We start from the raw sequence: 57,671 nt of genomic DNA on the forward strand, positions 1-57,671 counted from the left end.
CTCGGTGAGGGTGCGACGCGGGGTCACGCCAGCGGCCTCGAAGTGGCCAGCGGCCGGCTTGTTGACCTTGCGCGGGTCGATGGCACCGGCGGCGATCTGGATCGCCTCGTAGCCGTCGCGCTCAGCGTTGCGGATCTGGGTGACCACGTTCGGGCCGACCTCGATCACGGTGACGGGGATGAACTTGTTGTTCTCGTCCCACACCTGGGTCATCCCGAGCTTCTTGCCGAGGAGGCCCTTGACGGTCTTGGTTGAGTTCGCCATTGGTCAGCCCCCTTACAGCTTGATCTCGATGTTGACGTCGGCCGGCAGGTCGAGTCGCATGAGCGAGTCCACGGCCTTCGGCGTCGGGTCGACGATGTCGATGACCCGCTTGTGCGTGCGCTTCTCGAAGTGCTCGCGCGAGTCCTTGTACTTGTGAGGGGAACGGATCACTGCGATCACGTTCTTCTCGGTGGGGAGCGGCACCGGGCCGACCACGGTTGCACCGGCACGGGTCACCGTGTCGACGATCTTCCGGGCCGACGTGTCGATGACCTCGTGGTCATACGACTTGAGCCGGATGCGGATCTTCTGTCCCGCCATGTGTCTCTTGTCCTCTCTGCGCCGCGCACCCTCTGGCCGCCTGACGCCGCTCGGTTCCGCATTCCTGCGGACCGTGCTGTTTTCCTGAACCAACCGGCCGCATCCACTGGGGATGACCGCTGTTCACCTGTCAACCTCGCGGGCGACCGTGGCCGTCCAGCGTGGGCAATCGACTGCCTCGTGCTCCGGGCGCAGCAGTGGTACACCGCGTCCGTCACCCTTCGGGGAGTCGTGTTCTGCTGCCTGCGGCCCAACCCAGCCCTGCTGAACAAGGGGGTTGTGCACTGCCAGAGCAGTGATCCTGTGGGCGTACACCCACGGGGAATTCGGAACCGGACAAGTCTCGCATAGCCCCGGCCCGCGTGCAACCCGGGCGTGTCGCGAAATGCCGGGCGTGTCCCGCCGGCTCGCTTGCCCGGATCCACGCGGATCGGACGGCCTGGAGGCCCGGCTCGGCCCCGCAACGCGGAGCACCCTCCGGACGGGGTCCGGAGGGTGCGTCGACACGGGTCAGGAGACCGTCACTCGGCGGTCACCGGGGGCACGAACCACGGTGGGAACACGGCCACTCGAGGAGCGTGTCCACCGTGGTCGGCGAGCACGGCGCGGACGGTCTGCCGGGCCTTGTCGTTCGGCACGCCGATGACGGCGACCGACGTGAACGGCACGCTCGGTCCGGCGAGCAGCTCGAGGCCGTGCATCTCCGGGTCCGTGAAGTCGGTGCGACGGATCAGGTTCGTGCCGGCGTCGGGACCGACGGCGAACCGGACGTCGTCGGCGTCGGCGTCCTGGTCGGCGACGATCACCGATGCTCCGAACGCGGAGACCGGCACGACGAGCACGACGTAGTCGATGGCGCGGGTGCGGCGGGCGGCGTCCGACCAGCGCTCGCCTTCGGCGCCCGTGCGGAGCTCGTCCCAGCGGGTGGCGTCGGGCGACAGCGTGAACGGCACGTGGCCGGCGATCGAGGAGCCGTCGGGCGCCTCGGCCTCGGCACGGGCGGCGCGGGTGTCGGCGGAACTGACGTCCACGACCGGCTCGGCCTGGTCGGACGCCAGGATGGCGCCGGCACCGACGATGCCGTCGAGGTTGTCGATGTGGGTGACGTGGTGGGCGCGGAGCGCTGCGAACTCACGTGCTTCGGGCAGGTCGGCGGACGACGAACGGAGCGACGTCGGCGACCGGAGCGACGTCCCGGGCCCGGAGGCCGGCGGGTCGACGCGCAGGTTGGTGGTGATGCGGGTCCGGCGGGGTGCCGGGGTGGCTGGGATCTCCGACGCCTCGCGCTGCCGGGGTGCGCAGATGTCGCAGAGCTCGGTGGGGAATCCGTGGATGCACTCGTCGGTCACGACTGTTGTGGGTCCTTCCGTGCCGTGTGGGGGTGGTCCGGCACGTCGACCAACGCTACGTCATCCGGACGGCCCCCGGGTCATTGTCGGTAGAGCAGTGCCCGGACCTCGGCCTCGGCGGACGCCAGGCGGTTCGGATCGATGGTCTCGCCGTGGTCGTACGCGTCGAGCAACCGGGGGTCGATGTAGCTCTGCCGGCACACCGTCGGGGTGTTGCCGAGCTCGTCGCTGGCGGCCTTCACCGCGTGCGAGACGGCCTTCTTCCGCTTGGCCTGGGACGACTGCGGTCCGGTCTTCGCCAGGTCGACCGCGGCCGCGACCGTGCCGTGCAGTGTCCGGAAGTCCTTCGCGGTGAACTCGTCGCCCGCGCGTTCCTTCACGTAGGCGTTGATGTCCTCGGCGGAGAGCGGCTCCCACTCCGCACCGCGACGCTCGCGGAACGAGAGCAACCGCGCGTTGGGGCCGCGACGCTTCATGCCGGCGATGACCCGCGCCAGGTCGTGGTCGTGGATCGACGACGACCACTCCTGCCCGCTCTTGCCGGGGAAGTCGAGTTCGATGTCGTCGCCCGACACGTGGGCGTGCGCGCAGAGCAGCGTCGACAGCCCCCGACTGCCGTGCTCGGTGGCGTACCGCTCGGACCCGACTCGGAGAGACCCCTGGTCGAGCATGCGGAACGCTGCGGCCAGCGCACGGCGGCGGTCCGGCTCGGGGCGACGGAGGTCCTGCGTGACGCCACGGCGGGCGACCGGCAGGGACTCCGCCAGTGCCAGCGCACGGTCGTACTTGATCCGGTCCATCCGTTCACGCCAGGACGGGTGGTACATGTACTGGCGGCGCCCCGCACCGTCCGTGCCCGTGGCCAGGATGTGGCCGTTCGCGTACGGGGAGATCCAGACGTCGTCCCACGCCGGCGGGATCACGAACTCCTCGAGTCGACGGCGCTCGTCCGGATCGGTCACGGTGTTGCCGTCGGGGTCGCGGAACGAGAAACCGCGTCCGGAACGGACGCGGTGGTAGCCGCGACCGGAGGTCGCGGATCTGCGGAGGCGGGTCACGCGGTCGAGCCAACTCCGTGACGCCTGTGACGGGTCACGGGGCGGACAGGAGGCCCGTGGCGGGCGCCGCCCCGGGCCTCCTGTCCGGTGCCCTGTACGGCCCGCCAGTGGCCGCGTACGACGAAGCGGGGCCGGGCCCGAAGGCCCGACCCCGCTGTCGCAAGGAACCGGAGTTACTTGATGATCTTCTCGACCGTACCGGCGCCGACCGTACGACCACCCTCACGGATGGCGAAACGGAGGCCCTCTTCCATGGCGATCGGCTGGATCAGCTCGACCGTCATGGCGACGGTGTCACCGGGCATGACCATCTCGGTGCCCTCGGGCAGCGTGATGACGCCGGTGACGTCCGTGGTGCGGAAGTAGAACTGCGGGCGGTAGTTCGCGTAGAACGGGTTGTGACGCCCACCCTCGTCCTTGGTCAGGATGTACGCGTTCGCCTGGAACTCGGTGTGCGGCGTGACCGAACCCGGCTTCACGACGACCTGGCCGCGCTCCACGTCCTCGCGCTTGAGGCCACGGATGAGCAGACCGGTGTTGTCACCGGCGACCGCCTGGTCGAGCAGCTTGCGGAACATCTCGATGCCCGTGACGGTGGTCTTCTGCGTCGCACGGATGCCGACGATCTCGACCTCGGCGTTCAGGTTGAGCGTGCCACGCTCGACGCGACCGGTGACGACCGTGCCACGACCGGTGATCGTGAAGACGTCCTCGATCGGCATCAGGAACGGCTGGTCGGTGGCGCGCACCGGGTCCGGCACGTGCTCGTCGACCTGGGCCATGAGGTCCTGGACCGACTTGACCCACTTCTCGTCGCCCTCGAGCGCCTTGAGCGCCGAGACCTGCACGACGGGGGCGTCCTCGTCGAACTGCTGCGAGCCGAGGAGCTCGCGGACCTCGAGCTCGACGAGCTCCAGGATCTCCTCGTCGTCCACCATGTCGGACTTGTTCAGTGCGACGACGATGTAGGGGACGCCGACCTGGCGGGCGAGCAGGACGTGCTCACGCGTCTGGGGCATCGGGCCGTCGGTGGCGGCGACCACGAGGATCGCGCCGTCCATCTGTGCCGCACCCGTGATCATGTTCTTCACGTAGTCGGCGTGACCGGGGGCGTCGACGTGCGCGTAGTGACGCTTCTCGGTCTGGTACTCGACGTGCGAGATGTTGATCGTGATGCCGCGCTGGCGCTCCTCGGGAGCGTTGTCGATCTGCGCGAAGTCGCGGGCCTCGTTGAGGTCCGGGTACTGGTCGTGCAGAACCTTGGTGATCGCCGCCGTGAGCGTGGTCTTGCCGTGGTCGACGTGACCGATGGTTCCGATGTTGACGTGCGGCTTGGTGCGCTCGAACTTGGCCTTGGCCACTGTGGGTCCTCCTCAGGACTCGGAAGCGTCACCCCCGGCCGGCCCTGGATGGGCTCGGGACCGTTGGTGCGCGGTGTGTGTCTGTACTTTACTTGGTGGCGAGGGGCCCGTCGCCGGGCGCCCCCGCCTGTGGAGAAGCGCTGAGCGCTACTCCCCCGCGTTCTTCGCGATGATCTCCTCGGCGACCTTGGCCGGGACCTGGCTGTAGGTCTCGAAGGTCATCGAGTAGACCGCACGACCAGAGGTCTTCGACCGCAGGTCGCCGACGTAGCCGAACATCTCGGACAGCGGCACGCTCGCGCGGACCACCTTGACGCCCGAGGCGTCCTCCATCGAGGCGATCTGGCCACGACGGGAGTTCAGGTCACCGATGACGTCGCCCATGTACTCCTCAGGAGTACGGACCTCGACGGCCATGATCGGCTCGAGGATCGCCGGACCGGCCTTGCGAGCCGCTTCCTTGTAGGCGATCGAGCCGGCGATCTTGAACGCCATCTCGGACGAGTCGACGTCGTGCGCCGCGCCGTCCTTGAGGATGGCCTTCACGCCGACCGTCGGGTAGCCCGCGAGGATGCCGACCTGCATGGCGTCCTGGATACCGGCGTCGACCGACGGGATGTACTCGCGCGGGACACGGCCACCGGAGGTCGCGTTGACGAACTCGTAGACCTTCTCGCTCGTGACCTCCATCGGCTCGAGCGCGATCTGCACCTTCGCGAACTGGCCGGAACCACCGGTCTGCTTCTTGTGGGTGTAGTCGTAGCGCTCGACGATCTTGGTGAGCGTCTCGCGGTAGGCCACCTGGGGCTTGCCGACGCTCGCCTCGACGTGGAACTCGCGCTTCATGCGGTCGACGAGGATGTCGAGGTGGAGCTCGCCCATGCCCTTGATCGTGGTCTGACCGGTCTCGGCGTTGAGCTCGACGCGGAACGTCGGGTCCTCTTCGGCGAGCTTCTGGATGGCCGTGGAGAGCTTCTCCTGGTCGGCCTTCGTGTTCGGCTCGATGGCGACCTCGATGACCGGCTCCGGGAACGTCATCGACTCGAGGACGACCTGGTTGGTCGGGTCGCACAGGGTGTCACCGGTGGTGGTGTCCTTGAGGCCGATGACCGCGTAGATGTGGCCAGCGGTCACGTTGGCGACCGGGTTCTCCTTGTTGGAGTGCATCTGGAAGATCTTGCCGATGCGCTCCTTCTTGCCCTTGGTCGAGTTGATGACCTGGGCACCGGACTCGATCGAGCCGGAGTAGACGCGCACGTAGGTCAGTCGACCGAAGAACGGGTGCACCGCGACCTTGAACGCGAGGGCCGAGAACGGCTCCGACGCGTCGGGCTTGCGGATGATCTCCTTCTCCTCGTCCTTGACGTCGTGGCCGATCATCGGCGGCACGTCGAGCGGGGACGGGAGGTAGTCGATGACGGCGTCGAGCATCGGCTGGACACCGCGGTTCTTGAACGCGGAACCGCAGAGGACCGGGTAGAGCGTGCTGCTCACGGTGAGGGCACGGATGGCTGCCTTGATCTCGGCGACCGAGAAGTCGGTGTCGCCCTCGAGGTAGCGCTCCATGAGGACGTCGTCCGCCTCGGCCACGCGCTCGATGAGCTTCTCGCGGTACTCGGCGGCACGGTCCTGCAGGTCGGCCGGGATCTCTTCGATCTCGTACTTCGCGCCCATCGCGACGTCACCCTTGGCGTCGCCGCGCCAGGTGAGTGCACGCATCTGGACGAGGTCGACGACGCCTTCGAACGAGCTCTCGGAACCGATCGGCAGCTGGAGCACGAGGGGCTCCGCGCCGAGGCGGTTCACGATGGTGTCGACGGTGTAGTAGAAGTCGGCGCCCAGCTTGTCCATCTTGTTGACGAAGCAGATGCGCGGGACGTCGTACTTGTCGGCCTGACGCCAGACGGTCTCGGACTGGGGCTCGACGCCCTCCTTGCCGTCGAAGACGGCGACCGCACCGTCGAGGACGCGGAGCGAGCGCTCCACCTCGACCGTGAAGTCCACGTGACCGGGGGTGTCGATGATGTTGATCTGGTTGTTGTCCCAGAAGCAGGTCGTCGCGGCCGACGTGATCGTGATGCCGCGCTCCTGCTCCTGCGCCATCCAGTCCATCGTGGCAGCGCCGTCGTGGACCTCACCGATCTTGTGCGTGATGCCCGTGTAGAACAGGATGCGCTCGGTCGTCGTGGTCTTGCCGGCATCGATGTGCGCCATGATGCCGATGTTGCGGACCTTGTTCAGGTCGGTGAGCACGTCCTGTGCCACAGGGTTCCTCCGGAAGAGTTGTAGGAGAGGTTGGCGGCCGTCCGGGCGCCGGGGTTCTTGACCACCGGCGCCCGGACGGTGCCGGGACTACCAGCGGTAGTGGGCGAAGGCCTTGTTCGACTCGGCCATCTTGTGCGTGTCCTCGCGGCGCTTGACCGCGGCACCGAGACCGTTCGACGCGTCGAGGATCTCGTTCATGAGACGCTCGGTCATCGTCTTCTCGCGACGGGCCTTGGCGTACGAGGTGAGCCAACGGAGCGCGAGGGTGTTCGCGCGGTGCGGCTTGACCTCGACCGGGACCTGGTAGGTCGAGCCACCGACACGGCGGCTACGGACCTCGAGGGTCGGACGGACGTTGTCGAGCGCCTTCTTCAGCGTCACGACGGCGTCCTGCTGGTTCTTGGCGGAAACGCCCTCGAGTGCACCGTAGACGATGCGCTCGGCGAGGCCCTTCTTGCCGTCGAGCAGGATCTTGTTGACGAGCTGGCTGACGATCGGCGCACCGTAGACCGGGTCGGCGACGACGGGACGCTTGGGGGCGGGACCCTTACGAGGCATCTAACTCAACCCTTCTTCGCGCCGTAGCGGCTACGAGCCTGCTTACGGTTCTTGACTGCCTGGGTGTCCAGGGCGCCACGGATGATCTTGTACCGCACACCCGGGAGGTCCTTCACACGACCGCCGCGGACGAGCACCATCGAGTGCTCCTGGAGGTTGTGGCCCTCACCGGGGATGTAGGCCGTGACCTCGGTGCCGTTCGAGAGCTTGACACGAGCGACCTTGCGCAGTGCCGAGTTCGGCTTCTTGGGGGTGGTGGTGTAGACGCGGGTGCACACACCACGCTGCTGGGGGTTCGCCTTCAGGGCGGGCGCCTTGGTCTTGGTGACCTTCGGCGTACGACCCTTGCGAACCAGCTGCTGAATAGTAGGCAACTGTTCTCCTGGTTCTTCGCTCGTGCTCTCTGGCCGGCGCGTTCCGCCGGCTTCCTCGTCCCACGCTGAGCACCGCCGGACGGCGGGTGTTCGAGTGGGGGACGGAGTGGTCCGGCTGGGCGATCCCGCTCGCCGGACTTTTCGGGCGCGCCCGAGGGCGCACACCCGGTAGAGACTACCCGCGTAACGGGACGAAATCAATCCGGGTCACCCCGGGAACCGACACCGTCATGAGCCGGTGTCGGACGACCCGTTGCCCACTGCCGAGCGGAACGTGGCGCCGTCGCTCGAGAAGCCCGTGACGTACCCGCTCGCGTTCACGTTGAGCGGCCCCGCAGAGGCCGTCCCGGTGCCGGCAGCACCCGAGATGTCGGCCGTGTACTTCGCCCGGCCGGGCGCCGTCGTCGTGATCAACCAGCCGTTCGTCGTCCAGCTGCCGACCCGGACCGTCGGCCGCGTCTCGAGCGTCCACTTCTGGTTCGAGTACGTGTACGCGGGGTTCTGCCCGTACGCGTAGAAGCTGCACCCGGCGGGGGCGGCGTCGGTGGAGGCGATGCAGCCGTCCACCCAGTCGTCCACCGCCCGCTTGGCGGCCTGCTGCCCGGCGGTGGTCAGGGTCGTGGTCATCTGCACCGGGGTCGAGGTCGACCGCCCGAACCCACTGACGCTCGCCGATCCCCCACGGGCCGTGGTCCACTTGCCGCCGTCGAAGGCGACGTCGTACGTGCCGGGCAGCGCACGGAGGCTCACCGTGCCGTCCTTCGCGGTCTTCACGTTCCGGCCGGCGACGGTGACCGCCGCACCGGACGGCCCACGCACGGTGACGGCGACCGATCCGAGCTCGGGGGCCTGCAGCTCCCAGATCGGGAACACACCCCAGTCCGTCCCGGTCTTGTCCAGCGTGAAGGTCGCAGCGACGTCCTGACCGCCCTGGCGCAGGTACGCGCGGACCGTCGCGGTGTCGCCGTCCGTGCGCGTCGCGGCGACGCGGTAGCCCGTGACCTTGTCCGATGCCTTCGCGTAGGCGGCTTCGCCGAGCAGCACGTCGGTCTTCTCGCGTTCGATGCCCGCGTCGTCGAGGGCATCGGCCACGCGTCCGGCCGTCAGGTCGTCGAGGAACGCCCGCACCGGGCGGTCCGCCGAGTGCGAGGAGGAGCCGACCGAGTACCCGACGACACCGGCCACGAGCAGCAGGACGACCGCCGTGCCGCCCGAGATGATGCCGATGAGCTGACCGCGGCGGAGCTTCCGGCGACGACGCTGCGGCACCGGTCCGGGCACCCCGGGCACCCCGGGCACCCCGGGCACCCCGGGCATCCCGGGGAATCCGGGGGCTCCTGCGCCGGGACCCGGACCGAACCCCTGGGCCGCTGCCCCGGACGTTCCGTCGGTTCCACGGATCGAGGCCACCGGCGGGACGGCACCCCAGCCGCCCTGCTGGTCCGGATCCTGCGCGTGCTGGTCGCTCATCGTTCCCCCGTTGCGTGTGCGTCGTGCCCTGCGAACACTACCGTCCGGCGGGTTCCTCGCCCGCGTTCGTCCGGTCTGGCCCGGAGCGCTCGTCGGGCTGGTCCAGACGCGCCGTCCCGGCCGCGCCCGAGCCTCCGCCGGTCCGTACCTGGTGGCGAGCCATCGTGATCCCACCGAGCACCGACAGGAGCGCCACCACGACGGACCCGACCACGAACGGCCCGAGGGCGTAGCCCGCGGGGAAGACGAGGAGCTCCGTCGCGTCCGAGCGGACGAGCGCGTAGCCCACGGCTCCGACGCCGAGCATGACCAGGTAGACCGTCGCTGCGGCCACCAGCGCGGTGACCCCGGGGTTGCCGTCGCGCACGCCGGCCGCGGTCGCGAGGAAGACCACCACCGCGCCACCGACCACCATCGCGGGCCCGAGGTACGGGGTGGCGTCGGGCTGCGAGATGACCTCGACGTCGGCGAGCAGGGCTTCGAAGCCCGTGACGGCGATCACGAGCGCGATGAAGAGGACCGACGTCATCGTCGCGATCAACCACCGGGACATGCGCCGATCGTATCGCCGACCGGCTGGTCAGCGAGCGGGTTCGGCGTGGTCCGTGTCGTCCGCGTGCTCGCGACGGTCCGCCCGGTCGGACTGCTCCTGCGCTGCGGCGACCAGGGCGAGCGCGATCGTCGCCGTGATGATCGGGACGGTCTCCGTCATGGGGGCGGGCGCGGAATCCGGCATCGTCGCGGCCGTCTCGTCCGTCGCGTCCGTCGGGACGTCGGACTGGAGGCCCGTGGCGGCGTCCGCCTCGGCGGTGCAGTCCGGCTCGTGGTCACGCAGCGCCGGGCCGATGACCGGCAGGACCCCCGTGGTCGCGGCCGGTTCAGCGTGCAGGACCGGCGGCTCGGTGGACGCGGATCCGTCGCGCTTCGCCGCGCGGCGCGCCCGGCCCATCTTCACCAGGACGACGACGGCGACGATCGCCCAGATCCCGTTGACGATGGTCGAGGGGACGGCGTGGTGCGCGGCGACGTTGATGGCCACCGCGAGGCCGCCGACCAGGTTGAACAGCTGGTAGAGCGGGCCGTTCGGGATCTTGCCGGTAGAGAACAAGATGTAACCAGCTAGAACGGTTACCGCACCGAACCAACCGAGGAATTCCACGATTCCGACCAACACGCGCGACTCCGGGCACGACGAGGAACGGCCGATTCGAGCCGACCGTTCGAGAGGGGATGAGCAGCCGCGATCACGGCGCCTGGTGCATCGTAATCACAACGACGGGTGTCGCGGAAGTGGGGTCGGCGTGGCGCGGCCGACCCCAGTCCGCGGGGGTCGGGTCAGCCCTTCGCAGCCGTGTTCGAGCCGGCGGTCAGGACGTACACGTAGCCACCGAACGTCCACGTCGTCGCAGCCGCCGCGGCCGGGTCGGTCGAGTCCTGCGAGATGGAGGACGACACCGTTGTGACGAGGAAGAGTCGAGCGCCGTCCTGCATGCCGCCGACGAAGGACAGGGCCTGGTCGAACGACCCGTCGACCGACACGGAGACGGGGATGGCCGAGAAGTTCGCGGCCGAGATCGCCGGGTCGGTCACGGGCGCCGTCGCGGCGCCGGTGGATGCCGCGGTCGGCTCGGGCGTCGCCTCGTCCGTCGCGGAGGCCGACGAGTCCTCGGTGCCCGCGGCCGTCGAGGCCGCGACGGGAGCGGTGTAGGCCACAGCGTCGGACGTCGTGATCGCGGACACCTTCACACCCGCCCGGGCCGCGACGCCGTCGACTGCGCCGTAGAAGGAGGACATGTTCGCACTCGAGGGCACCGAGGTGGTGAGCTCCGCGAGTTCCGCCTTCATCGCCGGCAGGGACTTCGCGCGGTCCTTGAGCCGCGCGAGTTCCGCCGCCGTCGTCCGGTTCGTCGCGTCCACCGACACCTGGTCGGTACGGTCGCTCGCGGCCTGTGCGAGATGTGGCTGCACACCGAGGAAGAACCCCGCGAGGGCCACCACGACCATCGCCACGACGGCGAGGAGCATGTTGAGTCGGTTGCGGGTCATCTCACTCGCCCTTGTCCTGGTACTTGCCGTCGAAGGCGGCCTGGTCGACGTGGATCGTCATGTTCACCGTGTACGTGCCGGTCGTCGGGTCGAGCGTGACCGAGTTCGCGGTCGCGTCGACGAAGCCCTTGAGCCCCTTGACGGCATCGAGCCACGACGGGACGGACGGCAGCGTCGGGCTCTGCGCGTCGATGGTCAGGGTCGCGACACGCTGCCCCTGGAGGGGGGTGTCGGCCTGCGCGTAGGTCTCCAGCGGCGTGGCCGAGTCGATCGCGACCCCGGTGATCTCGACTCCCGCCGGGAGCGATGCCTTCAGCGAAGCGAGGTACGGCTGCCAGGCGATCTCCGTCGCCCCGCCGACCGACTGCGCGGCTTCACGCAGCGCGGTACCTGCCTCCGTGTCCCGGACCTCGCGGTAGTTCGCCTGCTGCTGCAGGAGCGACAGGGTCTCGTCCTGCGCGTGGGTCAGGTCGTCGTGCGCCTGGCTGGACAGGAGGCTGGCTCCGGCGGTCGCGATCCCGACCACGATCGCCACGAGGACGACGCCCGCCCACATCCGACGGACGACACGGCTGCTGCGTCGGTCGGCGAGGACCTCGGTGGGCAGCAGGTCGACACTGGGGCGGCCCCCGACGACGATCTCGCTGGGGGTGGTCGGACGCTGACGCTTGACGCGCTCCGCGGTCTCGGCGGCGACACGCAGGGCCGGGTCGGGCGCTGCTCCTCGACGGCGACTCCGCCCAGAGCGCGAGGGCTTCGACTTGGTCGACTGGCTCATGCTGCCTTCCCTCCCGCGGCGAGTCCCCATGCCACGGCGATCGATGCGCCGTGCGCGTGCAGGTCCTCGACCCGGATGGACTTCGCGAGCGCGACGTTGGCGAACGGCGCCCCGAACCGGACGGGCGTCCGGGTGAACTCCGAGAGCGCTGCGGCGAAACCGGGGAGCGCAGCTGCAGCGCCGCAGAGCAGGATCTCGCCCACGGGCTCGGCAGGGTGGGTGTTGACGAAGTAGTTGACGGTGTTGCGGAGACTCGAGAGGAGTTCGCCCATCGTCTCGCGGACCGCCGCGACCGCGAGCGCGTCGTCGCCGGTCCGTGCCCGCTCCGGATCCATGCCCAGGTGGCGCTTGACGGCTTCGGCCGCTCCCTCGTCGATCGTCAGCCGACCGGCGAGGAGCCGCGTGATGTCGTCGCCGCCGGTCGGCACGATGCGGACGAACTTCGGGACGCCGTCGGTGACGATGACGACGGTCGTCGTGTTGCCGCCGCACTCGACGATGGCCACGGTGCCCGGCCGGTTCGACGGCGCGAGGACACGTGCCAGGGCGAACGGGATGAGGTCGACACCGACCGGCCTGAGCCCGGCGTTCTGGACCGCACGGACGTTGGCGAGCACGGCGTCCTTCACGGCGGCGACGAGGAGACCGCTCACGGTGGGGCCGTTCTCCCCCGTCTCCTCGCTGGTCGGGTAGAAGTCGAGGATGGCGTCGCCCACGGGCACCGGGAGCATGTCCTGCACCTGGAAGGGCAACGATTCACGGATCTGCGCGATGGGGGCCTTCGGGACCGTCAGGTCGCGCGACAGCACGCGCTGGTTGCCCATGCCGAGCACGACGTCCTTCGAGCGGAAGCGCCCGAGCGACCAGAGCTGTCGGAGCGCACCCGCGACCGTGTTGGGCTCGAGCACCTCCCCCTGCTTCGTCGCGCCCGGGGGCACGGGCACCTCGGCGAACCGCAGGATCGTCGGTCTCGGCTTGTCGGCGTCCTGGACCTCGACAGCACGGATCGCGGCGGCGCCGATGTCGACGCCCACGATGCTCTTCGACATGGGTGGTCCTTCCGTGACCGTCTTCGGGTCGGTCTGGTGGGTCAGCGCGCGACGAGGCGTCAGGCGAGTCCGAGGAGGCGCAGGTAGCCGGCCCATGCGGGGGCGCCGACGGCGATGCCGAGCCAGGCACCCGCAAGCATCCAGGGGCCGAACGGGATCCCGCTGCGACGGCCCGCCCGGCGCACGACCAGGAGGACGACTGCGAAGGTACCTCCGAGCAGGAACGCCGCGAAAGAACCCACTGCGAGGGGTCCCCATCCGAGGTACGCCAGCACGAGGCCGAGCACGCCGGCGAGCTTGACGTCCCCGAGCCCCATCCCGCCGGGCACGGCCAGCGCGAGCGCGAGGTAGGTGCCGCCGAGGACGACCAGGCCGATGAGCCCCCGGAGCGCGGCACCCCAGTCGCCGGTCACCGCCGACGCCGCCAGCAGGAGCACGGGCAGCACGATGTAGGCCGGCAGCACGATCCGGTTCGGCAACGTGTGGGTGTCGAGGTCGATGAGTGTCAACGAGATGCTGATCGCCATCAGGTACAGGAGCGCAACGAGCAGGACCGCTCCGTGGATCGATCCGGGGACGCCGTTCGGCGCCGCCAGCGGCGACCACGGTGCGAGGACCGAGAGCAGCGTCACCGCGACGAACAGGAGGCCCGTGGCGGCTTCGACGAGCGGGTACCGGGCCGAGATGGGCGCGCCGCAGTCGCGGCACCGGGCGCGCAGGACGAGCCAGGAGACGACGGGGACGTTGTCGCGACCTCGGATCGCGTGACCGCATCCGGGGCAGGAGCTGGCGGGCGCGACGACGGACATGCCTGCGGGCACCCGGTACACGACGACATTCAGGAACGACCCGATCGCGAGACCGAGCACACCGACCAGCGCGGCGACGAGGGGCGCCACCGAGGCGAAGGACGCCACGGTCACTTCCCCGTCGGGGTGCCGTCGGCGCGGAAGGCCGTGGCCGACTCGGTCTCGGTCGTCACGCCGTACGTCGTCGACACGGGCTGCAGGAACTTGGGCGGGGCGGAGGACTTGAGTCTGCTGTCGTACGAGTACGCCTTCGCGTACCCCGTCAGCAGGCCGTTGCCGTACGAGGTGCGGACCGAGCCGCGGAACTGCTGGGCGATCGATCCGTAGATCGTGAGGACGCCGAGGTTCGACCCGTACTGGCTGTTCTGGACGTTGAACGTGCCGAGGTTGCTGGCGATGGCCGCGTCGATCTCGATGTTCTTGGTCGGCGCCGTGTTCGTCGAGTAGGAGCTGCTGCCCGTGTTGCACACCGTGTTCGACCAGCCGGAGTAGCTGGAGCACGACACGGGGTTGTAGACGGAGACCGCCTTCTGCCCGACGAGCCCGAGCATGTCGTCGGAGGTCCGGCCGTTCTGGTAGACGATGTTCCCGGTCACGTACAGGAAGTTCTCCGCGGCGAGGGTCATCTGTCCGCCGAAGGATCCGGACACGAAGGCATCACCGCTGCGGCACCCGTAGTACCCGGCGTCCCCGCGCGTTCCGGTGAACTCGCCGTTGAGCGGGTACCCCAGGCCGTTGCCGTAGTCCGAAGTCGTCGAGGTCCCCGACTTGACCGTCTGCTGGCAGTAGACCGGCGAACCCGCGTTCACGGTCCCGTTGACCGTACCGGACGGTGTGGCGCTGGACGCCCAGTAGTTCGGGTCACCGACCGTCGACGGCACGCTCTGCACGTAGACCAGGTTCGCGGGCAGCGTGGGGACGACGGCACCGGTTCCCCGGAGGGCAGCGACCGAGCCGCACAGGGCGTCGTTCCCCGGGCCCGGTGCGATGGCGCTGCCGTTGGCGTTGCCCTTGACCTGTGTGGAGATGGTCCACGGCGAGACCACGCGCATCTTGCCCCCGGCGAGGAACGTGATGGACGTCGGACCGGTGTACAGGCACCCGGGCTTCGCCACCTTCTCGGGGATGTCGGTCCGTGCCTCCTGCTTCATGTTCGCGTTGGTGCTCGGCATGGGGAGCGTCCCGACGTTCTTGATCCTCCCGCTGATGAACTTCGTGGACGAGCGACAGGCGGAGTCGATGGTCGTCGCCTTGCTCGTGTAGAAGAAGTCGGCGGGCCCCGTGTCCTGCACGCTCGAGTTGAACGTCGCTCCGCAGGCGGTGATGACGTCGTTCGACCGGACCGGCCCGTCGAGGACGTCACCGCCGGCGAACGTGACGGCTTCACAGCTGCTGCTGGAGCTCCAGTCGTCGTCGTTGCGATGGTTCGAGACGCAGCCGGCGTTCGTCAGGCTCGGGTCCTGGGACTCGTAGTTCGTGAAGTACAGGTAGTTGACGAAGCCGTCGCCGCGGAGGTCCACGACGATGGTCCTCGTCGTGGCACCGGCCTTCCCCGTCACGCGCAGGCGGACCTTGCCGGTCGTCGAGTAGTCGGAGTTGTCGACCTCGTACCGGTAGGACTGGTCGGTGCTCCCGACCACGTTCGCCCACGAGCCGTCCTTCGTGGTGCCGAAGGCCTTGTTCGCCGGATCTGCCGTGTACGTGCTCGTCGACGAGAACGCGGTGCGCACGCCGTACTTGACGTAGGCGTTGTCGGCGGCGAGGCGGCCCTGGTAGTCGGAGAGACCCGCGTACGCGGCCGCGATCGCCTTGTTGTAGTTCGTGTCGGTCGTCGCCTTCGTCGCACCGCTCGTCGCGGTGGCGACGACGAGGGACAGCACGATCATGAGCACCGCACCGATCCCGATGACGGCCGCGAGGGCGACCCCGCGTTCGTCGTCTCGGGCACGCAGGCCTCGGAGGATCCGGATGAGCATCATGACTCCGTGGCTGCGCCGTAGTCGAGGTTGCGCAGGTTGATGGTGGCCTGGAACGTGCTGTCGTTGACGGTGACGCCGCCCGTCGACCCCACGGTCAGCGCCACGCGGACGGACCGGATCGTGTCGTAGGTGGCATTCGCCGGCGCGGACACGGGACCGTCGTCCGCGTTGACGTACGAGAAGAGCGTGCCTGCCCGGACCACGTCGGCGAGCCACAGCGTCCGGGTGGCGCCGGTGAACGTGCAGTACCCGCTGGCCGGGCAGTCGCCCCGCTGCAGCTGCATGCGCAGTCGGTTCGACACGACGTCGACCGTCACCTTGGTGAGCCCGGCCCGTGCGCTCGACAGGTCGACGCCCGAGTAGAACTGCACGCTCCGGCCAGTGGCGCTCACGAACGCGGGCGCACTGACCGTCTTGCTCACCTGCCACCGCGAGGCCTCACGCAGGTACCGGCTGAGCTGCGTCATCGACGTGGTGCCCTGTCGGGTGCTGTCGTTGACCGAGGACACCGTGCGCTGCGCCTTCGAGATGGACACGAAGAAGCTCCCGACCAGGGTGAGCAGCAGCGACGTCACGAGCATGGCGACGAGGAGCTCCACGAGCGTGATCCCGCGTTGATCGCCACGCAGACGACGGATGAGCGCGCGCATCAGCTGGCCGGCCTCGGGTCCACGAGGACGACGCCATCGGTGACGGCGCCGTTGCTGACCATCGCGGTGTTGGTGGCGGTGAGCGCGAGCGGCGTCGTCGCCGCGCCCGCGGTGCCCCCCGCGAACAGCTTCCAGGTTCCCCACGGCAGGGCGATCGTCATGCTGTCGGACGTCGGCTTCGGGAAGCTCAGGGTCATCCCCTTCGCGCAGCCGGGATCGCCGTTCACGGCTGTCGTGGTCTTCGCGGTGATGAAGAGCGCCTTGTCCGGCTTGGCGAGCGTGATCGCGCCCATGCTGATCGGGATCGGCCCGGTCGCGTCCTTGAACTCCGTCGCCGTCCCCTTCTTGCCGGCCTTGTTGGCGGTCGTCCAGGCACCTGGTTCCGGGCCCAGGCAGGTCGCTGCGGCGTCGGACGACACGTCTGCGGAGTACAGACCGGCCACCGCCTGGTACCCCGAGGGGAACGGGAACAGGGCCGCGCTCGTCGGGGCGGGGTTCAACACGGTCGTGCCCGACGTCCCGTTGGTGATCGACAAGGGCAGGTTCGTCGGCAGGATCGCGGACGAGGCCGGCGAGGTCACGTACTTGAACGAGTAGGTCGTCACCTTGTCGAAGGTGAAGGCAGCGGCACCGGAGCTCCCGACCGACACCGTCACCGACTGCGACGACGGACTCGGCTGTTGGGTCGAGTCGATGTACCCGGTGCGGGCGACCGACACCTTGTAGGTCCCCGGCGCGACGCCGGCCACGTAGGTGCAGCCCTCCGCGTCCGTCGCCGGGAACGTGACCCCGGCGGGGCCACCGCTCACGGTCGGCACGATCCCGGAGACGCCGATCCCGTTCGCGTTCGTCACGCCGACGAGGATCGAGCCCGTTGTGTCCGAGTTGATGTTCGTGAGTGGAGCGATGGCGCTCGACATCTCGACCTGCTGGGTCCCGGACGCTGCAGCGCTGGTCTTCCACCGCACCGTGACCGTCACGGCCTTGTACGACAGGCTGCCGACGCCCGTGCCGCAGGCGGTGGCCGCGCCGGACGACCGGGTCCACGAGACCTTGCGGGTCAGGTCGAAGACCTGGTCACCGACCTTCTTCTGGTCTGTCCCGCTCTTCACGTTGAAGATGCTCGGGGTGTCCCGGAGGTCGTCGATGTCCTCCATCGCGATCGTCGAGGCGACCTCTCGAGCACGGGTGTCCTTCGAGAGCACGAGAGAAGCGGCGATACCGGCGGCGATCCCGGCGGCGATCAGGGCGAAGATCGTCATCGCGACCATCACCTCGATGATGGTGAAGCCGTCCTCGTTGTCCCGTGCGGAACGCAGTCGCTCGGCGATGCGCGAGATCATGGCGTCCCTTCTGGATGGAGTGGTCGTTCCGATGCTCGTGTGGGCGCCGGCCTCGACGAGGCGGCGCCCACACGGTTCACAGCGAGTGTCAGCAGGTACCGGCCTTCACGCCGTCGGTCTCGTTGGCGACGAAGGTCTTGTTGGTCGAGCTCGTGCCCTGGATGCAGAAACCGTCGGTGGTCTTCTTGTACGTGATCGCGGTGGTGTTCGAGCTCTTGGTCGCCCCGGCGTTCTTGTAGTCCGTGGTGGTGAGGTCGGCAGTGTCCGGGAAGGCGCCGGTGCCGGACGTCGCGATGCTCACCACGGCGGTCTTCGCGTTGGTGACGTCGGACTTGACTGCCGAGTCCTTCGCGTTGTTCTGCACGCCGATGTACACCGGGATGGCGATCGCGGCGAGGATGCCGATGATGATGACGACGACGAGGAGCTCGATGAGCGTGAAGCCCTTCTCGCCGTCCTTCAGGAGACCCTTGCGGCGAGCGTCGAGCTTGCCCATGAGAGCGAAGTACATGGTTGTTTCCATTCTGCGGGGAATGTCGGGGAAATGATTTCGGGGCTTGCTCGGCCGCCGCAGATCAGCGTATTGGGGACACATCGAGCGGCCAATCCCGAGAACGGGGGCCATGCTGGGCACAAAACACCCCCAGTGCGGGGGAGGGTCGATATCGACAATGCCCCCGCATGGGGGTGGAATGGCTAGGAAGCGTTCTGCACGACGTTGGTGATCTGGAAGATCGGCATGTAGAGCGCGATGATCATCCCGCCCACCACCACCCCCAGGAACGCGATGAGCAGCGGCTCGATCAGCGAAGTCAGCGCGTCGGTGGTCGCCTCGACCTCGGCGTCGTAGAACACCGCGATCTTCTCGAGCATGATCTCGAGGGATCCGGCGTCTTCACCGACCGCGACCATCTGCGTCACCATTGCCGGGAAAACCGATTGTGCGGCGAGCGGCACCGCGATTGATTCACCTTTCCGCACCGCCTCTGCGACATTGTCGAGCGCGCGCTTCACGACGAAATTGTTCGACACTTCCCCGACGATCCGCAATGCCTGCAGAATGGGAACACCGGCGCCGATCATGTTCGAGAAGTTGCGAGCGAACCGAGCAATGACGATCTTCTTCTGCAGCGGGCCGAAGACCGGCAGTTTCAGGGTGATCGGATCGATGAACGCTCGGACGCGTTCGGTGTTCTTGTTCGCTCGCCACCACAGCCACGCCAGCACGACGACGATCGCGAGCGGGATCGCGACGTACCGCATGGCGTGTGACAGCGTCACGAGGATCTGCGTCGGCAGCGGGAGCGTGCCGCCGAGCGACGAGAACATGTCCTGGAAGATCGGGACGATGAAGATGAGCATGATGGCGACCGCCACCAGCGACATCACGAGCACGACCACCGGGTAGGTCATCGCCGACTTGATCGTCGAGCGGAGCTTGTGCTCCTTCTCGAAGTTCGTCGCGATGGAGTCCATGGCCTGGTCGAGGAACCCGCCGGTCTCCCCCGCACGGATCATGTTGATCATGATCGGCGGGAAGTCGACCGGGTACTTCGCGACGGCATCGGAGAACGAGACGCCGCGCTCGACGTCGTCGCGGACCTTGCCGAGGATGTCCTTGAGCTTCTTGTTCTCGGTCTGGTCGGACAGGATCGTCAGGGTCCGCAGGAGCGAGAGCCCCGAGGTGAGCATCGTCGAGGCCTGCCGCGACATGATCGCGAGGTCCTTGAGGCCGACGCCCTTCTCGAACCCGGGGATCTTGATCTCGGTCTGGAGCCCGGTGCCGGCCTTGGCCTCGGTGATGGCGATCGGTGAGACGCCCATTCCCCGGAGGCGCTGGACGACGGCTCCCTCGGACGCGGCGTCGAGGCGACCCTTGACGAGCTTGCCGGCGCCGTCACGCCCGCGGTAGTCGAACGCGAGTGACATCAGTAGCCTCCGGAGAACTTGTCGCCGAAGTCGATGCCGCTGGCGGCGATCGCGGCGGCCGAGGAGTCGGACGGGGACTCGACGCGCTGGACGAGCCGGTCGAAGCCCTCTTCGTCGTGCACCTTCTCCATCGCGGCCTTGCGCGAGATGGTGCCGACGTTGACCAGTTCGGCGAGGTCCTGGTCCATGGTGTGCATGCCGAGGTCACGGCCGGCCTGCATGGCGGAGGTGATCTGGTAGGTCTTGCCCTCGCGGATGAGGTTGCCGATGGCCGGGGTGATCGTCATGATCTCGGTGGCGACGACGCGGCCGACGCCGTTGGCCTTCGGCACGAGGGTCTGGCAGACGACGCCCTGCAGGGTGGCCGCGAGCTGGGTGCGGATCTGCCCCTGCTGGTGCGGCGGGAAGACGTCGATGACGCGGTCGATCGTGCCCGGTGCGCTCTGCGTGTGCAGGGTGGCGAACACCAGGTGGCCGGTCTCGGCGGCGGTGAGCGCGACGGAGATGGTCTCGAGGTCGCGGAGCTCACCGATCAGGATGACGTCGGGGTCCTGCCGCAGCACGTGCTTGAGCGCCGAGGCGAAGGAGTGGGTGTCGGCGCCGACCTCGCGCTGGTTGATGATCGACCGCTTGTGGTCGTGCATGAACTCGATCGGGTCCTCGACCGTGACGATGTGGTCGGCACGGCTCTCGTTGACCAGGTCGATGAGCGCGGCGAGGGTGGTCGACTTGCCCGAACCGGTCGGACCGGTGACGAGGACCAGTCCACGGGGCAGGCCGGCGAAGTCGCCGACGTGCGCGGGGATGCCGAGCTGCTTGAGCGTCTTGATCCTGGTGGGGATGATGCGGAACGCCGCGCCCCAGTTGCCGCGCTGCTGGTAGTAGTTCACGCGGAAGCGGTACTCGGGCGACAGCGAGTACGCGAAGTCGAGCTCCTGGTCGTGGTCGAACTGCCCGGCCTGTTCGACGGACAGCAGCGTCTTGAGTGCCGCGATGACCTTGCCACGGGACCACGCGCCTCCGGGTACGGCCGGCCGGAGCGAGCCGTCGACGCGGACGGTGGGCGGGGCGTCGGCCGTGACGTGCAGGTCTGAGGCCCCCTGGTAGACGACCTGTGCGAGTGCGGTGATGAGGTCGGGGTCCGCGACCTCGCGTGCGTGCCGGGCGAAGTCGATGTCACCGGCCGAGGCCGCGGCGGGTGCCGGAGCAGGTGCCGGCGGTGCGGCGTGGTGCGCGCCGCTGTAGGCGATGGCCGGCAGCTGCTGGGTCGCGGGCTCGGCGTACCCGTAGGTGGCGGTCGAGGACGGCACCGCGGCGGGCGGCGTCGCCGGAGCGGTGGCGGACTGCGCAACGGGCGCAGCGACCGGACCACCCACGGGCCCGGCAACCGGGCTCGCCACGGCCGTGCCGGTGGGCGCGGGCCACACCGCCGAGTCGTCCGTCAGGTCGTAGACCTGCTCGGGCGGGGCAGCGGCGGCCGCGGCCAGACGCGCGGCACGGCGCGAGCCGACCTCGGCGCCCGGGGTGCCGGGGTGCCATCCGGCGACGGGCTCGTCGCCGGGCATGGTGATGTCGTACACGGAGTCGGTCATCTGCTCGTCCTGTTCCCCGGTCACGCGACGACGCGCAGGATCTCGTCGACGCTCGTCATGCCGAGCTTGACCTTCTCGAAGCCGTCCTGGCGGAGCGTGAGCATGCCCTGCTGCTGGGCGACGCGGCTGATCTCGGCGCTCGAGGCACGACCGACGGCGAGCCGCTCGATCTCCTCGGTCACGGTCATGACCTCGTGCAGCGCGATGCGGCCGCGGTAGCCGGTGTTCGAGCAGACGGCGCAGCCGACCGGGGCGAAGAACGCCGGCATCTCGTCGCCGGGGGCCAGGAACCCGAGCGCCCGGAGCTGCTCGATCTCGTACACGGCGGGCGCCTTGCACCGGTCGCACAGCCGGCGTGCGAGTCGCTGGGCGACGACGGAGTCGAGGGCGGACCCGACCAGGAACGGCTCGATGTCCATCTCGGTCAGGCGGGTCACGGCCGACGGGGCGTCGTTGGTGTGCAGGGTCGAGAGCACGAGGTGCCCGGTCAGCGACGCCTCGATCGCGATCTGGGCGGTCTCGTGGTCGCGGATCTCACCGAGGAGCACGACGTCGGGGTCGGACCGGAGGATCGAGCGGAGCGCGGAGGCGAACGTCAGGCCGGCCTTCGGGTTGACCTGCACCTGGTTGATGCCGGCCATCCGGTACTCGACCGGGTCCTCCACCGTGATGACGTTGATCTCGGGCTTCGCCACGGCGTTGAGGGTCGTGTACAGCGTCGTCGACTTGCCCGAACCGGTGGGACCGGTCACCAGGATCATGCCGTACGGCTTCGAGTAGGACCGCTGGTACGCCTGGAAGTTCTGCTCGAGGAGGTTGAGGTCCTTGAGGGTCAGCGAGGTGTTCGTGTTGTCGAGGATCCGCATGACGACCTTCTCGCCCCACACGGTGGGCAGCGTCGCGACGCGGAGGTCGATCTGCCGGCCGCCGTGCCGCACGGACATGCGGCCGTCCTGCGGCTTGCGACGCTCGGCGATGTCGATGTCGCTCATGATCTTCAGGCGGCTGATCACGCCGTTCTGGATGTTCTTCGGCGCCGGCGCCATCTCGTGCAGCACGCCGTCGATGCGGTACCGGATCCGGACCTCGTGCTCGCCGGGCTCGATGTGGATGTCGGACGCGTGGTCCTGGATGGCCTGCGACACGAGCAGGTTCACGAACCGGACGATCGGGACGTCGTCGAGGGCGCCGTCGGCGATGTCGATCTGCGCCTTCGAGGTGGTCGACGCTTCTTCTTCGAGCGACGACGTCAGGTCGTTGAGCTCGTCGTCGGCGCGCAGGTACCGGTCGAGCGCAGCGACGAGGTCACGCTCCTCGACCTGCAGCGGCTTGATCGCGCGACCGGATGCCGTCCGGGCGTCGTCGATGGCGAGCACGTTCGTGGGGTTCACCATCGCGAGGATGAGCAGGTCGCCCTCGAACCCGACGCCGAGCACACCGTGGCGCCGGCACAGGGCCGCCGGCAGGATCGACACCGCGGTGCCGTCGACGGGGTAGTCGCTCAGCGGGACGGTGCGTGAGTTGTTCGACGCGGCCCGGGCGGTGATGAACTGGGCCTCGCTCACGACGCCCTGGTCGACCAGGCCGCGGATGGCGCGCTCGTCGAGGTCCTCGTCACCCGTCATCGCATCGAGGTGCTCGATGGGCAGGGCGCCGTTCAGGATGAGGATCTCGGACAGGGTCGCCATGAGTCCCGTGCCTCCTTGGACTCGCGCACGGCGAGACGTCGTCGGGTGATGCGCCACCAGGGATGTGGCGCCCGACCACGCTACTTCTGGGGCCCTCGCCGACCGCAGTCCCAGAAAGAGGGGGCGGAGGGGGTCCGGCTGCACCCAGAACTGGGGTCCACGACCGGTTCGGCCCCGGTCCGGGGGACGCTTCGGCCGGTTCGCGGTGGTCCTCGGAGGGTGCATGTCCGCCAGCCTCCCGGACCCCGCACGGCTCCCGGAGCCATGGCGAGCAGTCCGTGGAGAACGTCGGCGTCGCACGGGGGTGTGGAGGAACGAGGCCGCCGTCCGACAGGGGCCGGACAGCGCGGCGCCGCGGAATCCCTCTCGACGCGCGCCCCCACCCGGGCACATGATGAGACATGGACATCACGAGCGTGACCGTGGGGTTGCCCGTCAGCGACATCGAGGCGTCCTGCCTCTGGTACGGCGCGGTCTTCGAGCGCACCGAGCCGGACCTCGAGCCCGAGGACGGCGTCGCCGAGTACGAGGTCGGCGGCATCTGGATCCAGCTCTACGTCGACGAGCAGGCCGAGGAGAACCCGGTCAGCGTCCGCTTCGGCGTCGACGACGTCGCCGCGCAGCACGCACGCATCGGCGCGCTCGGCATCGACATCGGCCCCGTCGAGTGCGTCGACGGGGCGGTCGACTGGTTCGACGTCCGCGACCCCGACGGCAACGTGCTGAGCCTGTTCTCGCTGGTCGACGAGACCGGACGCGGTTCCGGCCGCGACAACGGCGCCGGCCGCGCGCTCTAGCCGCGACCCCACGGCGGACGGGACGCCCGTGGCGGCCCCGCACCGTGCCTCCAGGCCGTCACGTGGTGACGACACGACGAAGGCCCCGCCTCCTTGCGGAGACGGGGCCTTCGTGGGATCACATCAGGCTCAGTTGTACGTGCCCGGCGTGAAGTCGTCCGACGAGAAGCTGTCGAAGTCGACGAAGCTCAGGTCGGCGTCCGAGAACGACGAGTCGTCAGCGAAGATGCGGTTGGGGTACCGCTCCGCCTTCGCCTCTTCGGTCGCGTTCACGTCCACGTCACGGTACCGGCTGAGGCCCGTCCCGGCGGGGATGAGCTTACCGATGATGACGTTCTCCTTGAGGCCGACGAGGTGGTCCTGCTTGCCCTCCATGGCCGCCTGCGTGAGCACGCGGGTGGTCTCCTGGAAGGAAGCGGCGGACAGCCACGACTCGGTCGCGAGGGACGCCTTCGTGATGCCCATGACCTCCTGGCGAGCCGAGGCGGTCTTGCGACCCTCCTGCAGCGCCGCACGGTTCAGCGCGTTGTAGCGCGACCGGTCGACGAGCTCACCCGGCAGCAGGTCGGTGTCGCCGTGGTCGACGACGGTGACCTTGCGGAGCATCTGGCGGACGATGACCTCGATGTGCTTGTCGTGGATCGGCACACCCTGCGAGCCGTAGACGTCCTGCACACCGTTGACCAGGTGCTTCTGGACCTCTCGGACACCCTTGACCCGGAGGACTTCCTTCGGGTCGACGGTGCCGGCGATGAACTGCTCGCCGAGCTCGACGTGCTGGTTGTCCTCGATGAGGAGCGTCGCACGCTTGAGCACCGGGTAGATGAACGGCTCGTCGCCGTTGTCCGGCGTGAGGATGATCCGACGACCCTTGTCCGTGTCCTCGACCACGACGCGGCCGGGGGCCTCGGCGATCGGGGACGCGCCCTTGGGGGTACGCGCCTCGAAGAGCTCCGTGACACGCGGCAGACCCTGGGTGATGTCGTCGGCCGAGGCCGAACCACCCGTGTGGAAGGTACGCATCGTCAGCTGGGTACCGGGCTCACCGATGGACTGCGCGGCGATGATGCCGACTGCCTCACCGATGTCGACCAGGTTGCCGGTGGCGAGCGAACGGCCGTAGCACTTCGCGCAGACACCGACGGCCGACTCGCAGGTCAGGACCGAGCGCACCTTGATGCTCTCGACACCGGCTGCCAGCAGCTTCTCGAGGAGCACGTCACCGACGTCCTCGCGAGCCTCTGCCACGACCGTGCCCTGTGCGTCCACGGCCTCGGTGGCCAGGGTGCGGGAGTACACGGTGTTCTCGACGCGCGGGTCGCGGACGAGCTTGCCGTCGGCGTCCACGGTCGCGATCGGCAGCTCGAGGCCACGGGTCGTGCCGCAGTCGTCCTCGCGGATGATGACGTCCTGCGAGACGTCCACGAGACGACGGGTGAGGTACCCGGAGTCCGCGGTACGGAGCGCGGTGTCGGCAAGACCCTTGCGAGCACCGTGGGTGGCGATGAAGTACTCCGCCACGGTCAGGCCCTCGCGGTACGAGTTGATGATCGGGCGGGCGATGATCTCACCCTTCGGGTTGTTCACCAGACCACGCATACCGGCGATGTTGCGGACCTGGAGCCAGTTACCACGAGCACCGGACGACACCATGCGGTTGATGGTGTTGTCGACCGGGAAGTTGTCGCGCATCTCCTGCGCGATCTCGTTCGTGGCCTCGGTCCAGATCTTGATCAGGTCGGCGCGACGCTCGGAGTCGGTGATCAGACCCTTGTCGAACTCGCCCTGCACCTTGGCGGCCTGGATCTCGTAGCCCGCGATGATCTCCTTCTTGCGAGGAGGCGTCACGACGTCCGACAGGGCGACGGTCACACCGGAGCGGGTGCCCCAGTAGAAGCCGGCGTCCTTGATCCGGTCCAGCGCAGCGGCCGTCTCGGTCTTGGAGTAGCGCTCGGCGAGGTCGTTGACGATCGCGGACAGCACACCCTTGTCGGTGACCTTCTGGACGAACGGGTAGTTCGCCGGCAGGGTCTCGTTGAAGAGCGCACGGCCCAGGGTCGTCTCGAGCAGCACGGTGTCGCCCTGCTCGTAGCCCTCGGGAGCTTCACCCTCGGCGAAGTGGACACCCGTCATGCGGATCTTCGCCATCGCGTTGAGGTGCAGCGTGTGCTGGTCGTTGGCCAGGATCGCCTCGGCGACCGAGGAGAACGCACGGCCTTCACCGACGGCGCCCTCGCGGACGGTCGTCAGGTGGTGCAGACCGATGATCATGTCCTGTGCGGGCAGGGTCACCGGACGGCCGTCGGACGGCTTCAGGATGTTGTTCGAGGCGAGCATCAGGATGCGGGCCTCGGCCTGGGCCTCGACCGACAGCGGCAGGTGCACGGCCATCTGGTCACCATCGAAGTCCGCGTTGAACGCAGCACACACGAGCGGGTGGAGCTGGATGGCCTTGCCCTCGACGAGCTGCGGCTCGAACGCCTGGATGCCCAGACGGTGCAGCGTCGGCGCACGGTTCAGCAGCACGGGGCGCTCGCGGATGATCTCCTCGAGCACGTCCCACACCTGCGGACGCGAACGCTCGACCATGCGCTTGGCCGACTTGATGTTCTGCGCGTGCGACAGGTCGATCAGGCGCTTGATCACGAACGGCTTGAAGAGCTCGAGCGCCATCTGCTTGGGCAGACCGCACTGGTGCAGCTTCAGCTGCGGGCCGACGATGATGACCGAACGGCCCGAGTAGTCGACGCGCTTGCCGAGCAGGTTCTGGCGGAAACGACCCTGCTTGCCCTTGAGCATGTCGCTCAGGGACTTCAGGGCACGGTTGCCGGTACCCGTGACCGGACGTCCACGACGACCGTTGTCGAACAGCGCGTCAACGGCTTCCTGCAGCATGCGCTTCTCGTTGTTCACGATGATCTCGGGGGCACCGAGGTCGAGCAGGCGGCGGAGACGGTTGTTGCGGTTGATCACACGACGGTAGAGGTCGTTGAGGTCCGACGTGGCGAAACGGCCACCGTCGAGCTGCACCATCGGGCGCAGCTCCGGCGGGATGACCGGCACGACGCCGAGCACCATCGCGGCCGGCGAGTTGCCGGTGGCGAGGAAGGAGCTGACGACGCGCAGACGCTTAATCGCGCGGATCTTCTTCTGGCCCTTGCCCTCGGCGATCTGCAGACGCAGCGCCTCGGCCTCGGCGGCCAGGTCGAACGCCTCGAGCCGGAGCTTGATCGCCTCGGCGCCCATGTAGGCGTCGAAGTAGATCCCGAACCGGTCCTGGAGCTCGTGGAAGACGGCGTCCTCGGGCTTGAGGTCGCCCACCTTGAGGTTGCGGAAGTCCTCCCACACACGCTCGAGACGGGTGATGTCCTCGTCGAACGACTTGCGGACCTGGGACATCTCCTTCTCGGCGGTGTCCTTGGTGCGGCGCTTGACGTCGGCCTTCGCACCCTCTTCCTCAAGGGCTGCGAGGTCGTCCTCGAGCTTCTTGAGGCGGTCGGCGATGATCGAGTCGCGCTGGCCCTCGAGGGTCTTGATCTCGAGACGCATCTCGTTCTCGAGACCCGGCATGTCCGCGTGACGGCCCTCTTCATCGATGTCGATGATCATGTACGCCGCGAAGTAGATGACCTTCTCGAGGTCCTTCGGCGCCATGTCGAGGAGGTACCCGAGGCGCGACGGGACGCCCTTGAAGTACCAGATGTGCGTGACGGGGGCAGCGAGCTCGATGTGGCCCATGCGCTCACGACGGACCGAGGACTTGGTGACCTCGACGCCGCAGCGCTCGCAGACGATGCCCTTGAACCGGACACGCTTGTACTTGCCGCAGGCGCACTCCCAGTCGCGGGAAGGACCGAAGATCTGCTCGCCGAACAGACCGTCCTTCTCGGGCTTCAGGGTGCGGTAGTTGATGGTCTCCGGCTTCTTGACCTCGCCGTACGACCACTGACGGATGTCCTCGGCGGTTGCGAGGCCGATCCGAATGGCGTCAAAGGAAGTTGCTTCGAGCAATGTTCTTCTCTCTTGCTGATTCAGGCTTCGATGTACGGGCGGGATCAGATGTCGTCGACAGAGGACGACTCGAACCGCGAGGAGATGTTGATGCCCAGCTCCTCCGCAGCGCGGAAGACCTCGTCATCGTTGTCGCGCAGGCTGACCGCCTGGCCGTCGGCCGAGAGGACCTCGACGTTCAGGCAGAGCGACTGCATCTCCTTCATGAGGACCTTGAAGGACTCGGGGATGCCGGGTTCCTGGATGTTCTCGCCCTTGACGATCGCCTCGTAGACCTTCACGCGGCCGAGGATGTCGTCGGACTTGATCGTCAGGAGCTCCTGGAGGGCGTAGGCGGCGCCGTACGCTTCGAGCGCCCACACCTCCATCTCACCGAATCGCTGTCCACCGAACTGCGCCTTACCACCCAGCGGCTGCTGCGTGATCATCGAGTACGGACCGGTCGAACGCGCGTGGATCTTGTCGTCGACCAGGTGGTGCAGCTTGAGGATGTACATGTAGCCGACCGAGACGGGCTCCGGGAACGGCTCGCCGGAGCGGCCGTCGAAGAGCTGCGCCTTGCCCGACGAGCCGATCAGGCGCTCGCCGTCGCGGTTCGGGAGGGTCGAGTCGAGGAGGCCCTCGATCTCGCGCTCGTACGCACCGTCGAACACCGGGGTGGCGACCTTGGTGCCGGGCTCGGCGCTGTGCGCTGCCTCCGGCAGGTTCTCGGCCCATTCCTGGATGCCCTCGACGTTCCAGCCCTGCTTGGCGAGCCACCCGAGGTGGATCTCGAGCACCTGGCCGAAGTTCATGCGGCCGGGGACGCCGAGCGGGTTGAGGACGATGTCGACGGGGGTGCCGTCGGCGAGGAACGGCATGTCCTCGACCGGGAGGATGGTCGAGATGACGCCCTTGTTGCCGTGACGACCGGCGAGCTTGTCACCCGCGGTGATCTTGCGCTTCTGGGCGATGTAGACGACCACGCGCTGGTTGACACCAGAGCCGAGTTCGTCGTCACCGTCCTGCGAGTCGAACACCTTGACGCCGATGATCGTGCCCTCTTCACCGTGGGGCACCTTGAGCGAGGTGTCGCGGACTTCGCGCGACTTCTCGTTGAAGATGGCACGGAGCAGACGCTCCTCGGCGCTCAGCTCGGTCTCGCCCTTCGGCGTGACCTTGCCGACGAGGATGTCGCCGGGGCGGACCTCGGCACCGATGCGGATGATGCCGCGCTCGTCGAGGTCGGCCAGCAGGTCCGGGCTGACGTTGGGGAGGTCACGGGTGATCTCCTCCTTGCCGAGCTTGGTGTCGCGGGCGTCGACCTCGTACTCCTCGATGTGGATCGAGGAGAGCGTGTCGTCCTTGATGAGGTTCTGCGACAGGATCATCGCGTCCTCGTAGTTGTAGCCCTCCCACGGCATGAACGCGACGAGGAGGTTCTTGCCGAGCGCGAGCTCGCCGTTCTCCGTCGCGGGACCGTCGGCGATGACCTCACCCTGCTCCACGCGCTCGCCTGCGGAGACGATGACGCGGTGGTTGTAGCTCGTGCCCTGGTTGGAGCGGTCGAACTTGCGCAGGTAGTAGGTCTGCGTGCCGCCCTCGTCGAGCTGCAGGGTGACGGCGTCGGCCGAGACCTCGGAGACGACACCGGCCTTGTCGGCGGTGACGACGTCGCCGGCGTCGATGGCCGTGTAGCCCTCCATACCGGTGCCGACGAGCGGCGACTCGGAGCGGAGCAGCGGGACGGCCTGACGCTGCATGTTCGCACCCATCAGGGCGCGGTTCGCGTCGTCGTGCTCGAGGAACGGGATGAGCGACGTCGCGACCGACACCATCTGGCGCGGGGAGACGTCCATGTAGTCGACCTCGTCCTTGGCGACGAGTTCGACCTCGCCACCCTTCTTGCGGACGAGCACCTTGTCGTCGGCGAAGTGGAAGTCGTTCGTCAGCGGGGCGTTGGCCTGCGCGACGACGAACTCGTCCTCTTCCGAAGCGGTGAGGTAGTCGATGGTCTTCGTGACCTCGCCGTTGACGACGCGACGGTACGGGGTCTCGATGAAGCCGAAGGAGTTGATCCGACCGAAGGACGCGAGCGAACCGATCAGGCCGATGTTCGGGCCTTCCGGGGTCTCGATCGGGCACATGCGGCCGTAGTGCGACGGGTGGACGTCACGGACCTCGACGCCGGCACGCTCACGGGACAGACCACCCGGGCCGAGGGCCGAGAGACGACGCTTGTGCGTCAGGCCCGCGAGCGGGTTGTTCTGGTCCATGAACTGCGACAGCTGGGACGTTCCGAAGAACTCCTTGATCGCGGCGACGACCGGACGCACGTTGATGAGCGTCTGGGGCGTGATCGCCTCGATGTCCTGCGTGGTCATGCGCTCGCGGACGACGCGCTCCATGCGGGACAGACCCGTGCGGACCTGGTTCTGGATGAGCTCGCCGACGGCGCGGATGCGACGGTTGCCGAAGTGGTCGATGTCGTCCACGTCGAGGCGCAGCTGCACCGGCTCGCCGTCACGGACGCCGTCGATCGTGGTGCGCTCAGCGTGCAGCGACACCAGGTACTTGATCGTCGCGACGATGTCCTTGACGGTGAGCACCGAGTCGGACAGCGGGGCGTCCATGCCGAGCTTGCGGTTGACCTTGTAGCGGCCGACCTTCGCCAGGTCGTAGCGCTTCGGGTTGAAGTAGAAGTTGTCGAGGAGCGCACGCGCGGCCTCGGCAGCGACCTGCTCGCCCGGACGGAGCTTGCGGTAGATGTCCTTGAGCGCCTCTTCCTTCGTGAGGACGGCGTCCTTCTCGAGGGTCGACTCGATCGACGCGAAGCCCTGGAACTCGTCCATGATCTCTTCGCTCGTCAGGCCGAGGGCCTTGAGGAAGACGGTCACGGACTGCTTGCGCTTGCGGTCGATGCGCACGCCCACCTGGTCGCGCTTGTCGATCTCGAACTCGAGCCAGGCACCACGCGACGGGATGATCCGCGCCGAGTAGATGTCCTTGTCGGAGGTCTTCTCCTGCTGGCGCTCGAAGTACACGCCAGGCGAACGGACGAGCTGCGACACGACGACGCGCTCGGTGCCGTTGATGATGAACGTGCCGCGTTCGGTCATGAGCGGGAAGTCGCCCATGAAGACCGTCTGCGTCTTGATCTCACCCGTCATGTGGTTCATGAACTCGGCGTTGACGTACAGCGGAGCGGCGTAGGTCTTGCCGCGCTCCTTGCAGTCGTCGATCGAGTACTTCGGGTCTTCGAGCTCCGGCGCGGTGAACGAGAGCTGCATGGTCTCGCCGAGGTCCTCGATCGGGGAGATCTCCTCGAAGATCTCCTCGAGCCCCGAGTGCAGCGCGAGGTCGGTACGACCCTGCTCCTGCCCTTCGGCGAGGCGGGCCTTCCAGACGTCGTTGCCGACGAGCCAGTCGAAGCTCTCCGTCTGGAGTGCGAGCAGATCAGGAACCGTGAGGGTGTCCGTGATCTTGGCGAACGAGAGTCGCGAGTGGTTGCGACCGTTCTTGGGGTTGGTGGATGCGTTGGGCGCAGCAGCCAAGGGTGTGACCTCCGGTAGGCCCCGTCGGGCCGACACTGACGAGCAGTGTGTAGGTGAGTGGATTGATCGCTCGGCGAACCCTGAGATGCAAGCCCTGCGACCACGCCGACGCGTGCCTTGACGCGGAACGTCGGTGCACGTGTGGGATGATCTCCGTGAGCGGTACCCGCCGCCATATACGGGTCCGGCTGCACCAGGGCGAGATGAGTTTCTGTCTCAGAACTCTGCGTCGACCGCAATATGACGACACGGATGCCAGGGAGCGCGAACTGTCATCATAGTTCGCTCCGTGGCGCGCTGTCCAGTCCCGGCTTGACCGGATTCGGCAGTGGCGTGTATAAGCCGCCACACGCCGCTTCCATTCCCCTGCTCAGCCGGGTCCCTGCTCAGCCGGGTCCCTGCTCAGCCCAGGCGCTCGCGCTCGACGCGATCCGCGCCTCCCGGCAGTCCCGCCAGCGCACGGAACGCGTCCTCCGGGCGACGTGTGCGGACGAACGTCACCCGGCCCCGGTCGTCCGTGAGCTCGATCCCGAGCCCCGGCGTGAGGATGAGCGCACGCTCGCCACGACGGATCCGCAGGCCGACACCGCCGTAGGTGGCAGCGTCCGCCTCGACCAGGCGGACGTCGGTGATCCGCCGGCGCGGGATGCGCCGCGGCGGGAGCGGACGGAAGTGCAGGGTCACGTGCCGCTCGGTGACGGTGAACCCGGCCCGGGCGAGCAGGAGCAGCGCCCCGAGGATGACGGCGAGCAGGGCCGGCACCAGCAGGGCGACCTCCGGCGCGTCTCCGGGCCAGCCGAGCACGGCGGCGGACAGCCCGGCACCGCCGAGGAGCAGCGCCGTGCCGACGACCCGCATCCAGGTCGGTGCCGTCTCGCGGTCGGCGTGGAACGGCAGAGAGGCGCGGAACGGCAGGGCGGCGCTGGACGGATGGGCGGCACGGGACGGCCGGGAGGCCCGGATCACCCGGGTGGGCCGGGTCCCGGACCGGCGGGTGTCCGGGTCGGCGAGGCGTGCGGTGGGCACGCTCATGGTGTCGGCGGTCATGACGGAGGTCTCCTGCGGCGGATCAGCAGTGGTGCACTCGTCATCGGGTGCGGTGCGTTCGACGGCCAGCGCGCGCGGGTGGCCGGAGGGGTGGCGCGCAGCAGCACGCCGACGGCGCGCACGCTCGAGCGGTGGGGGCGCTCACGGGCACGTCGTGGTCACGGTGTCCGGGCGGACGCGTGGTGTGTGGGGCACACACGCATCGACGCTCTGGCGTCGTGACGACAGGCGTCAACGGTACGCAACGAGTCTTGGCGTCCGCTGGTGGTCCATGTGTACGCATTCACGTGGCCGTGGTGGCCGCAGTGGCCCGGGGACGACGGGGTGCTGCGGACGGTCAGCGCAGGACGCGGGCGACGGCCTCGGCGCGGGTCCGGACCCCGAGCTTCGCGAACACCTGGTTCACGTACGACTTCACGGTGGGTACCGTCAGGAACAGCTCGGCGGCGATCTGCGGGTTCGTCCGGCCGTCCGCGATCCGCTCGAGGACGTCCACCTCGCGCGGGGTGAGCTCCGGGAACCGCGCACCGAGCGACGGACCGGGATCGGGTGACGCAGGCGCAGCGGAACCAGCAGCGACACCGTCACCTGCACGTGCACCAGCACCACCGGCGAGGCGCGCCACCAGCCGCGCCCCCACGGTCGCGTCGAAGGTCGACTGCCCGGCGGCCACCGCACGCACCGCGGTCGCGATCTCCGCGCGCCCGGCGTCCTTCGTCAGGTAGCCGCGGGCCCCCGCTCGCAGCGCGGTGGTGATGGAGTCGTCGTCGGCGTAGGTCGTCAGCACCAGGACCGCGACCCCGGGGTGCTCGGCGACGATCCGCGCGGTGGCGGTCGGCCCGTCGACACCCGGCATCCGCAGGTCCATCAGGACGACGTCGGGCACGTGCCGGTCGACGGCGGCGATCGCCTCGGCACCGTCGGCAGCCTGCCCGACGACCTGCAGGTCGGGCACGAGCGACAGCACCGTCACCAGGCCGTCGCGGACGATGGCCTGGTCGTCGACCACGAGCACCCGGATGGTCACGAGCGGTCGTCCTCGGCGACCGGAGCCCGGACGTCGACGGGCAGGTGCATGGCGACGACGAACTCGTCGTCGGAACGCTCGGCCTCGACCGTGGCCTCGCTGCCGAGTTCCGCGAACCGCTCGCGCATCCCGAGCAACCCCTGCCCGCCGCTCGGCAGCGGGTTGGCCACGACGACGTCCACGGCGTCGCCGTCCCGGATCACCGACAGGGACACGGGGCGGCCGGGAGCGTGCCTGCGGGCGTTGCTGAGGGCCTCCCGGACGACCTGGACCACGGCGGCACGGAGGGCGTCGTCGAGGACCGCGAGGGTCGCGTCACCCTGCACGACGACCTCGCCGCCGAACGAACGGTGCGCGTCGAGCAGGGCCGTCAGGCCCGACGCGTGGTCGGCGGACGGACTGGAGGCCCGGGTCGGCTCGGGCTGGTCGGGCTGCGGTTCGTCGCGGAGCGCGTGCACCGCACGCCGCGCCTCGGCCAGGCCGTCCGCGGCCAGCGCGCGGGCCTCGCCGGCTCGGCGGGTTGCCTCGTCGACGCGGCCGGCCTCGAGCAGGGCCTCGACCGCGTCGAGCTGCAGGACCAGGCCGCCGAGCGAGTGGGCGAGGACGTCGTGGATGTCCCGGGATGCCCGCGAACGGTCGGCGAGGAGCCGTGCGCGCTGCTGCTGCCGCTCGGTCTCGCGAGCCTGCGCCGTCGTGATCCGGACCTGCCGACGACTGAAGCCGACGAGCACGCCGAGCAGCAGCCCGCCGCTCACGCCCAGGACGAACTGCACCGACGTCTGCTCGAGCGTGGCGGTGACGGCGACCACCACGACGGCGGCGAGCGCGGCGACCGCGGCCGTCCAGACCGGCAGACGCAGGTCTGCGCCGAGGATGACGAGCCCGACGATCACCGGGACCACCAGCAGCGAGTCGGTCGGCACCACGGTGAGCGATCCGGCGGCGATCATCACGCCGGCTGCGGCGACGAGGAGGCGGGGCGTGCGTGCCCCTTCGCGGACGGCCCAGGCGGCGAGCGCCACGGCCCCGACGGCCCAGACCCACGCGGGGTGGTGGAGCAGGAGGCCGTTCCGCACGAACCAGAAGGCGACCACGGCGATCCCGACGGCGTTGAGTCCCCAGGAGAGCACCGAGGCGGACCGGACCCCGGCGGGGTCGGTCCGGTCCGGGTCGGTCGGCAGGCTCACCGGACCATCATGCCGCGGCGGGCGGCCGCCGACCGGTCGCCGCCGCGGGGGATGCGCTGGTCGACGACCAGGGCACGGGCGGCACGGTTCAGGGCGAGCACGAGCAGGATCGTGCCGGTCGACGTGAGCAGGTGCGCTCCGAGGTGGCCGCCGAGGACGTCGAGCCCGATGCGGGCGGCGATCAGGACGATCCAGAGCGCGGCGCCGAGAGAACCGGTGCGGGACTGCAGGGTGCGGCCCTTCGCGTCCGGCGTCGTGACGGTGCGGAACCGGGTCATGGCCCCCATTGCCAGGCCGACGCCGACGGTGAGCAGGGCCTCGAGGCCGAGGAACACGACGTCGGTGGTGGTGACGGTCGCCGTGGTCTGTGCGAGGACGACCACGCCGACGATCGCCATGACGAGCGGTCCGCGCCAGATGCGCGCCGGGTCGAGGGACCGCCAGGTCGCCTGCCGGTACGCCAAGAAGGCGACGAGGGCGAGCCCGATGAGCACGTTCGCGAGGAGCTGGACCGACATGGTGTGCCTTTCGAGGTGGTCCGGCGGAGTGTTCCGACCGGTGACATCAGCCTCGTTCCTGGTGCCCCGCGGGCACACCAACCAGGGGTGGGGACGCGGGTGGTGATCGCGGTGGTGTTCCATTGACGGCATGGCTGATGCGTTCGACGGGTTCCGGATCGGTGCGGGGTACTCGGTGGTGGAGCCGGACCGGCACCGACCGGGGTCCTTCACCCTGGTGGTGGACGGCACCCCGCAGTCGCACGTGGACCTCGAGGACCCGACCCACCTGGCGTTCGAGTACATCCAGCGGATCGGGCACGCGATCGACCTGCTGCCGGACGGCCCGATCACGGCACTGCACCTGGGCGCCGGCGCCCTCACCCTGCCCCGCTACGTCGCGGTGACCCGTCCGGGTTCGCGGCAGCAGGTGATCGAGCTCGAGCGCGACCTGGTCGAGCACGTGCGCGAGGCCCTGCCGTTCCCCCGCGGTGCCTCGATCCGGGTGCGGTACGGCGACGCCCGGGAGGTCCTCGGCAAGCTGCCCGCCGGACTCCGCGGCACGGTGGACCTGGCGGTGGTGGACGTCTTCGGTGGTTCGCAGATCCCCGCCCACGTGACGAGCGTCGAGTTCTACCGCGAGGTCGCCGCGTTCCTGTCGCCGACGGGCATCGTCGCGGTGAACGTGGCCGACGGCGCCGGGTTGGCCTTCGCCCGCGGGCAGGCGTCGACGCTGCAGTCGGTGCTGCCGTCGGTCGCCGCGGTCGCGGACACCGGCATGCTCAAGGGCCGGCGGTTCGGGAACATCGTGCTGCTCGGGTCGCCGACCGACCTGCCGGTGGCGGACATGCCGAGGCGGTACTCGTCCGACCCGATGCCGGCGAAGGTCGTGCACGGTGCGGAGCTCAAGGCGTTCATCGCCGGGGCGCCGATCGTCACCGACCAGACGGCGGTCGCGTCGCCGGAGCCGAACCGGAGCGTGTTCGGGGGCTGATGCCCGCACGGCACCCCCGGGGAAGGACTTCGGACACTCGGTGGGTCCGGCTGTCAGGATGGTCTGAACGACCGCGCAGGTGCGCGACCGAGCGATGGGAACCCTGATGACGAACGACGACCGGAACGACCAGGACCGGACGGGCGACGGCCAGGCGCCGCGCTGGGGCGACGCCCCGCAGCAGCAGCCCGACGCCGAGGCCCCGCGGTACGGCGAGCGGGTGGACCCGGCGCCGACCTCGACCCCGCAGTACGGCGAGCAGTACGGGCAGGGCCAGCAGCAGTACGGGCAGCATTCCGGGCAGGGTCAGCAGTACGGCCAGCCGAACGGCGAGCAGCAGTACGGCCAGCCGTCGAGCACGCCGAGCTGGAACGACCAGCAGCGCCACGACCAGCACCACGACCAGCAGCCGTACGCCGCCGCGCCCGCGCACGCCGGTGCCCCGGCCTGGCAGAGCCACGACGAGCCGAAGCCCAAGAAGAAGACCCTCGGTGTCGTGGCGTTCTTCCTCGGACTCGCCGCGCTCGTCATCGGCGTCATCGGCGGGTACGTGATGGGGTCGGCGCTCGCCAACAGCGACGCGATCAACAACCTCGTACCGAGCAGCGGTGCGACCCCGGACCAGCAGGAGCTGCAGCGTCAGCTCATGAACGACCCGGCCGTCATCTCGCAGATCGGTGTCGGTGCGGTGATCGCCGGCGTCGCCGCGATCCTCGGGCTCTGGGCGCTCGTGCAGGGCATCATCGCCGCCGTGACCAAGCGTGGTCGCGGCTGGGGCATCTTCGCGATCATCCTGGCCGTCGTGGCCACGATCGCGACGCTGGTCACCTACGTCGGCGTGGCCGCTGCCGCCGCGGTGGCCGCCAACTCCTGATCGACCACTCCGAACGGCCCGTCGTACTCCGGCACGGCGGGCCGTTCGCCGTCCACGGGGGCACGCGCGCACGGCCGCACCCGCGCAACCTGAGCGCGTCGCAACGACCGCTCCCGGGAGACCGCGGCTACCCTCGAACCGATGTCCCTCCCGCCCGACGACCGCCAGCAGCCCGACCTGTCCGACCGTTCCCGTGAACCGCGCCACGCGGCTCCCGTGACGGCCGGAGTCAGCCCGGGCAGCACCTTCGCGCCCATCAGCCTGCGACCCGCGGTCGACGTCGACGCCGTGCACCAGCGGCTCCGTGACCTCGGCCAGAGCCGCAGCACCGACGCCCTCGCCGAACGGGCCGAACTCCTCCGCCTGCTCGGTCGTCTGGACGAGTCGCTCGTCATCGCCGAAGAGGTGTTCCGCCTCGCGATGTTCACCGGGGAGCGCCAGGACAAGGTCGCCGCGCGGATCCGTCGTGCGCACGTCCTGCACGACCTCGGGCGGCACGACCGCGCCGCCACCGAGGCCGCCATGGCCCGCGACACCGCCGCCACCGAGGAGTGGCCCGAACTCGAGGGCGCCGCAGCCGAGATCGAGGGCTGGTCGCTGTTCGAGAACGACCGCTTCGACGAGGCCCGCGCCGCACTGTCGCGGGCGTACCAGGCCTTCCGGCAGGCGGGGGCGCCGTCCGAGCGCACCGACGCGCTGCGCACCGCGGTCGAGGCCGCCATGCGGGCCTCGATCACGAACCCGGCGGAACCGTCCGACAAGCCACGGACAGCCCGCGAGGTCGCCGCCCGCCGTGCCGAGGACGAGGAACCCACCACCCGCGTCGCCGAGCCGGTGAAGCAGGTCCCGCCGATCCGCCGCCGCGTGCTCGGTGCGCCCGACGCCGCACGGACCGAGGCCGACGACATCTGGGGCCGGATCGCGGCCCGGGCAGCGAAGAAGGGCCAGGCCGACCCTCGCGCCGAGCAGTGACCGCGCTCGAGACCGTCCGGCTCCGCGCCGAAGCGCTCATCGCCGAGCACCTCGGTGCCGGCACGTGGGCGTTCGGCTTCGACCACGCCAAGACCCGCGCCGGGCAGTGCGACTTCGCGCGAAAGCGGATCACGGTGAGCCGTCACCTGGCCACCCGGTTCTCCGACGACGACGTCGAGCAGGTCCTGCTGCACGAGGTCGCGCACGCCCTCGCCGGCGCCCGGGCGGCACACGGACCGAAGTGGAAGCGCACGGCCGCGGCGATCGGGTACACCGGCTCCCGGCTGCACGACGGGCCGATCGCCAGCGAGCTCGCCCCCTGGATCGGCACCTGCCCCGCCGGGCACGAGCACTTCCGGTACCGCACGCCCACCCGTCCCCTGGCCTGCGCCCGCTGTTCCCGGCGGTTCGACGCCCGGAACGTCATCACCTGGCGGCGCCGCACCGCGGACGACGACGCGGCCACGATGGCGTCGACTACCGCATGAGGCTCCCGACGCACGGAGGCGCGCCGGTAACCCGTTAGCCTGGGCGGATGCACACGGGGCAGCACATCCGCACGGACGCCGGTTCCTCCTGGTTCTTCGACGCCGGACGGATCGCGCTCGACTTCGCGCACACGGGTGGCTTCGCCGACGACCCCAGCGGGCGCCGACCGCGGTCGCAGCTCGGGGAGCTGCTCGCGAGCCCGGCCGACCTGGACGAGTGGCTCAGCGAGCACACCGAGCCGATCGACGTCGGTGCCAGTGCCCGCGAGCTGCAGGACGCCCGGGCCCTGCGTGCCGCGATCGCCCGGCTCGCCGTGGCCGCCGCCCCCGCGCCGGCGAGCACCGCCGCGGAACGCACCGCCGTGGCGGCGGGCCTGCGTGCCGGGGCCGGCCGCACGCGCCCCGCGCCCGACGACATCGACACCGTCAACCTGTTCGCCGCCCTGCCGGACGTGCCCCCGAGCCTCCCGGGTGGCCGACGCCGTGCCGGAGCCAACCGGGTCCGCCTGGCGCAGGCCCTGTCGAGCGTGGCGCGCGACGCCGTCGCGCTCTTCACCGAGGTCGGCTTCGACGACGTCGAGGCCGACGGCCGGCCGACGCGGCTGAGCCGGTGCTCGGCCGAGGACTGCGGCCTGGTGTTCTACGACTCGTCGCGCGGTGGGACCCGACGCTGGTGCTCGATGCAGCGGTGCGGCAACCGGGCGAAGGTCCGGGCGCACCGCGCCCGCCGCGCCGCGGAGTGACCACGCGCTGACACCTTCCTCTCGTCGTCCGGGAGGGGTGAGTCGCGACCAGCCACCGGCCAGGAGGCGCGGGGCGGGGCCGCCACGGGCCTCCCGTCCGCCTTCCGCGAGCGGTCACGACACCCAGCTCACCTCCGCCGAGCGGTCACCAACCGTCGGCTGGCGGCCTCCCAGCCGACAGGTCGTGACCACCCGAAACACGCACGCGCGAGCGGCGACCGGCGAGCACCACGACCCGACGAAGAAAAAGATTCGGCACGCCGAATTCTCTGGCAGGATCGGTGCATGACCGACACTGCCAGCCCCCGGCTCGACGAGCACCCATCCGGTGCCCCGCGTCGCCGTGCAGCCGGGCTCACCCTGCTCGGACCGGCCTTCGTCGCGGCCATCGCGTACGTCGACCCGGGCAACGTCGCCGCCAACCTGACCGCCGGCGCCGAGTACGGGTACCTGCTGCTCTGGGTGCTCGTGGCCGCGAACGCCAGCGCCGTGGTGGTGCAGTACCTGTCCGCCAAGCTCGGGGTGGTGACGGGCAAGTCGCTGCCCGAGCACCTCGGCCTGCGGATGCGGCGCACCCCGCGCCTGCTGTTCTGGGGCCAGGCCGAGATCGTCGCCGCCGCGACCGACATCGCCGAGGTCATCGGCGGCGCGCTGGCGCTCTACCTGCTCTTCGGCCTGCCGCTCGTGGTCGGCGGGATCATCACCGGGCTCGTCTCGATGCTCCTGCTGACCCTGCACAGCCACCGGGGCACGCGCCTGTTCGAGACCGTGGTGACGGCGATGCTCGCGATCCTGACGGTGGGCTTCTGTGCCGGGCTGCTGTTCGCCCGGGTGTCCCCGGCCGACCTGGTCGCCGGGCTCGTGCCGCGGTTCGAGGGCTCCGGGTCGGTGCTGCTGGCGGCCTCGATGCTCGGCGCGACCGTGATGCCGCACGCGGTGTACCTGCACTCGGCGCTCGCCCGGGACCGCCACGGGGACGTCCCCGCCGGGCCGGAGCGTCGCCGGGTGCTCGTCGCGACCCGGTGGGACGTCGGCCTCGCGCTGATCGTCGCGGGCGGGGTGAACATCGCGATGCTCGTCCTCGCGGCAGCCACCCTGCCGGGTGTCGAGGGCACCGACTCCATCCCCGGTGCGCAGCGCGCCATCGCCGAGAACGTCGGCCCGGTCGTCGGGGTGCTCTTCGCCGTGGGCCTGCTCGCGTCCGGCCTGGCCTCGACCTCGGTGGGCTGCATGGCCGGCGCGGAGATCATGCAGGGCCTGCTGCACGTGCGGATCCCGCTCGTGGCCCGGCGCGCGATCACCCTGGTGCCGGCGATCGTGCTGCTCGCGCTGAACATCGACGCGACGATGCTGCTCGTCGTCAGCCAGGTGGTGCTGAGCTTCGGGATCGCCTTCGCGATCGTGCCCCTGGTGGTCTACACCTCGCGACGGAGCGTGATGGGGACCGACGTGAACGCCGCGACCACCCGCGTGGTGGCGTGGGTGATCGCGGCGGTCATCGTGGCGCTCAACGTCGCGCTGGTCGTGCTCACCCTGACCGGCTGAGTCGCAGCCGGTCAGGGTGACGGGCGGTCGTCACTCGACGACCTGGACGTCCTTCCAGAACGCGACGTAGCCCGAGTAGTCCTTGCCGACGCGGTCGAACGACGACGGGATCGGCGTCGGGTACGACCACGCGCGGTCCTGCAGCGCCTGTCCGTCGACGTTCACCGTGAAGTACTGGGTGTCGCCCTTCCACGGGCAGTGGTACTGGGTGGGGCTCTCGGTGAAGAGCTCGGTCTTCACGCTCGACGGCGGGAAGTACCAGTTGCCCTCGATCTTGATGAGGTCCTCTTCGGGGGCCTCCGCGATCACCGTGTCGCCGACGACTGCCTTCATGGCGTTGCTCCTTCGCTCGCTGGTTCCGTGACGGGGCGAACGCTACGCGCGCTCCCCCGATTCCCGCAGGACGGGCAGGTCGGGGCCTGCGGCGAGCGCCGCGTGCACGTCGTCACGGCTCAGGACGGCGGCGCCCTCGGACGCGCTGACCAGGTGCCGCACGGCACGGCGCAGCCCCGTGTACGCCGCGCAGGCCGCAGCGGCTTCGGGTGAGGTGTGGTCGATGCCGACCTCGGTGAGCGCGTCGACGACGGCTCCGGCGGCGAGCAGGTCCTCGACGGCGAAGTCGGGTGCGTCGGCGACGTCGACGGACTCCCCCGCCGCCTCGGCCGCGTCGTCGAGGGCTGCGGTGTGGTGCAGCCCGGCGGCCACGATCGCGACGACGCACCGGTCACCGCGTGCGGCCTGGAGGCCCGTCACCCGTTCCGCGACCGCCGCCGCGTTGCCGAGGTGGCCGAGCACGACCTCCGGACCCTGCGGCAGTTGGGCGGTCACGTTCCGCAGCGCGCGCCGCTGTGCTGCGGCGTCGGGGGTCGGCGGCAGGGCGTCGACCCAGACGAGCAGGTGGGTGCCGTGGGCGATCCGTGCCGCACCTCCGGGACCCCACGCGAACCGGACCTGGTACTTCTCCTGGGTGCGTTCTGCCACGTCCGTCACGATAGCCGTCCGAGCGATGCTGTCCCTCTCCACAGGGTCGCTGTCCGACCGGGTTCCACCAGGGTCGGCGACCCTAGGATGCATGGTCATGGAGATCGCCCCCGTACCCACCCTGACCGGCGACCGTGTGACGCTCGAGCCCCTCGGGCAGGAGCACGCGGAAGACCTGCGGGCGGCGGTCGCGGACGGCGATCTGTGGCGCACCTGGTACACCTCCGTGCCCGCCCCGGCACAGGTCGAGGCCGAGATCGACCGGCGGCTCGCCGAGCACGAGGCCGGCCGCATGGTGCCCTTCGCCGTGCGGGACCGCCCGACCGGCCGGGTGGTGGGTGCGACGACCTTCATGAACATCGACCCGGGCAACCGCCACGTCGAGATCGGCAGCACGTTCCTGGCCCGGTCCGCGCAGCGCTCGGGGATCAACACCGAGTCGAAGCTGCTCATGCTGTCGCACGCGTTCGAGGCGTGGCAGTGCATCGCGGTCGAGTTCCGCACCCACTGGCACAACCTGCAGTCCCGGGCGGCCATCGCGGGCCTCGGCGCCAAGCAGGACGGCGTCCTCCGGAACCACGCGATCGGCCGTGACGGCACCCTGCGCGACACCGTGGTGTTCTCGGTGATCGCGTCGGAGTGGCCGGCCGTCCGGCTCGGACTGGCCGAGCGGCTCCGCCGGCACGACCGCGCCGAGGGGTCCCGCCGCCGGTCGGCCCGGCACGCCTGAGTCGTCCCCGCTGCGTTGTTCCGCCTGCGTCGTCTCGCACCGCCACGGCGCACCGTCCAGCCCGCGGGCGTAGCGTCACCGCCATGCACGTCGGCCTCCGGATCGTCCTCGACGCGCCGGTCGAGGCCGTGCGCGATGCCCTGCTGTCCCCGTCCGTGATGGTGGCGGTGACGAAGCCGTTCCTGGCGTACCGCTCGCGCGATCCCCAGGGGTTCCCGGAGCGCTGGGAGCCGGGGCACCCGCACCCGATCACCGCGGACGCCTTCGGGCTGGTGCCGAGCGGCGACACGCACGTCGACCTCGACCTGTACGAGGTCCAGGGGGTCCCCGTGCAGCGCGACAACGGCGGCGGCACGTCCGGGTTGTTCGGGCGGATGACGATGTCGCACCGGATGGCCGTCGTCCCCGCACCGGGTGGCCGGACCCTGCTGCTCGACCGCCTGACCTACCGGATGCGACCGGCCGTCCTCGGGCTCGCCCTGTGGCCCGGCATGTGGGTCATCTGGCAGTGGCGGGCGTTCCGGATGCGCGCCCTCGCGCCCACCTGGCGGACCGACGGCGAGTGACGCGACGCGGGTCGGGCCTCCCGTCCACCGCGGAGCGGGCGTAGCCTCGTCCACGTGAGCCAGACGCGCCCCCAGGAGCCGACGACCGACGACCGCGTGCGCAGCACGCTGGCGACGACGGATTGGCGGCGGATGATGTTCGACCTGTACCGCCGCGTCCGCGCCACCCCCGACCCCCAGACGGCGCACGCACTCTGGCGCGAGACCCGTGACGCGATGTTCGCGGAGCACCCGGCCTCGCCGCTGCTCGACGAGGACGCCCGCGACTTCGAGTCCCTGCCGGTGCCGGACTACGACCCGGCGTGGCGGTTCCAGGTGCGCATCGAGGCCACCGAGCCCGCCGAGTTCGACTTCGAGACCGGCACCGACGGTGTCGTCCACTTCGACCGCCTCGGCCTCGTGCGGGTCCCCGGAGTCGGCACGCTCGACGTCTGGAAGCACGGCGGCTACGCGGGCGGGGTGTTCGTCCCCGTCAAGGACTCCAGCGCCGGCAAGGCCCGCGGCACGTACGGTGGCGGACGCTACCTGCTCGACACCATCAAGGGCGCGGACCTGGGCGGCGACGACCTCGGGTCGCTCGTGCTCGACTTCAACTTCGCCTACAACCCGTCGTGCGCGTACGACCCGGCGTGGGCGTGCCCGCTCGCGCCTCCGGGCAACACCGTGCCGGTCCCGATCCCCGTCGGCGAGCAGTACGACTTCTAGGGTGGAACGCATGACAGGACTCGTCGCCCTCGACGTCGGTGGCCGCGTGCCGCCGTTCGAGCAGGTCCGATCGCAGATCGCCGCGCAGATCACCGCCGGGTACCTGGTGGACGGTGAACGGCTGCCGAGCGTGCGTGGGCTGGCGGACGAGCTCGGGCTCGCCGCGGGCACTGTCGCGAAGGCCTACCAGCTGCTCGAGGAGGCCGGGCTCGTGCACACCGCGCGGGGCGCCGGTACCCGGGTGGTGCGACCAGCGGCGGTGCCGGACGCCGTGGCCGAGGCCGCTCGTGCCCTGGCCGCCGCGGCACGCTCGGCGGGGCTGTCAACGGACCAGGCCGCGACCGCGTTGCGGGAGGCCTGGCCGGCGTAGCGGGCGCGGGTGGTGCGAGCGCTCAGCAGTGCTCGTACACGTACGCGTCGTCCTTCGGGGTCACCAGGTCGCGGTCGCGCAGGATCGTCATGGCCGGACGGCTCTTCAGCCCGCACACCGACCTCCACGAGCGCTCGAGGGTGTCCGAGTACTCCACGTCGATGACCCGCCCGCCGTAGGCCTTCGTGTACGCGGCGCACTCCCGGTACTGCACGCACTCCTCGGCGACGACGAAGTCGAACCCGGTCTGCTTCCGGCCGGACGCCCCGAGCTGCGGCGTGTTCTTCTGCCCGACGGCCAGGCCGTGCCGGTGCCCCTTGGCGACGAGCGACTTCGCGAGCGCCAGGTTGCCGGCACGGGTGAGCCGCTTGCCGCTCCGGGTCCACGAGTCGAGGTTGTCGAACTCCACCGCGTCGAACCCGCGGTCACCGCAGCGGGCGACGGTCTTCGCGAGCACCTTCGTGATCAGGGCACGCTTGGCCGCGGTCCGGGTGTCGAGGAGCATCTCGTCCGGCCACCCCGGGTCCGAGACCGGCTTGCCCGCACGGTCGCGGAGGATCGCCGACGGGTACGACTTCTTCCACGTGCGGGCGGCCTCGGGCTGCGTCTGGAACCCGTTGACGTAGCAGATGTTGTACTTGCCCTTCGCCGGGCGGTCGGTGCTGTCGCGCTCGACGATCGTCACGCCGGAGGGCGGGGTGTACCCGCCGCCGAGCTGGTAGTCCACGCGACCCGAGGTCGGCAGGTTGCGGTAGCTCGCGGCCGCGCTGGTCGTGGCGGCCTCGGCGCAGCCGGCCGTGCCGAGGACGGCCACCAGGGCCATCGCGGTGGTCAACAGGACGGATCGCATGCGCACCCCGGAATCCTCGCACGCGCAGGGCGAACGACCCCGCCCTCGCTGTTCCGGGGATGTGCACGCTATGCTGGTCGTACTCGAGGCGCCGATCGCCTCGTGCGTCGTACGGACGCCCCGAACTCCCGACCACCTGTCTCCGGACTCTGGTCGATGATCGAGCACCTCACGAAGGTGCCCAGGCTTCTCTGCTGCGGCGACTGCGCCAGCCACATCCGTTGGCGCGCATCCCGCCCGCGCGCTGCCTCAGAGCGCGCCCACAGCCGGACTGCTCCGGCTCGAAAGGTCACCATGACCACCGAAGACATCCGTTTCTCCGACCTCGGCGTCCCCGCGCCGATGGTCTCCGTCCTCGCCGATCAGGGCAAGGACATGGCGTTCCCCATCCAGGCGGACACCCTCCCGGACTCCCTGCAGGGCAAGGACGTCCTCGGCCGCGGCCGCACCGGCTCCGGCAAGACCATCGCCTTCGCGATCCCGCTCGTCGCCCGCCTCGCCGCCAGCGGCCGCAAGCGCCGCGCCGGCCGCCCCCGCGCCCTGGTGCTCGCACCGACGCGTGAGCTCGCGACGCAGATCGACGTCGCCCTCGCCCCGCTCGCCAAGGCCATGGGCCTCAACACCACGACCATCTTCGGTGGCGTCGGTCAGGGTCGTCAGGTCGACGCCCTGCGCGGCGGCGTCGACGTCGTGGTCGCCTGCCCGGGTCGCCTCGCCGACCTGATGCAGCAGGGTCACGTGAACCTGGGCGACATCGAGGTCACCGTCCTCGACGAGGCCGACCACATGGCCGACATGGGCTTCCTGCCCGGCGTGACCAAGATCATGCAGGCGACGCCCGAGAACGGGCAGCGACTGCTGTTCTCCGCCACGCTCGACAACGGCGTGGACAAGCTCGTCAAGAAGTTCCTGCACAACCCGGTGATGCACTCCGTCGACGAGGCGAACAGCCCCGTCGAGGCGATGACCCACCACCTGTTCGAGGTCGCCGACGCCGACGCGAAGAAGCACCTCGTGAGCGCCCTCGCCTCGGGCAACGGTCGCCGCATCCTCTTCATGCGCACGAAGCACCACGCCAAGCGCCTCGCCAAGCAGCTCAGCAGCCAGGGGATCCCGGCCGTCGACCTGCAGGGCAACCTGTCGCAGGGTGCCCGTGAGCGCAACCTCGCGAAGTTCTCCTCCGGTGAGGCCCTCGTGCTCGTCGCCACCGACGTCGCCGCCCGCGGAGTGCACGTCGACAACGTCGAGCTCGTCGTGCACGTCGACCCGCCCACCGAGCACAAGGCGTACCTGCACCGCTCGGGCCGCACGGCGCGTGCCGGTTCGTCCGGTGACGTCGTCACGGTGACGATGCCCGCCGAGCGTCGCGACGTCGCGCAGATGATGCGTGCAGCCGCGATCAAGGTCACGCCGCAGCACGTCACCTCGACCTCCGCCGCGGTCACCGCGCTCGTCGGCGAGGTCGCCCCGATCCGCCACGTGGCCGAGGAACAGCCCACCCAGCAGCGTCAGCCCAAGCAGCGCTCGGCCGAGTCCGCCGGTGACGGCGGCGGTCGTCGCCGTGGTCGCGGCGGTCGGTCGGGAGGCGCGGCGCAGCCCGCGCGCTCCGGCTCGGCTGGCGAGTCCGCCGGTTCGACCGGGGGCCGTCAGGGCCGTCCGGCCCGTGGCGCACGTTCCGAGGGCGCCGGGCGCTCCGGTGCCGCAGCCGCCGGTTCGACCGGTGGTCGCCGCAGCGGCGGCAACCGCCGCTCGGGCAGCAGCGACGTCGTGCGCGGCGGCTCGTCGGCCGTCTGGTCGTCCGAGGGCGGCTACGCCGCGGGTCGGTCCGGCAACGAGTCGGGCGGCAACCGCCGTGGTGGCTCGCGCCGCGCCTCCCGTCCGGCCGGCGCTGCCGACCGCCACTGACCCACGCGCTTGACCCGCGCGGTCTGACCCAGTCGGGCTGAGCCGGTCGGTGCACGCAAGACACCGGCGTCCACGTTCCGAACCCCCGCATCCCGGGGTGTGATGCGTGAACACCGGTGTTCTGCGTCCGGGCACGGGCGAACCTTGGTGGCGGCTGGGGGTGGGGTACTCCATCGGGCGTACGGTCTGCTTCACCGGATGCCGCGCAAGCGGCTGACGGGGAACACGTCCGCTTCTGGAAGGAGTGCCTATGGCTGGCATCGATGACATCAAGAACGCCGCTGAGAAGGCGGCAGGCAAGGTCAAGGAAGCCGTCGGGAACGCGACCGACAACGACCGCCTGAAGGCCGAAGGCCAGACCGACCAGGGCAAGGCCTCGGCGAAGCAGGGCGTCACCGACGTCAAGGACGCCGCGCACGGCGTCGCCGACAGCTTCAAGGACGACAAGCACTGAAGCCGGTTCGCAACCGCGCTGCGAAGCCCCCGGATCCGATCGGATCCGGGGGCTTCGTCGTGCGCGGGCTGCGTCGTGCGCAGGGCGTGGACGCCCCGGTCGGGCTAGTGCAGGGCGCCGACCGATGCCAGACCAGCCCGCAGCAGTGCGCCGCGGCCGCCTTCCATCTCGTCGGCGACGGCGTCGGACGCGGCTTCCATCGGGGTCATCCACGTGAGCTCGAGGGCGTCCTGCCGCGGCTCGCACGTCCCCGTGACGGGGACGACGTACGCCAGCGAGATCGCGTGCTGCCGCTCGTCGGTGTACACCGAGGCGCCGGGCAGCGGGAAGTACTCGGCCACGGTGAACGGCGTCGGGCTCGAGGGCAGCTGCGGGAACGCCATCGGCCCGAGGTCCTTCTCGAGGTGGCGGAACAGCGCGGTGCGGATCGACTCGCCGAACATCACGCGACCGGACACCAGGGTGCGGGCGATCGAACCGCTCGGGGAGACCCGCAGCAGCACGCCGACCTCGGTCACGACGCCGAGGCCGTCGGTGCGGACGGGGACCGCCTCGACGTAGCAGATCGGCAGACGACGGCGGACGTTCGCGAGCTCCTCGTCGGACAGCCAGCCGGAGTCGGGATCGGGGGTGCGCAGCGAGGACATGCACCGTGTCTACCAGGGACGGCGGCGAGTTCGGCGGAAGGCGCGGGAGTTGGGGATGGTTAGCGTTGTCCACATGATCGATGCGGACCTGGTGCAGTGGACCCGGAGTACCTCCGACCGGCGGGGCACACCGCTGCTCGTGGCGATGCACGGGGTTGGCTCGAACGAGCACGACCTGCTCGGCCTCGCCCCCGCGCTGCCGCCCGCGTGGACGGTCGCGTCGCTCCGGGCGACGATGCCGTGGGGGCCCGGCTTCAGCTGGTACCCGCTCGGCACGCCCGGCTCCCCCGCGCCCGAGGCGGTGGACGCCGCGACCGTCGAGGTGCTCGACTGGATCGACTCCGTCGCCGCCGACCACCCGCGGATCGGGCTGCTCGGGTTCTCGCAGGGCGGCTCGATGGCGCTCCAGCTGCTGCGCGCCCGGCCCGCGGCGTTCGCGTTCGCGGTGTCGCTGTCGGGGTTCGTCGTGCCGGGTGTCACGGACTCGCGCGACGAGGCCGTGTCGGCCGTGCGGCCGCGGGTGTTCCTGGGGCACGGCGACCTCGACCCGGTGATCCCGCCCGAGGCCACCGCCCGGACGCAGGCGTGGGCCGCAGCGCACACCGACGTGACCGACCGGACGTACGAGGGGCTGCCGCACGCGGTGTCGACGGCCGAGCTGTCGGACGTCGCGGCGTTCATCGACGCGTCGTAGGCGCGCTTCGTGAGCAGGAATGGTCGGGTCCGACGTGCGGACCCGACCATTTCTGCTCACGATGTGCGGGGGTCGGCCCCGGCGACGACGGACAGGAGGCCCGGTGCCAGCTGGCACCGGGCCTCCTGTCCGTCAGTCGGCGAGGATCTGGAGCAGGTCCTTGCGGAGCTGGTCCACCTTGGCCGTGGCGGCCTTGGCCTGTTCCTCGGTCGCGGTGCTGCGGTACATCTGCAGGACGCCCATGGTCTTCCGGAGCGCCTCGAAGAACTCGCGCTGGGCGTCCGGGATGCCCGGGGCCCCGTCGAGTGCCGCAGCGATCTCGTCGGTCTTGGCCTCGGTCTCGGCCTTGCCGGCGTCGGTGAGCTCGAAGAGCGTCTTGCGGCCGTCGCCCGACGAGACCACGAGGTCCTCGTCGACGAGCTGCTGGAGCGTCGGGTAGACCGAGCCGGGGCTCGGCTTCCAGGCGCCGCCGGTGCGCTCGGCGATGGTCTTGATCACGGCGTACCCGTTCTGCGGGCCCTCGGCCAGCAGGCCGAGGATCGCGAGACGGACGTCTCCGCGGCGACGGCGTTCACGGCCGAAGCCGGGGCCGCCGAAACCGGGGCCGAAGCCCATGCCCGGGCCGAAGCCGGGGCCGAACCCGCGACCACCGAAGCCGCGGCCGCCGTGGTCGTGGTCACCGCGGTCACGGCCGGGGAAGCCGGCGCCGTGGTGCTGCCGCGCGCCGCCGAAGCGGGGGCCGCGCGGGCCGAACCCGCGCTGGTCGCGGGGGGACGTGTTGCTGTTGTCGTCATACGAGGGGCGCATGAGGAGTCCTTTCGTCGTGCTGAGTCGGCTCGCGACCGGTCTGACCTGATCGTCTTCGTCGTATCGCGATGTGTTTACGATAGATCGGTAACTATCGCTCTGTCAAGGGGTACGTGCGCTCGGCCTGCTGTCGGTGGTGGCGGGCAGGATGGGACGGACCATGACGGACGTCTTCGAGCGCTTCTCCCCCGCGACCACCGAGTGGTTCCGCGGCGCCTTCGACGCACCGACGCCGGCGCAGGCCGGGGCGTGGGACGCCATCTCGACCGGGCAGCACGCACTCGTGATCGCCCCGACCGGCTCCGGCAAGACCCTGGCGTCGTTCCTGTGGTCGATCGACCGGCTCATCAGCGCGACGGACCGTCCACCGGCGAAGCAGCGCACGCGCGTGCTCTACGTCTCGCCGCTCAAGGCCCTGGGCGTCGACGTCGAGCGCAACCTGCGGAGCCCGCTCGTCGGCATCACCCAGACCGCACGCCGCCTCGGCACCGAACCGCCCGACGTCACGGTCGGTGTGCGCAGCGGTGACACCCCGTCGTCCGACCGCCAGAAGCTCCTGCGCCAGCCGCCGGACATCCTCATCACCACGCCCGAGTCGCTCTACCTGATGCTCACCTCGCAGGCGCGCGAGACCCTGGTGAACGTCGACACGGTCATCGTGGACGAGGTCCACGCGGTCGCCTCGACCAAGCGCGGCGCACACCTGGCCGTGTCGCTCGAGCGCCTCGACGACCTGCTCGACAAGCCCGTGCAGCGCATCGGGCTGTCCGCGACCGTCCGCCCACCGGAAGAGGTCGCCCGGTTCCTCGGCGGCCGTGCACCGGTGACGATCATCGCGCCGCCCGCGCAGAAGACCTTCGACCTGCGGGTCGTCGTGCCCGTCGACGACATGACCGAGCTCGGGGCGCCGCCGGTGGGTGCGGACGCGTCCGAGTCGCCGACGAACGGGTCGATCTGGCCGCACGTCGAAGAACGTGTCGTCGACCTGATCGAGGAACACCGCTCGACCATCGTGTTCGCGAACTCGCGGCGGCTGGCCGAACGACTCACGGCTCGGCTCAACGAGATCCACGAGGAACGCGTGCTCGCCGCCGCCGGTGACGGCGTGCTGGTGCCGGCGGGTGCGTCCCCGGACGACGACGGCCTGCCCGTGGCGCAGGGCCGACCGCAGTCACCGGCCCGCACCTCGGCGCACGCCGTCGCACCCCAGGGGGCCAAGCGCCCGCCGGCGCAGCTGATCGGCGGGTCCGGGCAGACCGGCGGCGGGGGCTCGGACGCCTCCGTCCCGGTGCTCGCCCGCGCACACCACGGCTCGGTGTCGAAGGACCAGCGCGCGATCATCGAGGACGACCTGAAGTCCGGCCGGCTGCGGTGCGTCGTCGCGACGAGCTCACTCGAGCTCGGCATCGACATGGGCGAGGTCGACCTGGTCGTCCAGGTCGAGGCGCCGCCCTCCGTCGCGAGCGGCCTGCAACGCGTCGGTCGTGCCGGCCACCAGGTGGGCGAGATCTCCCGCGGCGTGCTGTTCCCGAAGCACCGGGCCGACCTGGTCAACAGCGCGGTCACGGTCGAGCGGATGGTCACGGGTCAGATCGAGTCGATCTCGGTGCCGGCGAACCCGCTCGACGTCCTGGCGCAGCACACCGTGGCGGCCGGGGCGATCGACACCCTCGACGTCGAGCACTGGTTCGAGCTCGTGCGGCGGAGCGCCCCGTTCAGCGGTCTGCCCCGATCGGCGTTCGAGGCGACGCTCGACCTGGTCACGGGCCGGTACCCGAGCGACGAGTTCGCCGAACTCCGGCCACGGCTGGTCTGGGACCGCGTGCACGGCACCCTGACCGGGCGCCCCGGTGCGCAGCGACTCGCGGTGACGAGCGGCGGGACGATCCCCGACCGCGGCATGTTCGGCGTCTTCATGGTCGGCGAGAAGGCGTCCCGCGTCGGCGAACTCGACGAAGAGATGGTCTACGAGTCGCGCGTGGGCGACGTCTTCGCCCTCGGTGCGACGAGCTGGCGGATCGAGGAGATCACCCACGACCGCGTCGTCGTGAGCCCGGCGTTCGGGCAGCCCGGACGCGTGCCGTTCTGGAAGGGCGACGGCATCGGCCGGCCCGCCGAACTCGGCCGGGCGACCGGTGCGTTCGTGCGCGAGGTCGAGGGCGCGTCGGACGACGACGCCCGCGCCCGCGTCGCCGCCGGTGGACTGGACGAGCGCGCTATCACCAACCTGCTGACCTTCCTGCGCGACCAGCGCGCGGCCACCGGTCACGTGCCGAACGACACCACGCTCGTCATCGAGCGGTTCCGCGACGAGCTCGGGGACTGGCGGCTCATCCTGCACTCGCCCTACGGCATGCAGGTGCACGCGCCGTGGGCCCTGGCCGTCGCCGCACGGCTGCGCGAACGGCACGGCATCGACGGTGACGCGATGGCGGCCGACGACGGCATCGTCGTCCGCATCCCGGAGACCGACGCCGAGCCGCCGGGTGCCGACCTGTTCGTGTTCGAGCGCGACGACCTCGAGGCCCTGGTCACCGACGAGGTCGGGGGCTCGGCACTGTTCGCCGCGCGGTTCCGTGAGTGTGCGGCGCGCGCCCTGCTGCTGCCCCGACGGAACCCCGGGCAGCGGTCGCCGCTCTGGCAGCAGCGGCAGCGAGCCTCGCAGCTGCTCGAAGTCGCGCAGAAGTACCCGACGTTCCCGATCGTGCTCGAGACCGTGCGCGAGGTGCTGCAGGACGTCTACGACGTGCCCGCGCTGCTCGGGATCGCCGACGACATCGCCGGACGCCGGATCCGCCTGGTCGAGACGGAGACCGAGCAGCCGTCGCCGTTCGCCCGCTCGATCCTGTTCGGGTACGTCGCGGCCTTCATGTACGAGGGCGACACCCCGCTCGCCGAACGCCGGGCAGCGGCCCTGTCGCTCGACTCGACCCTGCTCGGCGAGCTGCTCGGACGTGCGGAGCTGCGCGAGCTGCTCGACCCGGCGGTCATCACCTCGGTGGAGCGCGACCTGCAGCGGCTGTCGCCGGACCGCCGTGCCCGTGACGCCGAGGGACTCGTGGACGTGCTGCGGCTCGTCGGCGCGCTCGACCTCGACGAAGCGGTCGACCGGAGCTGGCTCGCCGACGCGGCCGACCGTCCAGCGGCCACCGCCGAACTGCGCAGCACACTCCAGGTGTTGGAGCGCGACCGCCGGGTGCTCTCGTTCTCGCACGCCGGGGCGACGCGCTGGGCCGTGATCGAGGACGCCGCCCGCCTGCGCGACGCCCTCGGGGTCCCGCTGCCGATCGGTGTGCCGACGGCGTTCGTCGAGCCCGTGGCCGACCCCCTCGGCGACCTGATCGGCCGCTACGCCCGGTCGCACGGGCCGTTCTCCGCGCAGGAGGCCGCCGGTCGCCTCGGGCTGGGCATCGCCGTCGTGCAGGACACCCTGCGCCGACTCGTCGCCGACCGCCGGGTGGTGGAGGGCGAGTTCAGACCCGACCGCCAGGGTGCCGAGTGGTGTGACGCCGAGGTCCTGCGACGGATCCGCACGAAGTCCCTCGCAGCGCTGCGGCACGAGGTCGAACCGGTCTCGCCGGACACCCTCGCCCGGTTCCTGCCCGCGTGGCAGCACGTGCAGACCCCGGGGACCCGCGGCGGGCTCCGCGGCGTCGACGGCGTCCTGCAGGTGATCGACCAGCTCGCCGGGGTCGCCCTGCCCGCCAGCGCCTGGGAGACCCTGGTGCTGCCGTCCCGTGTCACCGACTACTCGACGAGCATGCTCGACGAACTCACCGCCACCGGCGAGGTCCTGTGGTCCGGCGGGGGCACCCTGCCGGGCAACGACGGCTGGGTGCGCCTGCACCTGGCCGACACCGCGGCGACGACGCTCGCCGAGCCCTCAGGTGACGAGACGACCGAGCTGCAGCGGGACGTGCTCGGCGCCCTGGCCGGCGGTGGCGCGTACTTCTTCCGGCAGCTCGGCCAGGCCGTGGGCAGCAGTGACGACCAGGCGCTCACCACCGCGCTGTGGGACCTGGTCTGGGCCGGGCAGATCACGAACGACACCTTCGCCCCGCTGCGCTCGATGCTCGGCGGCAAGGCGAAGAGCTCGAGTGCTCCGCGGGCTCGGGCCTATCGTGGCCGACGGCGTCCGACGATGCCGACGCAGTCCGGGCCGCCGTCCGTCGGGGGTCGCTGGTCGCTCCTGCCGCTGGCCGAGTCCGACTCGACCGTGCGGGCCGCGGCGACCGCCGAACAGCTGCTCGAACGCTACGGCGTCGTCACCCGCGGTGCCGTGCAGGTCGAAGGTGTCCGCGGCGGCTTCGCCGGGGTGTACCGGGTGCTCTCGCGGTTCGAGGAGTCCGGCCGGGCTCGTCGCGGGTACTTCGTCGAGGGGCTCGGCGCGGCGCAGTTCGCCACCGGCCCGACCGTCGACCGGCTGCGGACCTACGCCCGCGAACTCGGAGACGACGAGCGGGACGACCCGGACCGGAAGCGCGAGGCGCTCACACTCGCCGCGACCGACCCGGCGAACCCGTTCGGGGCCTCGTTGCCGTGGCCGACGGGCGACGCCGACCCCGGTCTCGTGGCCGACGACGTCGAAGCCGCCCCGCCTGAGACCGCGGTCGGCAGCGGTGCGAAGACGGCTCGGGGCCACCGGCCCGGGCGCAAGGCGGGTGCCCTCGTCACGACCGTCGACGGCAAGCTCACCGTGTACGTGGAGCGCGGCGGCAAGTCGGTGCTGACCTTCACCGACGACGCCGCCGACCTCGCTGCCGCGGCCGCCTCGATCGCCGGCATCGTCCGGACCGGGCTGCGGAAGCTCTCGGTCGAGCGGGTCGACGGGGACTTCGTGCTCGAGACGCCGCTCGGCGGCGCGCTCCGGGCCGCGGGGTTCGCGGCGACCCCGCAGGGGCTGCGGCTCCGTGTGTGAGGCGAGCCGCGCCTCCCGGCAGTGCAGCGACCACGTGCCGGAGGTGACCCGTGCCATCGGGACTGCGCGCGCGCACCCGTCGGAGGTGACCCGTGCCTGAAGGCGACACCGTCTACCGGGCTGCCCGCCGCCTGCACACCGCGCTGGCGGGCAAGGTCCTGACGAAGAGCGACTTCCGGGTCCCCGCGTTCGCGACGCTCGACCTGGTCGGCCGCACCGTCGACGAGGTCGTGCCCCGCGGCAAGCACCTGCTGCACCGCATCGGCGACCTGACCGTGCACTCGCACCTGAAGATGGAGGGCCGGTGGGACGTCTACGCGCCCGGTGACCGCTGGCGGCGCCCGGCCCACCAGGCCCGGGCGATCCTGGACGCCGAGGGGGTCTCGACCGTCGGCTTCGCCCTCGGGGTGCTCGATGTCGTGCCGCGCGACCAGGAGTCCGAGGTCGTCGGACACCTGGGGCCCGACCTGCTCGGCCCCGACTGGGACGCCGACCTGGCGCTCGCCAACCTGACCGAGGACCCCGAGCGCCCGGTCGGGCTGGCACTGCTCGACCAGCGGGTGCTGGCCGGGCTCGGCAACGTGTACCGGAACGAACTCTGCTTCCTGCGCGGGGTGCTGCCGACGCGTCCGGTCGGGCAGGTGCCGGACCCGGCGCGGACGATCACGCTCGCCAGCCGACTGATCCTGGCGAACCGCGACCGCAGCGCCCGCGTGACCACCGGCGTCGACCGCCCCGGGCGACGGTTCTGGGTCTACGGTCGCGCCGGCAAGCCGTGCCTGCGGTGCGGGACCCCGATCCGTCACGGCGAACTCGGTGACTCGGAACTCACCCTGCGTGACACCTACTGGTGTCCGCGCTGTCAGACCTGACGCCCGGGGTGCAGTCGCGACGACGCGGTCGCACGGACGGCGTCGGTGACCCGTTCGAGCAGGGGTGACGCCAGGTTCCAGCGCTGCCACCACAGCGCCACGTCGGCGTGCCGACCCGGAGCCAGCTCGACCAGGACGCCCCGGTCGATCGCCTCGAGGCACTGCGCCTCGGGCAGCAGCCCCCACCCGAACCCGAGCGTGACCGCACGGGCGAAGTCGGCGGAGGTCGGGACGAAGTGGCGCGGGCCTCCGGGAGCGTGGCCGAGGACCTGCCGCAGGTACCCCTGCTGCAGGTCGTCGTCGCGGTCGTAGTCGACGAGCGGGACCTCGTCGAGCCGCCGGAGCATCCGCCGCTCGGTGCCGGTGTCGCCGAGGTAGCGGGCGACGAACGCCGGGGACGCCACGGCCCGGTACCGGTCGATGCCGAGCGGCACCGACGAGCAGCCCTGGACCGGATCCGCCTCGGCCGTCACGGCACCCATCACCGTGCCGGCGCGGAGCAGTTCGGCGGTGCGGTCCTGGTCCTCGCGGTGCAGGTCGAAGACCACCTCGGTGTCGGCCCGCACGAGGGCGAGGGCGTCGAGGAACCAGGTGCCGAGCGAGTCGGCGTTCACGGCCAGCGGGATCGACGGCACCACCGATGATCCACCGCCGAGTGCTCGGGAGGTCTCCTCGTCGAGCAGCCGGACCTGCCGTGCGTGCCGGAGCACCACTGCTCCGTCCGCGGTCGGGCGCACCGGGGTGGTGCGCTGGAGCAGGACCCGGCCGACCTGCTGCTCCATCGACTTGATCCGCTGCGAGACCGCCGACGGGGTGATCGCCAGCGCACGGGCCGCCGCGTCGAGCGTGCCGTGGTCGACGGCGGCGAGCAGCGTCTCGAGGTGCTCGCGCTGGAACCGGGTCATGCAGCTGAGCTTACGGCGCTGCAGGAACGTGAGCTGTACTACACCACACGTCACGCTCTAACGTCGGACCGTGACCTCGCTCCTGCCCCTGCTCTCCGGCCTCGGCACCGGACTCGCACTGATCGTCGCGATCGGTGTGCAGAACACCTACCTGTTGCGCCTCGCCGTGAGCGCCGGGCTCCGGGTGGTGGCCGCGGCGGTCGTGGTGTGCGCCGCTTCGGATGCGCTGCTCATCGTCGCCGGGGTGCTCGGGGTCGGCGCCGTGGTCGAACGGTTCCCCGTGGCGCTCCTGGTGATCCGGTTCATCGGTGCCGCGTTCCTGCTCACGTACGGGGTGCTCGCGGCGCGGCGTGCGCTGCGGCCCTCGGGGGACGCGATGCGGGTCGCCGACGAGGCGACCGACGACCGGGTCGTGGGCGTCGCTGCGGGCGCGGGGGCGGGGGTCGACGCGACCGGGCGCACGACGGTGGCGGCGGGGCGGACGCGCACCGCGCCTCCCGGCCAGGTGGTGACCATGCGGACGGCCGTGCTGACCATGCTCGTCTTCACGTGGGCGAACCCGCACGTCTACCTGGACACGCTGGTGTTCCTCGGGTCGGTGGCGAACCAGCAGGGCGCGGACGACCGGTGGCTCTGGACGATCGGTGCCGTCGCGGCGAGCTGCCTGTGGTTCGGGGCCCTCGGGTTCGGTGGACGCCTGCTGCGACCGCTGTTCGAGAAACCGCTGACCTGGCGGGTGTTCGACGGGCTGGTCGCCGTCGTGATGCTCGCCTTCGGCGTGCTGCTGCTCGTCGGCGCGTAGCGGCGGCGGCGCGCATGGCGCACCGCGAAACGGACACAGCACCACGCGACCGCGCGGTGCTGTGTCCGGAAGCTGGTTCCGGCGAGGCGGAACCGCCCTACTGCATGCGCTGGCCGACGCGGCTGTGGCGACGGCTGTAGCCGAAGTAGATGACGAAGCCGATTGCCAGCCAGACGACGAACCGGAGCCAGGTCTCGACCTCGAGGTTCAGCATCAGCCAGAAGCACAGCACCGCCGAGATGATCGGCAGCACGGGCGACCACGGCACCCGGAAGGCCCGCGGGGCGTCGGGTCGCGAGCGACGCAGCACCACGATGCCGATCGACACCAGGACGAACGCGGACAGCGTGCCGATGTTGATCATGCCCTCGAGCTTGTCGACCGCGGTGAACCCGGCCAGCAGCGCCACGACGACACCGGCGACGACCTGCACGCGCACCGGTGTCTGCGTCTTCGGGTTGGTCTTCGAGAACCAGCGGGGCAGCAGGCCGTCGCGGCTCATCGAGAAGACGATGCGGGACAGCCCGAGCAGCAGCACCATGACGACGGTGGTCAGACCGATCAGGGAGCCGATGGCGATGATGCCGGCCGCCCACGGCAGCCCGACGATGTTGAACGCCGACGCCAGGGACGGTGTGTCCTCCTCGGCCAGGCGCTGGTACGAGACCATGCCGGTGATGACGATGCTGACGCCGACGTAGAGCAGGGTCACGATGCCGAGGCCGATGAAGATGCCGCGCGGCAGGGTCTTCTGCGGATTCTCGGTCTCCTCCGCGCTCGTGGCGACGACGTCGAAGCCGATGAAGGCGAAGAACACCAGGGACGCCGCGGCGAGCAGGCCGAAGACGCCGTACTGGGCGGGCTCCG

The 57,671-nt window shown here is 70.3% G+C and carries 51 protein-coding genes and 1 pseudogene (2 of these 52 running past the window's edge); 17 read left to right on the plus strand and 35 right to left on the minus strand.

The features are described from left to right. From rplC to DEI96_RS16835, 22 genes are all read right to left on the minus strand, one after another. On the minus strand, positions 1 to 264 hold the beginning of the coding sequence (gene rplC, locus DEI96_RS16730; RefSeq protein WP_017885533.1) for a 50S ribosomal protein L3. It extends 393 nt beyond the left edge of the window; only the first 264 of its 657 coding nucleotides appear in the window; it begins with the start codon at positions 262 to 264; its stop codon lies off the left edge, out of view. 12 nt (positions 265 to 276) lie between these two features. Beyond that, on the minus strand, positions 277 to 585 hold the full coding sequence (rpsJ, locus tag DEI96_RS16735; RefSeq protein ID WP_017885534.1) for a 30S ribosomal protein S10: 309 nt from the start codon (positions 583 to 585) through the stop codon (positions 277 to 279). Positions 586 to 1,106: 521 nt separating this feature from the next. Beyond that, the gene (locus DEI96_RS16740) at positions 1,107 to 1,934 is read right to left on the minus strand and encodes a DarT ssDNA thymidine ADP-ribosyltransferase family protein (RefSeq protein WP_084741336.1); all 828 of its coding nucleotides are present in this window, start codon (positions 1,932 to 1,934) and stop codon (positions 1,107 to 1,109) included. Between the two features lie 80 nt (positions 1,935 to 2,014). After that, entirely contained in the window at positions 2,015 to 2,992 is a 978-nt protein-coding gene (locus tag DEI96_RS16745) for a DNA topoisomerase IB (RefSeq protein ID WP_111023287.1), read from the minus strand. Between the two features lie 173 nt (positions 2,993 to 3,165). Further along, positions 3,166 to 4,353 carry an elongation factor Tu gene (tuf, locus tag DEI96_RS16750; RefSeq protein WP_027466734.1) on the minus strand — a complete coding sequence of 396 codons (1,188 nt, stop codon included), beginning with the start codon at positions 4,351 to 4,353 and terminating at the stop codon, positions 3,166 to 3,168. A gap of 147 nt (positions 4,354 to 4,500) precedes the next feature. Continuing rightward, positions 4,501 to 6,618 carry an elongation factor G gene (gene fusA, locus DEI96_RS16755; protein ID WP_027466735.1) on the minus strand — a complete coding sequence of 706 codons (2,118 nt, stop codon included), beginning with the start codon at positions 6,616 to 6,618 and terminating at the stop codon, positions 4,501 to 4,503. A gap of 87 nt (positions 6,619 to 6,705) precedes the next feature. Next, positions 6,706 to 7,176 (minus strand): 30S ribosomal protein S7, encoded by a 471-nt coding sequence (gene rpsG, locus DEI96_RS16760; protein ID WP_017885539.1) that lies wholly within the window; start codon positions 7,174 to 7,176, stop codon positions 6,706 to 6,708. A gap of 5 nt (positions 7,177 to 7,181) precedes the next feature. Then, the gene (gene rpsL, locus DEI96_RS16765; RefSeq protein ID WP_017885540.1) at positions 7,182 to 7,550 is read right to left on the minus strand and encodes a 30S ribosomal protein S12; all 369 of its coding nucleotides are present in this window, start codon (positions 7,548 to 7,550) and stop codon (positions 7,182 to 7,184) included. Positions 7,551 to 7,778: 228 nt separating this feature from the next. After that, a complete protein-coding gene (locus DEI96_RS16770; RefSeq protein ID WP_181440531.1) occupies positions 7,779 to 9,020 on the minus strand; it encodes a hypothetical protein in 1,242 nt (413 codons plus the stop codon). Positions 9,021 to 9,057: 37 nt separating this feature from the next. Next, positions 9,058 to 9,573 carry a DUF6121 family protein gene (locus tag DEI96_RS16775; protein WP_111023285.1) on the minus strand — a complete coding sequence of 172 codons (516 nt, stop codon included), beginning with the start codon at positions 9,571 to 9,573 and terminating at the stop codon, positions 9,058 to 9,060. Positions 9,574 to 9,600: 27 nt separating this feature from the next. Next, on the minus strand, positions 9,601 to 10,194 hold the full coding sequence (locus DEI96_RS16780) for a CBU_0592 family membrane protein (protein ID WP_502866286.1): 594 nt from the start codon (positions 10,192 to 10,194) through the stop codon (positions 9,601 to 9,603). Between the two features lie 161 nt (positions 10,195 to 10,355). Next, the gene (locus tag DEI96_RS16785; RefSeq protein WP_111023283.1) at positions 10,356 to 11,066 is read right to left on the minus strand and encodes a hypothetical protein; all 711 of its coding nucleotides are present in this window, start codon (positions 11,064 to 11,066) and stop codon (positions 10,356 to 10,358) included. 1 nt (position 11,067) lies between these two features. Then, entirely contained in the window at positions 11,068 to 11,844 is a 777-nt protein-coding gene (locus DEI96_RS16790; protein ID WP_111023282.1) for a PilN family protein, read from the minus strand. Then, complete coding sequence (gene pilM / locus DEI96_RS16795) at positions 11,841 to 12,893, minus strand: type IV pilus assembly protein PilM (protein ID WP_111023281.1); 1,053 nt, start codon at positions 12,891 to 12,893, stop codon at positions 11,841 to 11,843. Before pilM ends, DEI96_RS16790 begins: the two co-directional genes overlap by 4 nt. Before the next feature lie 59 nt (positions 12,894 to 12,952). Beyond that, positions 12,953 to 13,816 carry a prepilin peptidase gene (locus DEI96_RS16800; protein ID WP_502866287.1) on the minus strand — a complete coding sequence of 288 codons (864 nt, stop codon included), beginning with the start codon at positions 13,814 to 13,816 and terminating at the stop codon, positions 12,953 to 12,955. Then, the gene (locus tag DEI96_RS16805) at positions 13,813 to 15,681 is read right to left on the minus strand and encodes a hypothetical protein (protein WP_181440530.1); all 1,869 of its coding nucleotides are present in this window, start codon (positions 15,679 to 15,681) and stop codon (positions 13,813 to 13,815) included. Before DEI96_RS16805 ends, DEI96_RS16800 begins: the two co-directional genes overlap by 4 nt. Then, positions 15,678 to 16,331, minus strand: a complete 654-nt coding sequence (locus DEI96_RS16810) for a PilW family protein (RefSeq protein WP_111023279.1) — start codon at positions 16,329 to 16,331, stop codon at positions 15,678 to 15,680. The genes DEI96_RS16805 and DEI96_RS16810 overlap by 4 nt, the downstream gene beginning before the upstream one ends. Next, positions 16,331 to 17,674, minus strand: coding sequence for a prepilin-type N-terminal cleavage/methylation domain-containing protein (locus DEI96_RS16815; protein WP_111023278.1), 1,344 nt, complete (start codon positions 17,672 to 17,674; stop codon positions 16,331 to 16,333). Before DEI96_RS16815 ends, DEI96_RS16810 begins: the two co-directional genes overlap by 1 nt. An 88-nt stretch (positions 17,675 to 17,762) precedes the next feature. Continuing rightward, complete coding sequence (locus DEI96_RS16820) at positions 17,763 to 18,185, minus strand: type II secretion system protein (protein ID WP_276542140.1); 423 nt, start codon at positions 18,183 to 18,185, stop codon at positions 17,763 to 17,765. A gap of 185 nt (positions 18,186 to 18,370) precedes the next feature. Further along, positions 18,371 to 19,603 carry a type II secretion system F family protein gene (locus DEI96_RS16825; protein WP_111023277.1) on the minus strand — a complete coding sequence of 411 codons (1,233 nt, stop codon included), beginning with the start codon at positions 19,601 to 19,603 and terminating at the stop codon, positions 18,371 to 18,373. Further along, positions 19,603 to 21,219 (minus strand): type IV pilus twitching motility protein PilT, encoded by a 1,617-nt coding sequence (locus DEI96_RS16830; RefSeq protein WP_284183618.1) that lies wholly within the window; start codon positions 21,217 to 21,219, stop codon positions 19,603 to 19,605. The genes DEI96_RS16825 and DEI96_RS16830 overlap by 1 nt, the downstream gene beginning before the upstream one ends. Next, on the minus strand, positions 21,216 to 22,883 hold the full coding sequence (locus tag DEI96_RS16835; protein ID WP_111023276.1) for a GspE/PulE family protein: 1,668 nt from the start codon (positions 22,881 to 22,883) through the stop codon (positions 21,216 to 21,218). Before DEI96_RS16835 ends, DEI96_RS16830 begins: the two co-directional genes overlap by 4 nt. Before the next feature lie 401 nt (positions 22,884 to 23,284). Here DEI96_RS16835 and DEI96_RS16840 point away from each other — a divergent pair, with 401 nt between their 5' ends. Beyond that, positions 23,285 to 23,680: a VOC family protein gene (locus tag DEI96_RS16840; protein WP_071245506.1), complete on the plus strand. Its 396-nt coding sequence runs from the start codon at positions 23,285 to 23,287 to the stop codon at positions 23,678 to 23,680. Positions 23,681 to 23,809: 129 nt separating this feature from the next. On the opposite strand, the gene rpoC is transcribed toward DEI96_RS16840, so the two are convergent. From rpoC to DEI96_RS16870, 6 genes are all read right to left on the minus strand, one after another. Further along, complete coding sequence (gene rpoC, locus DEI96_RS16845) at positions 23,810 to 27,691, minus strand: DNA-directed RNA polymerase subunit beta' (protein ID WP_110863230.1); 3,882 nt, start codon at positions 27,689 to 27,691, stop codon at positions 23,810 to 23,812. 44 nt (positions 27,692 to 27,735) lie between these two features. Continuing rightward, positions 27,736 to 31,224 carry a DNA-directed RNA polymerase subunit beta gene (gene rpoB / locus DEI96_RS16850; RefSeq protein WP_111023275.1) on the minus strand — a complete coding sequence of 1,163 codons (3,489 nt, stop codon included), beginning with the start codon at positions 31,222 to 31,224 and terminating at the stop codon, positions 27,736 to 27,738. 402 nt (positions 31,225 to 31,626) lie between these two features. Then, complete coding sequence (locus DEI96_RS16855) at positions 31,627 to 32,271, minus strand: hypothetical protein (RefSeq protein ID WP_111023274.1); 645 nt, start codon at positions 32,269 to 32,271, stop codon at positions 31,627 to 31,629. Positions 32,272 to 32,608: 337 nt separating this feature from the next. Beyond that, positions 32,609 to 33,298, minus strand: coding sequence for a response regulator transcription factor (locus DEI96_RS16860; RefSeq protein ID WP_111023273.1), 690 nt, complete (start codon positions 33,296 to 33,298; stop codon positions 32,609 to 32,611). Beyond that, a complete protein-coding gene (locus DEI96_RS16865; protein WP_111023272.1) occupies positions 33,295 to 34,485 on the minus strand; it encodes a sensor histidine kinase in 1,191 nt (396 codons plus the stop codon). Before DEI96_RS16865 ends, DEI96_RS16860 begins: the two co-directional genes overlap by 4 nt. Next, entirely contained in the window at positions 34,482 to 35,003 is a 522-nt protein-coding gene (locus tag DEI96_RS16870; RefSeq protein ID WP_111023271.1) for a hypothetical protein, read from the minus strand. The genes DEI96_RS16865 and DEI96_RS16870 overlap by 4 nt, the downstream gene beginning before the upstream one ends. Positions 35,004 to 35,133: 130 nt before the next feature. On the opposite strand from DEI96_RS16870, the gene DEI96_RS16875 reads away from it, so the two are divergent. From DEI96_RS16875 to DEI96_RS16900, 6 genes are all read left to right on the plus strand, one after another. Next, the gene (locus tag DEI96_RS16875) at positions 35,134 to 35,976 is read left to right on the plus strand and encodes a spermidine synthase (protein WP_111023270.1); all 843 of its coding nucleotides are present in this window, start codon (positions 35,134 to 35,136) and stop codon (positions 35,974 to 35,976) included. 106 nt (positions 35,977 to 36,082) lie between these two features. Then, positions 36,083 to 36,850: a YhjD/YihY/BrkB family envelope integrity protein gene (locus tag DEI96_RS16880; RefSeq protein WP_146246907.1), complete on the plus strand. Its 768-nt coding sequence runs from the start codon at positions 36,083 to 36,085 to the stop codon at positions 36,848 to 36,850. A gap of 141 nt (positions 36,851 to 36,991) precedes the next feature. Next, entirely contained in the window at positions 36,992 to 37,822 is an 831-nt protein-coding gene (locus DEI96_RS16885; protein ID WP_071406181.1) for a hypothetical protein, read from the plus strand. Next, positions 37,819 to 38,310: a SprT-like domain-containing protein gene (locus tag DEI96_RS16890; protein WP_111023268.1), complete on the plus strand. Its 492-nt coding sequence runs from the start codon at positions 37,819 to 37,821 to the stop codon at positions 38,308 to 38,310. The genes DEI96_RS16885 and DEI96_RS16890 overlap by 4 nt, the downstream gene beginning before the upstream one ends. Before the next feature lie 47 nt (positions 38,311 to 38,357). Beyond that, positions 38,358 to 39,053: a CGNR zinc finger domain-containing protein gene (locus DEI96_RS16895; RefSeq protein WP_111023267.1), complete on the plus strand. Its 696-nt coding sequence runs from the start codon at positions 38,358 to 38,360 to the stop codon at positions 39,051 to 39,053. A 285-nt stretch (positions 39,054 to 39,338) separates the two neighbouring features. After that, the gene (locus DEI96_RS16900; protein ID WP_111023266.1) at positions 39,339 to 40,598 is read left to right on the plus strand and encodes an Nramp family divalent metal transporter; all 1,260 of its coding nucleotides are present in this window, start codon (positions 39,339 to 39,341) and stop codon (positions 40,596 to 40,598) included. 30 nt (positions 40,599 to 40,628) lie between these two features. On the opposite strand, the pseudogene DEI96_RS16905 reads toward DEI96_RS16900, so the two are convergent. Together DEI96_RS16905 and DEI96_RS16910 are read right to left on the minus strand one after the other, a co-directional pair. After that, a pseudogene (locus DEI96_RS16905) lies at positions 40,629 to 40,937 on the minus strand (DUF427 domain-containing protein); the annotation flags it as partial. A gap of 36 nt (positions 40,938 to 40,973) precedes the next feature. After that, entirely contained in the window at positions 40,974 to 41,579 is a 606-nt protein-coding gene (locus tag DEI96_RS16910; protein WP_239001361.1) for a hypothetical protein, read from the minus strand. A 91-nt stretch (positions 41,580 to 41,670) separates the two neighbouring features. Between DEI96_RS16910 and DEI96_RS16915 the strand changes: the two genes are divergently transcribed. From DEI96_RS16915 to DEI96_RS16930, 4 genes are all read left to right on the plus strand, one after another. After that, positions 41,671 to 42,309, plus strand: a complete 639-nt coding sequence (locus DEI96_RS16915; RefSeq protein WP_111023265.1) for a GNAT family N-acetyltransferase — start codon at positions 41,671 to 41,673, stop codon at positions 42,307 to 42,309. 83 nt (positions 42,310 to 42,392) lie between these two features. Next, positions 42,393 to 42,875, plus strand: a complete 483-nt coding sequence (locus tag DEI96_RS16920; protein WP_111023264.1) for a hypothetical protein — start codon at positions 42,393 to 42,395, stop codon at positions 42,873 to 42,875. Positions 42,876 to 43,007: 132 nt separating this feature from the next. Beyond that, the gene (locus DEI96_RS16925; RefSeq protein WP_111023315.1) at positions 43,008 to 43,580 is read left to right on the plus strand and encodes a DUF1684 domain-containing protein; all 573 of its coding nucleotides are present in this window, start codon (positions 43,008 to 43,010) and stop codon (positions 43,578 to 43,580) included. Positions 43,581 to 43,590: 10 nt separating this feature from the next. Continuing rightward, positions 43,591 to 43,950, plus strand: a complete 360-nt coding sequence (locus DEI96_RS16930; RefSeq protein ID WP_258372812.1) for a GntR family transcriptional regulator — start codon at positions 43,591 to 43,593, stop codon at positions 43,948 to 43,950. 22 nt (positions 43,951 to 43,972) lie between these two features. Here the strand turns inward: DEI96_RS16930 and DEI96_RS16935 are convergent, their stop codons facing one another. Beyond that, a complete protein-coding gene (locus DEI96_RS16935) occupies positions 43,973 to 44,800 on the minus strand; it encodes an endo alpha-1,4 polygalactosaminidase (protein WP_258372818.1) in 828 nt (275 codons plus the stop codon). 294 nt (positions 44,801 to 45,094) lie between these two features. Between DEI96_RS16935 and DEI96_RS16940 the strand changes: the two genes are divergently transcribed. Further along, positions 45,095 to 46,705, plus strand: a complete 1,611-nt coding sequence (locus tag DEI96_RS16940) for a DEAD/DEAH box helicase (RefSeq protein ID WP_111023261.1) — start codon at positions 45,095 to 45,097, stop codon at positions 46,703 to 46,705. Between the two features lie 250 nt (positions 46,706 to 46,955). Beyond that, positions 46,956 to 47,159, plus strand: a complete 204-nt coding sequence (locus DEI96_RS16945; protein ID WP_111023260.1) for a CsbD family protein — start codon at positions 46,956 to 46,958, stop codon at positions 47,157 to 47,159. 104 nt (positions 47,160 to 47,263) lie between these two features. Here DEI96_RS16945 and DEI96_RS16950 read toward each other — a convergent pair whose 3' ends face one another. Beyond that, a complete protein-coding gene (locus DEI96_RS16950; protein ID WP_071406188.1) occupies positions 47,264 to 47,806 on the minus strand; it encodes an NUDIX hydrolase family protein in 543 nt (180 codons plus the stop codon). 73 nt (positions 47,807 to 47,879) lie between these two features. On the opposite strand from DEI96_RS16950, the gene DEI96_RS16955 reads away from it, so the two are divergent. Beyond that, positions 47,880 to 48,500 carry an alpha/beta hydrolase gene (locus tag DEI96_RS16955; protein WP_111023259.1) on the plus strand — a complete coding sequence of 207 codons (621 nt, stop codon included), beginning with the start codon at positions 47,880 to 47,882 and terminating at the stop codon, positions 48,498 to 48,500. A 132-nt stretch (positions 48,501 to 48,632) separates the two neighbouring features. Here the strand turns inward: DEI96_RS16955 and DEI96_RS16960 are convergent, their stop codons facing one another. After that, positions 48,633 to 49,307, minus strand: a complete 675-nt coding sequence (locus tag DEI96_RS16960; protein ID WP_111023258.1) for a PadR family transcriptional regulator — start codon at positions 49,305 to 49,307, stop codon at positions 48,633 to 48,635. A 160-nt stretch (positions 49,308 to 49,467) separates the two neighbouring features. On the opposite strand from DEI96_RS16960, the gene DEI96_RS16965 reads away from it, so the two are divergent. Together DEI96_RS16965 and DEI96_RS16970 are read left to right on the plus strand one after the other, a co-directional pair. Then, entirely contained in the window at positions 49,468 to 54,225 is a 4,758-nt protein-coding gene (locus DEI96_RS16965) for an Lhr family ATP-dependent helicase (protein ID WP_111023257.1), read from the plus strand. A gap of 92 nt (positions 54,226 to 54,317) precedes the next feature. Next, entirely contained in the window at positions 54,318 to 55,097 is a 780-nt protein-coding gene (locus tag DEI96_RS16970; RefSeq protein WP_111023256.1) for an Fpg/Nei family DNA glycosylase, read from the plus strand. On the opposite strand, the gene DEI96_RS16975 is transcribed toward DEI96_RS16970, so the two are convergent. Continuing rightward, positions 55,088 to 56,002 (minus strand): LysR family transcriptional regulator ArgP, encoded by a 915-nt coding sequence (locus DEI96_RS16975; RefSeq protein WP_111023255.1) that lies wholly within the window; start codon positions 56,000 to 56,002, stop codon positions 55,088 to 55,090. The genes DEI96_RS16970 and DEI96_RS16975 overlap by 10 nt on opposite strands. A gap of 70 nt (positions 56,003 to 56,072) precedes the next feature. Here DEI96_RS16975 and DEI96_RS16980 point away from each other — a divergent pair, with 70 nt between their 5' ends. Beyond that, entirely contained in the window at positions 56,073 to 56,804 is a 732-nt protein-coding gene (locus DEI96_RS16980; protein WP_284183619.1) for a LysE/ArgO family amino acid transporter, read from the plus strand. 97 nt (positions 56,805 to 56,901) lie between these two features. Here the strand turns inward: DEI96_RS16980 and DEI96_RS16985 are convergent, their stop codons facing one another. Beyond that, on the minus strand, positions 56,902 to 57,671 hold the 3' portion of the coding sequence (locus DEI96_RS16985) for an APC family permease (protein ID WP_110863247.1). Its footprint extends 706 nt past the window's final position; 770 of the gene's 1,476 nt are visible here — the last part of the coding sequence; its start codon lies beyond the right edge, outside the window; its stop codon occupies positions 56,902 to 56,904.

Source organism: Curtobacterium sp. MCLR17_031 (assembly GCF_003234775.2).
Classification (GTDB): domain Bacteria; phylum Actinomycetota; class Actinomycetes; order Actinomycetales; family Microbacteriaceae; genus Curtobacterium; species Curtobacterium flaccumfaciens.

Bases quoted from the DNA above. Each gene is read 5' to 3' on its own strand.
- DEI96_RS16880 (WP_146246907.1), top strand. From the start codon at position 36,083: ATGACGAACGACGACCGGAACGACCAGGACCGGACGGGCGACGGCCAG.
- rpsG (WP_017885539.1), bottom strand. From the start codon at position 7,176: ATGCCTCGTAAGGGTCCCGCCCCCAAGCGTCCCGTCGTCGCCGACCCG.
- DEI96_RS16935 (WP_258372818.1), bottom strand. From the start codon at position 44,800: ATGCGATCCGTCCTGTTGACCACCGCGATGGCCCTGGTGGCCGTCCTC.
- DEI96_RS16790 (WP_111023282.1), bottom strand. From the start codon at position 11,844: ATGAGCCAGTCGACCAAGTCGAAGCCCTCGCGCTCTGGGCGGAGTCGC.
- DEI96_RS16960 (WP_111023258.1), bottom strand. From the start codon at position 49,307: ATGCGCCCCTCGTATGACGACAACAGCAACACGTCCCCCCGCGACCAG.
- DEI96_RS16930 (WP_258372812.1), top strand. From the start codon at position 43,591: ATGACAGGACTCGTCGCCCTCGACGTCGGTGGCCGCGTGCCGCCGTTC.
- DEI96_RS16820 (WP_276542140.1), bottom strand. From the start codon at position 18,185: ATGTACTTCGCTCTCATGGGCAAGCTCGACGCTCGCCGCAAGGGTCTC.
- pilM (WP_111023281.1), bottom strand. From the start codon at position 12,893: ATGTCGAAGAGCATCGTGGGCGTCGACATCGGCGCCGCCGCGATCCGT.
- DEI96_RS16900 (WP_111023266.1), top strand. From the start codon at position 39,339: ATGACCGACACTGCCAGCCCCCGGCTCGACGAGCACCCATCCGGTGCC.
- DEI96_RS16810 (WP_111023279.1), bottom strand. From the start codon at position 16,331: ATGCGCGCGCTCATCCGTCGTCTGCGTGGCGATCAACGCGGGATCACG.
- DEI96_RS16840 (WP_071245506.1), top strand. From the start codon at position 23,285: ATGGACATCACGAGCGTGACCGTGGGGTTGCCCGTCAGCGACATCGAG.
- DEI96_RS16940 (WP_111023261.1), top strand. From the start codon at position 45,095: ATGACCACCGAAGACATCCGTTTCTCCGACCTCGGCGTCCCCGCGCCG.
- DEI96_RS16895 (WP_111023267.1), top strand. From the start codon at position 38,358: ATGCACACGGGGCAGCACATCCGCACGGACGCCGGTTCCTCCTGGTTC.
- DEI96_RS16875 (WP_111023270.1), top strand. From the start codon at position 35,134: ATGGCTGATGCGTTCGACGGGTTCCGGATCGGTGCGGGGTACTCGGTG.
- DEI96_RS16950 (WP_071406188.1), bottom strand. From the start codon at position 47,806: ATGTCCTCGCTGCGCACCCCCGATCCCGACTCCGGCTGGCTGTCCGAC.
- DEI96_RS16975 (WP_111023255.1), bottom strand. From the start codon at position 56,002: ATGACCCGGTTCCAGCGCGAGCACCTCGAGACGCTGCTCGCCGCCGTC.
- DEI96_RS16885 (WP_071406181.1), top strand. From the start codon at position 36,992: ATGTCCCTCCCGCCCGACGACCGCCAGCAGCCCGACCTGTCCGACCGT.
- rpsJ (WP_017885534.1), bottom strand. From the start codon at position 585: ATGGCGGGACAGAAGATCCGCATCCGGCTCAAGTCGTATGACCACGAG.
- DEI96_RS16965 (WP_111023257.1), top strand. From the start codon at position 49,468: ATGACGGACGTCTTCGAGCGCTTCTCCCCCGCGACCACCGAGTGGTTC.
- DEI96_RS16835 (WP_111023276.1), bottom strand. From the start codon at position 22,883: ATGGCGACCCTGTCCGAGATCCTCATCCTGAACGGCGCCCTGCCCATC.
- DEI96_RS16870 (WP_111023271.1), bottom strand. From the start codon at position 35,003: ATGTCGGTCCAGCTCCTCGCGAACGTGCTCATCGGGCTCGCCCTCGTC.
- DEI96_RS16855 (WP_111023274.1), bottom strand. From the start codon at position 32,271: ATGACCGCCGACACCATGAGCGTGCCCACCGCACGCCTCGCCGACCCG.
- DEI96_RS16785 (WP_111023283.1), bottom strand. From the start codon at position 11,066: ATGACCCGCAACCGACTCAACATGCTCCTCGCCGTCGTGGCGATGGTC.
- DEI96_RS16955 (WP_111023259.1), top strand. From the start codon at position 47,880: ATGATCGATGCGGACCTGGTGCAGTGGACCCGGAGTACCTCCGACCGG.
- DEI96_RS16815 (WP_111023278.1), bottom strand. From the start codon at position 17,674: ATGATCTCGCGCATCGCCGAGCGACTGCGTTCCGCACGGGACAACGAG.
- DEI96_RS16915 (WP_111023265.1), top strand. From the start codon at position 41,671: ATGGTCATGGAGATCGCCCCCGTACCCACCCTGACCGGCGACCGTGTG.
- DEI96_RS16805 (WP_181440530.1), bottom strand. From the start codon at position 15,681: ATGATGCTCATCCGGATCCTCCGAGGCCTGCGTGCCCGAGACGACGAA.
- DEI96_RS16775 (WP_111023285.1), bottom strand. From the start codon at position 9,573: ATGTCCCGGTGGTTGATCGCGACGATGACGTCGGTCCTCTTCATCGCG.
- DEI96_RS16920 (WP_111023264.1), top strand. From the start codon at position 42,393: ATGCACGTCGGCCTCCGGATCGTCCTCGACGCGCCGGTCGAGGCCGTG.
- DEI96_RS16825 (WP_111023277.1), bottom strand. From the start codon at position 19,603: ATGTCACTCGCGTTCGACTACCGCGGGCGTGACGGCGCCGGCAAGCTC.
- DEI96_RS16945 (WP_111023260.1), top strand. From the start codon at position 46,956: ATGGCTGGCATCGATGACATCAAGAACGCCGCTGAGAAGGCGGCAGGC.
- DEI96_RS16925 (WP_111023315.1), top strand. From the start codon at position 43,008: ATGATGTTCGACCTGTACCGCCGCGTCCGCGCCACCCCCGACCCCCAG.
- DEI96_RS16770 (WP_181440531.1), bottom strand. From the start codon at position 9,020: ATGAGCGACCAGCACGCGCAGGATCCGGACCAGCAGGGCGGCTGGGGT.